This is a genomic window from Paenibacillus sp. GSMTC-2017, assembly GCF_016019935.1.
GTDB lineage: Bacteria > Bacillota > Bacilli > Paenibacillales > Paenibacillaceae > Pristimantibacillus.
Window position 1 is genome coordinate 576,466 of record NZ_JAECMT010000002.1, and the last position, 57,671, is coordinate 634,136.

Annotated in this window: 60 protein-coding genes, 1 other RNA gene and 1 other annotated feature (2 of these 62 only partly in view); of the genes, 19 read left to right on the forward strand and 42 right to left on the reverse strand. The window is 41.8% G+C overall.

The window, feature by feature from the left end; all coding sequences use genetic code 11:
• The 6 genes from I6N90_RS10115 to I6N90_RS10140 form a co-directional block, all read right to left on the reverse strand.
• On the reverse strand, positions 1 to 567 hold the 5' portion of the coding sequence (locus I6N90_RS10115) for an anti-sigma factor (RefSeq protein WP_197935389.1). 414 nt of this gene lie to the left of the window's left edge; only the first 567 of its 981 coding nucleotides appear in the window; the start codon lies at positions 565 to 567; its stop codon lies off the left edge, out of view.
• A complete protein-coding gene (locus I6N90_RS10120) occupies positions 564 to 1,112 on the reverse strand; it encodes an RNA polymerase sigma factor (protein ID WP_197935390.1) in 549 nt (182 codons plus the stop codon). The genes I6N90_RS10115 and I6N90_RS10120 overlap by 4 nt, the downstream gene beginning before the upstream one ends.
• Before the next feature lie 222 nt (positions 1,113 to 1,334).
• A complete protein-coding gene (locus I6N90_RS10125; protein WP_197935391.1) occupies positions 1,335 to 4,013 on the reverse strand; it encodes a DNA internalization-related competence protein ComEC/Rec2 in 2,679 nt (892 codons plus the stop codon).
• A 92-nt stretch (positions 4,014 to 4,105) separates the two neighbouring features.
• Positions 4,106 to 4,636 carry a deoxycytidylate deaminase gene (locus I6N90_RS10130; RefSeq protein ID WP_197935392.1) on the reverse strand — a complete coding sequence of 177 codons (531 nt, stop codon included), beginning with the start codon at positions 4,634 to 4,636 and terminating at the stop codon, positions 4,106 to 4,108.
• A gap of 81 nt (positions 4,637 to 4,717) precedes the next feature.
• Positions 4,718 to 6,013 carry a homocysteine synthase gene (locus tag I6N90_RS10135; RefSeq protein ID WP_197935393.1) on the reverse strand — a complete coding sequence of 432 codons (1,296 nt, stop codon included), beginning with the start codon at positions 6,011 to 6,013 and terminating at the stop codon, positions 4,718 to 4,720.
• A gap of 121 nt (positions 6,014 to 6,134) precedes the next feature.
• Entirely contained in the window at positions 6,135 to 6,716 is a 582-nt protein-coding gene (locus I6N90_RS10140; protein ID WP_197935394.1) for a ComEA family DNA-binding protein, read from the reverse strand.
• A 112-nt stretch (positions 6,717 to 6,828) separates the two neighbouring features.
• Here I6N90_RS10140 and comER point away from each other — a divergent pair, with 112 nt between their 5' ends.
• Positions 6,829 to 7,668: a late competence protein ComER gene (gene comER / locus I6N90_RS10145; RefSeq protein ID WP_197935395.1), complete on the forward strand. Its 840-nt coding sequence runs from the start codon at positions 6,829 to 6,831 to the stop codon at positions 7,666 to 7,668.
• A 42-nt stretch (positions 7,669 to 7,710) separates the two neighbouring features.
• Here comER and leuS read toward each other — a convergent pair whose 3' ends face one another.
• The 5 genes from leuS to I6N90_RS10170 form a co-directional block, all read right to left on the reverse strand.
• Positions 7,711 to 10,149 carry a leucine--tRNA ligase gene (gene leuS, locus I6N90_RS10150; protein WP_197935396.1) on the reverse strand — a complete coding sequence of 813 codons (2,439 nt, stop codon included), beginning with the start codon at positions 10,147 to 10,149 and terminating at the stop codon, positions 7,711 to 7,713.
• Between the two features lie 60 nt (positions 10,150 to 10,209).
• Positions 10,210 to 10,451: a binding site (T-box leader), on the reverse strand.
• Positions 10,452 to 10,547: 96 nt separating this feature from the next.
• On the reverse strand, positions 10,548 to 11,801 hold the full coding sequence (locus tag I6N90_RS10155; RefSeq protein ID WP_197935397.1) for a CynX/NimT family MFS transporter: 1,254 nt from the start codon (positions 11,799 to 11,801) through the stop codon (positions 10,548 to 10,550).
• An 86-nt stretch (positions 11,802 to 11,887) separates the two neighbouring features.
• Positions 11,888 to 12,685 carry a GNAT family N-acetyltransferase gene (locus tag I6N90_RS10160; RefSeq protein ID WP_197935398.1) on the reverse strand — a complete coding sequence of 266 codons (798 nt, stop codon included), beginning with the start codon at positions 12,683 to 12,685 and terminating at the stop codon, positions 11,888 to 11,890.
• Between the two features lie 13 nt (positions 12,686 to 12,698).
• Positions 12,699 to 13,010 carry a hypothetical protein gene (locus tag I6N90_RS10165; RefSeq protein ID WP_197935399.1) on the reverse strand — a complete coding sequence of 104 codons (312 nt, stop codon included), beginning with the start codon at positions 13,008 to 13,010 and terminating at the stop codon, positions 12,699 to 12,701.
• A gap of 120 nt (positions 13,011 to 13,130) precedes the next feature.
• The gene (locus tag I6N90_RS10170; RefSeq protein WP_197935400.1) at positions 13,131 to 13,340 is read right to left on the reverse strand and encodes a YwbE family protein; all 210 of its coding nucleotides are present in this window, start codon (positions 13,338 to 13,340) and stop codon (positions 13,131 to 13,133) included.
• A 127-nt stretch (positions 13,341 to 13,467) separates the two neighbouring features.
• Between I6N90_RS10170 and I6N90_RS10175 the strand changes: the two genes are divergently transcribed.
• Positions 13,468 to 15,246, forward strand: coding sequence for a DEAD/DEAH box helicase (locus tag I6N90_RS10175; RefSeq protein ID WP_197935401.1), 1,779 nt, complete (start codon positions 13,468 to 13,470; stop codon positions 15,244 to 15,246).
• A 409-nt stretch (positions 15,247 to 15,655) separates the two neighbouring features.
• Here the strand turns inward: I6N90_RS10175 and I6N90_RS10180 are convergent, their stop codons facing one another.
• From I6N90_RS10180 to purM, 4 genes are all read right to left on the reverse strand, one after another.
• Entirely contained in the window at positions 15,656 to 15,844 is a 189-nt protein-coding gene (locus I6N90_RS10180) for an LOG family protein (protein ID WP_269669479.1), read from the reverse strand.
• 495 nt (positions 15,845 to 16,339) lie between these two features.
• A complete protein-coding gene (locus I6N90_RS10190) occupies positions 16,340 to 16,987 on the reverse strand; it encodes a DUF6630 family protein (RefSeq protein WP_197935403.1) in 648 nt (215 codons plus the stop codon).
• 339 nt (positions 16,988 to 17,326) lie between these two features.
• Positions 17,327 to 17,923: an HAD family hydrolase gene (locus tag I6N90_RS10195; protein ID WP_332262434.1), complete on the reverse strand. Its 597-nt coding sequence runs from the start codon at positions 17,921 to 17,923 to the stop codon at positions 17,327 to 17,329.
• Between the two features lie 8 nt (positions 17,924 to 17,931).
• On the reverse strand, positions 17,932 to 19,017 hold the full coding sequence (gene purM / locus I6N90_RS10200) for a phosphoribosylformylglycinamidine cyclo-ligase (protein WP_332262435.1): 1,086 nt from the start codon (positions 19,015 to 19,017) through the stop codon (positions 17,932 to 17,934).
• A gap of 247 nt (positions 19,018 to 19,264) precedes the next feature.
• On the opposite strand from purM, the gene I6N90_RS10205 reads away from it, so the two are divergent.
• Complete coding sequence (locus tag I6N90_RS10205; RefSeq protein WP_197935405.1) at positions 19,265 to 19,354, forward strand: sporulation protein YjcZ; 90 nt, start codon at positions 19,265 to 19,267, stop codon at positions 19,352 to 19,354.
• Positions 19,355 to 19,429: 75 nt separating this feature from the next.
• On the opposite strand, the gene I6N90_RS10210 is transcribed toward I6N90_RS10205, so the two are convergent.
• Genes I6N90_RS10210 through I6N90_RS10220 form a run of 3 tightly spaced genes read right to left on the reverse strand, consistent with a single transcriptional unit; the run spans position 19,430 to position 22,534 of the window.
• Entirely contained in the window at positions 19,430 to 20,221 is a 792-nt protein-coding gene (locus I6N90_RS10210; protein WP_197935406.1) for a Cof-type HAD-IIB family hydrolase, read from the reverse strand.
• A gap of 35 nt (positions 20,222 to 20,256) precedes the next feature.
• Positions 20,257 to 21,009: a pseudouridine synthase gene (locus tag I6N90_RS10215; protein WP_197935407.1), complete on the reverse strand. Its 753-nt coding sequence runs from the start codon at positions 21,007 to 21,009 to the stop codon at positions 20,257 to 20,259.
• 1 nt (position 21,010) lies between these two features.
• The gene (locus tag I6N90_RS10220; protein WP_197935408.1) at positions 21,011 to 22,534 is read right to left on the reverse strand and encodes an RsmB/NOP family class I SAM-dependent RNA methyltransferase; all 1,524 of its coding nucleotides are present in this window, start codon (positions 22,532 to 22,534) and stop codon (positions 21,011 to 21,013) included.
• A 138-nt stretch (positions 22,535 to 22,672) separates the two neighbouring features.
• Here I6N90_RS10220 and I6N90_RS10225 point away from each other — a divergent pair, with 138 nt between their 5' ends.
• A complete protein-coding gene (locus tag I6N90_RS10225) occupies positions 22,673 to 23,197 on the forward strand; it encodes a thioredoxin family protein (RefSeq protein ID WP_197935409.1) in 525 nt (174 codons plus the stop codon).
• On the forward strand, positions 23,197 to 23,739 hold the full coding sequence (locus I6N90_RS10230) for a PCYCGC motif-containing (lipo)protein (RefSeq protein ID WP_197935410.1): 543 nt from the start codon (positions 23,197 to 23,199) through the stop codon (positions 23,737 to 23,739). Before I6N90_RS10225 ends, I6N90_RS10230 begins: the two co-directional genes overlap by 1 nt.
• 104 nt (positions 23,740 to 23,843) lie before the next feature.
• Here the strand turns inward: I6N90_RS10230 and I6N90_RS10235 are convergent, their stop codons facing one another.
• Positions 23,844 to 24,647, reverse strand: a complete 804-nt coding sequence (locus I6N90_RS10235) for a GTP pyrophosphokinase (protein WP_197935411.1) — start codon at positions 24,645 to 24,647, stop codon at positions 23,844 to 23,846.
• A gap of 17 nt (positions 24,648 to 24,664) precedes the next feature.
• Positions 24,665 to 25,762, reverse strand: a complete 1,098-nt coding sequence (locus I6N90_RS10240; protein ID WP_197935412.1) for a quinone-dependent dihydroorotate dehydrogenase — start codon at positions 25,760 to 25,762, stop codon at positions 24,665 to 24,667.
• Positions 25,763 to 25,951: 189 nt separating this feature from the next.
• Between I6N90_RS10240 and I6N90_RS10245 the strand changes: the two genes are divergently transcribed.
• Entirely contained in the window at positions 25,952 to 26,089 is a 138-nt protein-coding gene (locus tag I6N90_RS10245; RefSeq protein WP_197935413.1) for a hypothetical protein, read from the forward strand.
• Between the two features lie 9 nt (positions 26,090 to 26,098).
• On the opposite strand, the gene I6N90_RS10250 is transcribed toward I6N90_RS10245, so the two are convergent.
• The 3 genes from I6N90_RS10250 to I6N90_RS10260 form a co-directional block, all read right to left on the reverse strand.
• Positions 26,099 to 27,499, reverse strand: a complete 1,401-nt coding sequence (locus tag I6N90_RS10250; protein WP_197935414.1) for a L,D-transpeptidase family protein — start codon at positions 27,497 to 27,499, stop codon at positions 26,099 to 26,101.
• Positions 27,500 to 27,652: 153 nt separating this feature from the next.
• A complete protein-coding gene (locus I6N90_RS10255) occupies positions 27,653 to 27,895 on the reverse strand; it encodes a ferredoxin (RefSeq protein ID WP_197935415.1) in 243 nt (80 codons plus the stop codon).
• Between the two features lie 71 nt (positions 27,896 to 27,966).
• Positions 27,967 to 29,253 (reverse strand): DNA polymerase IV, encoded by a 1,287-nt coding sequence (locus I6N90_RS10260; RefSeq protein WP_197935416.1) that lies wholly within the window; start codon positions 29,251 to 29,253, stop codon positions 27,967 to 27,969.
• Positions 29,254 to 29,455: 202 nt separating this feature from the next.
• On the opposite strand from I6N90_RS10260, the gene cimA reads away from it, so the two are divergent.
• The gene (gene cimA / locus I6N90_RS10265; protein WP_197935417.1) at positions 29,456 to 31,069 is read left to right on the forward strand and encodes a citramalate synthase; all 1,614 of its coding nucleotides are present in this window, start codon (positions 29,456 to 29,458) and stop codon (positions 31,067 to 31,069) included.
• A 214-nt stretch (positions 31,070 to 31,283) separates the two neighbouring features.
• Here the strand turns inward: cimA and I6N90_RS10270 are convergent, their stop codons facing one another.
• Positions 31,284 to 31,820 (reverse strand): TlpA family protein disulfide reductase, encoded by a 537-nt coding sequence (locus tag I6N90_RS10270; RefSeq protein WP_197935418.1) that lies wholly within the window; start codon positions 31,818 to 31,820, stop codon positions 31,284 to 31,286.
• A gap of 225 nt (positions 31,821 to 32,045) precedes the next feature.
• Here I6N90_RS10270 and I6N90_RS10275 point away from each other — a divergent pair, with 225 nt between their 5' ends.
• Entirely contained in the window at positions 32,046 to 32,477 is a 432-nt protein-coding gene (locus I6N90_RS10275) for a Mov34/MPN/PAD-1 family protein (RefSeq protein WP_197935419.1), read from the forward strand.
• Here I6N90_RS10275 and I6N90_RS10280 read toward each other — a convergent pair.
• Genes I6N90_RS10280 through I6N90_RS10290 form a run of 3 tightly spaced genes read right to left on the reverse strand, consistent with a single transcriptional unit; the run spans position 32,463 to position 35,663 of the window.
• Complete coding sequence (locus I6N90_RS10280; RefSeq protein ID WP_197935420.1) at positions 32,463 to 33,197, reverse strand: 3'-5' exonuclease; 735 nt, start codon at positions 33,195 to 33,197, stop codon at positions 32,463 to 32,465. The two genes, I6N90_RS10275 and I6N90_RS10280, sit on opposite strands and share 15 nt — an antisense overlap.
• 30 nt (positions 33,198 to 33,227) lie before the next feature.
• On the reverse strand, positions 33,228 to 34,286 hold the full coding sequence (locus I6N90_RS10285; RefSeq protein ID WP_197935421.1) for a DUF294 nucleotidyltransferase-like domain-containing protein: 1,059 nt from the start codon (positions 34,284 to 34,286) through the stop codon (positions 33,228 to 33,230).
• 36 nt (positions 34,287 to 34,322) lie between these two features.
• Positions 34,323 to 35,663, reverse strand: a complete 1,341-nt coding sequence (locus tag I6N90_RS10290; RefSeq protein WP_197935855.1) for an ammonium transporter — start codon at positions 35,661 to 35,663, stop codon at positions 34,323 to 34,325.
• A gap of 301 nt (positions 35,664 to 35,964) precedes the next feature.
• On the opposite strand from I6N90_RS10290, the gene I6N90_RS10295 reads away from it, so the two are divergent.
• Together I6N90_RS10295 and I6N90_RS10300 are read left to right on the forward strand one after the other, a co-directional pair.
• Complete coding sequence (locus I6N90_RS10295) at positions 35,965 to 36,405, forward strand: MerR family transcriptional regulator (protein WP_197935422.1); 441 nt, start codon at positions 35,965 to 35,967, stop codon at positions 36,403 to 36,405.
• Positions 36,406 to 36,439: 34 nt separating this feature from the next.
• The gene (locus I6N90_RS10300; RefSeq protein WP_197935423.1) at positions 36,440 to 37,105 is read left to right on the forward strand and encodes a zinc metallopeptidase; all 666 of its coding nucleotides are present in this window, start codon (positions 36,440 to 36,442) and stop codon (positions 37,103 to 37,105) included.
• Positions 37,106 to 37,183: 78 nt separating this feature from the next.
• On the opposite strand, the gene I6N90_RS10305 is transcribed toward I6N90_RS10300, so the two are convergent.
• Together I6N90_RS10305 and I6N90_RS10310 are read right to left on the reverse strand one after the other, a co-directional pair.
• The gene (locus I6N90_RS10305; protein WP_197935424.1) at positions 37,184 to 38,083 is read right to left on the reverse strand and encodes a LysR family transcriptional regulator; all 900 of its coding nucleotides are present in this window, start codon (positions 38,081 to 38,083) and stop codon (positions 37,184 to 37,186) included.
• Between the two features lie 36 nt (positions 38,084 to 38,119).
• Complete coding sequence (locus I6N90_RS10310) at positions 38,120 to 38,764, reverse strand: rhomboid family intramembrane serine protease (protein ID WP_197935425.1); 645 nt, start codon at positions 38,762 to 38,764, stop codon at positions 38,120 to 38,122.
• A 103-nt stretch (positions 38,765 to 38,867) separates the two neighbouring features.
• On the opposite strand from I6N90_RS10310, the gene tpx reads away from it, so the two are divergent.
• Positions 38,868 to 39,386, forward strand: coding sequence for a thiol peroxidase (gene tpx, locus I6N90_RS10315; protein ID WP_197935426.1), 519 nt, complete (start codon positions 38,868 to 38,870; stop codon positions 39,384 to 39,386).
• A gap of 77 nt (positions 39,387 to 39,463) precedes the next feature.
• On the opposite strand, the gene I6N90_RS10320 is transcribed toward tpx, so the two are convergent.
• The 3 genes from I6N90_RS10320 to I6N90_RS10330 all read right to left on the reverse strand — a co-directional run bounded on the left by I6N90_RS10320 (position 39,464) and on the right by I6N90_RS10330 (position 41,013).
• On the reverse strand, positions 39,464 to 39,853 hold the full coding sequence (locus tag I6N90_RS10320; protein WP_197935427.1) for a DUF1499 domain-containing protein: 390 nt from the start codon (positions 39,851 to 39,853) through the stop codon (positions 39,464 to 39,466).
• A 114-nt stretch (positions 39,854 to 39,967) separates the two neighbouring features.
• Positions 39,968 to 40,152, reverse strand: a non-coding RNA gene (gene ssrS / locus I6N90_RS10325) — 6S RNA.
• Positions 40,153 to 40,197: 45 nt separating this feature from the next.
• Positions 40,198 to 41,013, reverse strand: a complete 816-nt coding sequence (locus I6N90_RS10330) for a YesL family protein (RefSeq protein WP_197935428.1) — start codon at positions 41,011 to 41,013, stop codon at positions 40,198 to 40,200.
• A gap of 166 nt (positions 41,014 to 41,179) precedes the next feature.
• Between I6N90_RS10330 and I6N90_RS24720 the strand changes: the two genes are divergently transcribed.
• Complete coding sequence (locus I6N90_RS24720) at positions 41,180 to 41,278, forward strand: YjcZ family sporulation protein (protein WP_232242844.1); 99 nt, start codon at positions 41,180 to 41,182, stop codon at positions 41,276 to 41,278.
• A gap of 89 nt (positions 41,279 to 41,367) precedes the next feature.
• On the opposite strand, the gene I6N90_RS10335 is transcribed toward I6N90_RS24720, so the two are convergent.
• Positions 41,368 to 42,990: a DEAD/DEAH box helicase gene (locus tag I6N90_RS10335; protein ID WP_197935429.1), complete on the reverse strand. Its 1,623-nt coding sequence runs from the start codon at positions 42,988 to 42,990 to the stop codon at positions 41,368 to 41,370.
• Between the two features lie 185 nt (positions 42,991 to 43,175).
• Between I6N90_RS10335 and I6N90_RS10340 the strand changes: the two genes are divergently transcribed.
• The 3 genes from I6N90_RS10340 to I6N90_RS10350 all read left to right on the forward strand — a co-directional run bounded on the left by I6N90_RS10340 (position 43,176) and on the right by I6N90_RS10350 (position 45,675).
• The gene (locus I6N90_RS10340; protein ID WP_197935857.1) at positions 43,176 to 43,979 is read left to right on the forward strand and encodes a YitT family protein; all 804 of its coding nucleotides are present in this window, start codon (positions 43,176 to 43,178) and stop codon (positions 43,977 to 43,979) included.
• 151 nt (positions 43,980 to 44,130) lie between these two features.
• Positions 44,131 to 44,325, forward strand: a complete 195-nt coding sequence (locus I6N90_RS10345; RefSeq protein ID WP_197935430.1) for a hypothetical protein — start codon at positions 44,131 to 44,133, stop codon at positions 44,323 to 44,325.
• A 147-nt stretch (positions 44,326 to 44,472) separates the two neighbouring features.
• Positions 44,473 to 45,675 carry a putative glycoside hydrolase gene (locus I6N90_RS10350; protein ID WP_197935431.1) on the forward strand — a complete coding sequence of 401 codons (1,203 nt, stop codon included), beginning with the start codon at positions 44,473 to 44,475 and terminating at the stop codon, positions 45,673 to 45,675.
• Positions 45,676 to 45,771: 96 nt separating this feature from the next.
• On the opposite strand, the gene pfkA is transcribed toward I6N90_RS10350, so the two are convergent.
• Genes pfkA through I6N90_RS10365 form a run of 3 tightly spaced genes read right to left on the reverse strand, consistent with a single transcriptional unit; the run spans position 45,772 to position 48,195 of the window.
• On the reverse strand, positions 45,772 to 46,740 hold the full coding sequence (pfkA, locus tag I6N90_RS10355; protein WP_197935432.1) for a 6-phosphofructokinase: 969 nt from the start codon (positions 46,738 to 46,740) through the stop codon (positions 45,772 to 45,774).
• A 29-nt stretch (positions 46,741 to 46,769) separates the two neighbouring features.
• Positions 46,770 to 47,822 carry a tetraprenyl-beta-curcumene synthase family protein gene (locus tag I6N90_RS10360; RefSeq protein ID WP_197935859.1) on the reverse strand — a complete coding sequence of 351 codons (1,053 nt, stop codon included), beginning with the start codon at positions 47,820 to 47,822 and terminating at the stop codon, positions 46,770 to 46,772.
• A 58-nt stretch (positions 47,823 to 47,880) separates the two neighbouring features.
• The gene (locus tag I6N90_RS10365; RefSeq protein ID WP_197935433.1) at positions 47,881 to 48,195 is read right to left on the reverse strand and encodes a hypothetical protein; all 315 of its coding nucleotides are present in this window, start codon (positions 48,193 to 48,195) and stop codon (positions 47,881 to 47,883) included.
• A 126-nt stretch (positions 48,196 to 48,321) separates the two neighbouring features.
• Here I6N90_RS10365 and I6N90_RS10370 point away from each other — a divergent pair, with 126 nt between their 5' ends.
• Positions 48,322 to 49,506, forward strand: a complete 1,185-nt coding sequence (locus I6N90_RS10370) for an MFS transporter (RefSeq protein ID WP_197935434.1) — start codon at positions 48,322 to 48,324, stop codon at positions 49,504 to 49,506.
• 96 nt (positions 49,507 to 49,602) lie between these two features.
• On the opposite strand, the gene I6N90_RS10375 is transcribed toward I6N90_RS10370, so the two are convergent.
• Together I6N90_RS10375 and I6N90_RS10380 are read right to left on the reverse strand one after the other, a co-directional pair.
• Complete coding sequence (locus tag I6N90_RS10375; protein WP_197935435.1) at positions 49,603 to 49,800, reverse strand: cold shock domain-containing protein; 198 nt, start codon at positions 49,798 to 49,800, stop codon at positions 49,603 to 49,605.
• Positions 49,801 to 49,902: 102 nt separating this feature from the next.
• A complete protein-coding gene (locus tag I6N90_RS10380) occupies positions 49,903 to 50,610 on the reverse strand; it encodes a class I SAM-dependent methyltransferase (protein ID WP_197935436.1) in 708 nt (235 codons plus the stop codon).
• A gap of 177 nt (positions 50,611 to 50,787) precedes the next feature.
• On the opposite strand from I6N90_RS10380, the gene I6N90_RS10385 reads away from it, so the two are divergent.
• The 3 genes from I6N90_RS10385 (at position 50,788) to pepF (ending at position 53,323) form a co-directional block, all read left to right on the forward strand.
• Positions 50,788 to 51,021 carry a hypothetical protein gene (locus I6N90_RS10385; RefSeq protein WP_197935437.1) on the forward strand — a complete coding sequence of 78 codons (234 nt, stop codon included), beginning with the start codon at positions 50,788 to 50,790 and terminating at the stop codon, positions 51,019 to 51,021.
• 130 nt (positions 51,022 to 51,151) lie between these two features.
• Positions 51,152 to 51,340, forward strand: coding sequence for a hypothetical protein (locus I6N90_RS10390; protein WP_197935438.1), 189 nt, complete (start codon positions 51,152 to 51,154; stop codon positions 51,338 to 51,340).
• Between the two features lie 189 nt (positions 51,341 to 51,529).
• Complete coding sequence (gene pepF / locus I6N90_RS10395; protein ID WP_197935861.1) at positions 51,530 to 53,323, forward strand: oligoendopeptidase F; 1,794 nt, start codon at positions 51,530 to 51,532, stop codon at positions 53,321 to 53,323.
• A 432-nt stretch (positions 53,324 to 53,755) separates the two neighbouring features.
• Here the strand turns inward: pepF and I6N90_RS10400 are convergent, their stop codons facing one another.
• The 4 genes from I6N90_RS10400 to hemG form a co-directional block, all read right to left on the reverse strand.
• Positions 53,756 to 54,619: a DUF92 domain-containing protein gene (locus tag I6N90_RS10400; protein ID WP_197935439.1), complete on the reverse strand. Its 864-nt coding sequence runs from the start codon at positions 54,617 to 54,619 to the stop codon at positions 53,756 to 53,758.
• Between the two features lie 53 nt (positions 54,620 to 54,672).
• Positions 54,673 to 55,446, reverse strand: a complete 774-nt coding sequence (locus tag I6N90_RS10405; protein WP_197935440.1) for a glycerophosphodiester phosphodiesterase — start codon at positions 55,444 to 55,446, stop codon at positions 54,673 to 54,675.
• A gap of 51 nt (positions 55,447 to 55,497) precedes the next feature.
• On the reverse strand, positions 55,498 to 56,832 hold the full coding sequence (locus I6N90_RS10410) for a CapA family protein (protein WP_197935441.1): 1,335 nt from the start codon (positions 56,830 to 56,832) through the stop codon (positions 55,498 to 55,500).
• Positions 56,833 to 56,928: 96 nt separating this feature from the next.
• On the reverse strand, positions 56,929 to 57,671 hold the 3' portion of the coding sequence (gene hemG, locus I6N90_RS10415; protein ID WP_197935442.1) for a protoporphyrinogen oxidase. Its footprint extends 670 nt past the window's final position; the window shows 743 of its 1,413 coding nt (coding positions 671-1,413); the start codon falls outside the window, past its right edge; it ends in the stop codon at positions 56,929 to 56,931.

Here is a 57,671-nt window from a genome sequence, read left to right on the forward strand (position 1 = left end):
AACATTAAAATCAATATTATTGCCTGTAATAAACGCTGATGGAACTTCAACTACGTCTCCACCAGGATCAACAGCTCTTGATTTTAGCGCCGATGAATCGCCAGTAATAGCATTATTCTTCATTTCTGCTGAATATTGCGATTCACTCATTTGATCATTTTTACTTAAATCAGGTGGATAGGTTACAAGGAATAATCCAGCAACTACACCAGCGGCAATAATACCTCCTAGTGCTCCCCAGGATGGTATACGCCTATTTCGTTTCAAGCGTCTAGGTTGTGTCGGAATAGCCGTCTGATCGATACGTGTTGTTTCAACTATTGCGTTTGACTTCTGACTAAGAAGTTCAATTTGCTCAAGCTGTGGTAAAATCGCATCAACTAAGCTATAGCTAGGCACCACTTTAGGCAAACAAGTGAGATCTGCCGACAGTAACTTCAATCGCTCGAACATCGCTGCGCAGTCCGGACAATGTCTAGTATGAGCCATCAAGACTTCCCTCTCAGATTCATTGAGATCGTTGTCTATCTGTCTATGCATGAGCTCCATCACCTCTTGACAATTCATCCCCGGACACCACCTTTCTGATAATCATGAAGTAACGTTTGCAACTGTTGTCTAGCTCTGAATAAGTATGACTTCACCGTATTAAGTGGCAAGTCAAGCGAATCTGCAATTTCGTTATAAGAAAAATCTTGCAAGTATCGCAATACAACCACCATTCGATGATGTTCCGGCAATTGTTCTATAGCGCTGCGAATATCCTGTAACGCATATGTGGACATAACTTCTTCTTCCACATTTTGCTTCTCTCGGAATATTAAATCATGCTCTTCGATGGAAACTGTCGGTTTGTTTCTTCTAAATTTGTCGATACAAATATTCGTTACTATGCGTTGTATCCATGTTTTGAACTGTGCCTTTTCCTCATATGAGCCGATTTTCGTATAGATTCGAATAAGCGCTTCTTGTGCGGCATCCATCGCATCCTGCTCGTTATTTAATATATAATAGGCTGTCCGATAAACATGTGTTTCAATCTCGCGCAATAGAGTAATTAAAGCGTCGCGATCTCCCAATTGGGCGGCTTTGATAATGCCGGGCTCCACCACGAACAATTCTCCTCTCTTGCAACCTTACTGACGTGACGGTTGCTTTAAAAGTTGCAGTAAAAATCGTCATACATTATATTTTTTTAATATTTTTCACGGTTAAATGATACTAATCCATGCAGATCGGGAAACTAGTCTTGAAAAAGTGATAACAAATTAATAGATATGAGAACCAAATTGCACCTTTAAGCATACCAAAATATCAGATATCCGTATATAGAGTCAACTTTTGCTCACATATAAACGGAATTCAGAAACTCGAAAAACGATCTCTCCATTCAGATCTGTCCGCCATAACATTGACCGACTACCCTCTAAACGTGCTAAAACATCAGGATGTGGATGACCATATGTATTCGTTGCACCTACGGAAGCTATTGCCCCTTTTGGTTTCCAATAAGCGAGCCACTTCTCACTAGTAGAGTACCTACTACCATGATGAGCCAACTTTAATATCGGAGAGGTTATCTGGACTCCCCCTTCTATTGTACGAACAATCTCTTCTTCAGTCTCGGAAGAAATATCTCCAGGAAACAAAAAAGTATTGCCGTAAAGATTAATCGCTAAAACTAGACTATGCTCATTCTGTTCTTCCATGTAGGAAAGTTGTTCAATTTGTTTCTTTTGTGGCCATAGAACTTGAACAAACGTATCACGATCTACATATTTATTCTCCCCAGCAAGGGGTGCATACATAGGAATATCGGCTGATAGCAAGTTTTTGAACAGATTATTTACATCATTAGCATTTTTTAGGCTGCCATTCCACCATACTTGCTTAATCGGAATATGTTCCGATACTGCAATTAACCCTCGGATATGATCACTATCTAAATGAGAAATAACGAGTAAATCAATTTCTTTAACCCCTCGTTTCATTAATAGAGGTACAACTACTTTCTGGCCTACTTCAAATGGGTCTCTTCTTAAACGCCATTCTTCACCTGGTTTATGGAACGACATCGTTCCCCCACCATCAATAAGAATATGTTTTCCACTTGGTGTACGAATAAGAGCTGAATCCCCCTGACCTACATCCAAAAAGCTAACAACTGCTTCTTTATTAAAATGATCTGGATAATACGCAAATAGTAGCAATCCAACAGCAACAATAACATGTAGAACAACACGATTAAACAGCCCTTTTTTCTGTATTGAGTTTAATGGAGCGATCACTTCTTGCTCATCAGCGAATAAATCAGTTGTCACATCACTAGAATTGTTCTGTTGATCTAAACTAAGTTGACCTTCAGTAACTTCCAGACGAGTCGAGTTCCAATATTCAACTAATTGGAAGGCAGAGCCAAGAAGTAAAAGCCAACATAATACCCACCAAAGTGGAGGAGTCGCCCAAATGGTACGGAGTGAATCAAACTCTGCAAGTAAATCTACAAGAGCAAACGAATAGTTGTTTGCATATATGGAAATTGAAGCGATTAATTTTGCACCGTCGTGCCAAACCATAGAAATTAGCAAGGCCAAAGCTCCAAGCGGCATAACGATAAAGCTTATAAAAGGAACAAGTATAAAGTTAGCTATTAAAGAGAGCAAATGAAATTGATTAAAGTAATAAAGGGTAACAGGAAACGAAACAAGTTGAGCTACTATAGTAACGGTGGTCAAATCCAATAGCCACCCGCTTTTTTTCCAATTAGGGAGTGCTCGACGGACTGGAGGAACACCAACAATTAATCCTAGAGTTACGATAAAGGAAAGCTGAAAACTTACATTATCCAAATAGTATGGATCAATAATAAGCAGCCCTACTGCTGCAGCAGCTAGCAGATGTAGACCATCTTTTAACTTACCGAGACGTGCAGCAAGGAGCCCTAGTACTGCCATTAGCCCTGCCCTTAACACCGATGGTGATGCTCCAGCAAGAAGAACATAAAGAGGAACAGCAAACATAAGCGTCACCACAATTCTTTCACGAGTCATACGAAACAGCTTTAGAAATCCGCTCAGCGCATACATAAAAACTGCAACATGAAGCCCAGAGATTGCTAATATATGCGTCAAACCTAGTCGTGAAAATTGCTGGAATTGTTCAGGAGCGAGATCATCGCGTATACCAAGGATTAGCCCCTTCATATATCCGGACTGATCGGACGGATACAGTGGGTCTAGCTGCGCTCCTAGCCATGCGCGTGCGTCATCTACGCGGCCGAGTAATTCAGCGGTGTAATTGGGTTTGGAAAGTGGTGAAGCGAGATCAGCAGATTGTGTGACGGCGGTAGCGGCCGCAGTGATGACGGCGGAATCCGGCGGTGCGACTGCGGTGGACGGCGTGATGGCGGCGGTGCCTTTGGCTTTGAGCAGCCAGTGGATTTTTTGGCTGCTCAAATAGCGGCGGTAGTCGAACCCGCCGCTATTTGTTGCAGTAGCCGGCCGCGTTAGCTCGCCGGCTACTCGCACTTGGTCGCCGCGCTGCAAGGCCGCGGCGATGCCCTGCTCCAGCTGCGCGGTTAGCCGCAGCTGAACAAGCAGCCGCTCGCTAGCATTGCGCAGCGGCGGGTCACCCTTCACATGGATGGCGACTGCCTCCATGTGAAATTGAACGCGGTCGCCATCGACTTCGACCGCGGACACAATTGTGCCGAGAGCTTCCGCAGCGTACGCTGCTCTCGGCCCATCCGCCTCGGCGGCGGTTAACAGCGACTGAAGCGCGGTTACATTCCGAGCATCCGTCCATTCCCGCTGCCCTGCCGCCAAACAAACCGCAAGCAAGCATACTGCGGCTAATCGCCCAGTTGCAAGCCTGCTCATGACCGCAGCTATCGCTAGCAGTGTTGCTGCTCCTGCCACTAATAGAGCACCCTGCAGCTCTAGACTTGCTGCAGCTGCACTTCCCGAAACCCAGCATACCGCGAACCAAACTACCGGTCTTCTGTTCAATCCCATACGCTACCTCCTATTTTAAAGAGAACAAAAAGGAACCTTCAGCCGCATCCTAACATGCAACTGAAGGTTCCTCCTTCAAAGCTATACTTTATTTATTGAATAACTTCCATCCCAGCTTGAGCGGGAGGTGAATAATGATTCAATTGACGAAAGCCGATGCCCTTATGTTCCATTAAGGCATAAACCTTTTCACTGTCCTTCTGATACCCTCGATGATATACTATTTCCGTCACACCACTGTTTGCAAGCATGTTAGCACAAGTCCAACAAGGCTGATCCGTCACATAAACGATAGATCCTTCACGATCCGCCCGATCTGTGAAGAGAAGAAGGTTCTGCTCAGCATGGATCGTTCGAATGCAGCGTTGTTTCTTCTGCACCTGCTCAGTCCCATTAACTATTTTAACCTCCAGCTCTTCTGTAATCATACAGCCAGACTCCAAACAGTCATGAACACCCATTGGCGCTCCGTTATAAGCTGTACCTAACAACTTTTTCCCTTGTACGAGCACAGCACCAACATGTCTCCTTGGACAACGGGAACGAGTAGAAACCATATAAGCAATATCCATAAAATAAGTGTCCCAATCCTTTCGGATGGCATCAGTTGTTTCGATTATCATTTTGTCCTCCCTATCTCTAGCTGCTGTACTCTAGTTGTTTCATCCTATGTCGTACACTATATTATTTTTTATTTAACTATACTATCCTTGCTGGCTAATTGCGATAGCTTGCTCAAGATCAGCAATTATATCGACTACCCCTTCAGTACCAACAGATACACGAAGCATTCCTGGTGCTACCCCAGCGCCAACTTGTTCGTCTGGTGAAAGCTGTTGATGGGTTGTGCTAGCCGGATGAATAATTAAAGATTTCGAATCACCCACATTAGCTAAATGAGACAATAGTTTAACTGAGTTGATAAGCCTTTTACCTGCTTCAACTCCACCTTTTATTCCGAATGTCAATATAGCACCACTGCCATTTGGCAAATACTTTTGAGCATTTTTATATGACGAATGACTAGGCAACCCAGGATAGCTCACCCATTCTACTGCTTCATGCTTTTCTAAATATTGTGCAACTGCCAGTGCGTTTGAACTATGGCGTTCCATCCGAAGATGCAACGTTTCAAGCCCTTGTAGTAAAAGGAACGAGTTAAACGGAGACAATGACGCTCCCATATCGCGTAGCAATTGGACGCGTGCTTTAATAATGTAAGCAATCGGCCCTACAGCATCTGTATAAACAACGCCATTATAACTTGGATCTGGTTCAGTTAGACCAGGGAATTTACCGCTAGCTTTCCAATCGAACTTTCCACTATCAACAATTATTCCACCAATAGAGGTACCATGACCGCCGATAAACTTAGTTGCAGAATGAACGACGATGTCTGCCCCATGTTCAATCGGACGGCTTAAGTATGGACTTGGAAATGTATTGTCCACGATAAAAGGAATACCATGTTCATGCGCAATTGCAGCAACAGCTGCAATATCAATTACATCGCCTCTTGGGTTACCAATTGTCTCTGCGTATAGAGCTTTTGTTTTGTCTGTTATAGCCGCTCTGAAGTTATTAGGATCAGAAGGATCTACGAAATTTACTTTTATGCCTAACTTAGGTAGCGTTGTAGAAAATAAATTATAAGTTCCACCATACAAACTAGTAGCTGAGACGATTTCGTCACCAGTGCCTGCAATGTTAAGAATGGAGTAAGTAATTGCCGCTTGTCCGGAAGCAACAGCTAGTGCAGCCGGAGCTCCTTCAAGCTCTGCAACTCGTTTCTCTAATACATCCGTTGTAGGGTTCATAATACGGGTATAAATATTTCCGAATTCCTGCAACGAAAATAAATTTGCTGCATGATCCGTATCTCTGAATCCATACGATGTCGTCTGGTAGATCGGAACTGCCCGAGACAACGTTGTAGGATCAATAGATTGACCTCCGTGGACGGATAGCGTATCAAGAGAGAGCTTTTTTTCTTCTGACATGACCTTACTCCTCCTCAAATGTCGCGTGATGCAAAAGTTACATCGTAAGCCTTCGCTAATCACTCACAATAGAATTAAGCCGCCTAGAAAATATTGACTGCTTATTTCCATTCTCTCACATTCATGGATGGGCTACAACGACTTCTTTCAGCTCCGCGAGTAGCTTCTCTCCTATCCCTTTTACACGAAGGAGATCATCTACACTGGTAAAATACCCATTTTTCGCCCTATCCTCAACGATTGCTTGCGCTTTTGATGGACCTATTCCCTTTAATTGATCGAATTCATCTTGAGTTGCACGATTAATATCTAACTTGCCACTTTCACTCTTCTCATCAACATCCGAATGATCGACTGTCTGTGAGCCAGACTCATTTGGATGAATAGCCTCATTAGTACTAGATCCTTTTTTTGCAGTTTCTATCTCACCACTTTTATCAACAATGTTACTACTTTTAACCGTTGAGGATTGTTGTGCTGTTTCAGTATACTTTGCAACTTCTGAGCTCTCTTCAGTAATCTCTTTCGACGGATTATGTATTGCCTCGCGTACTGCATCATTTAGTGGAATCCACTCCTCCGACTGAGAAGACTGTTTCCCCGTCAATGCTGCTACTATCATCAATACTGCTCCAACTAAAATGACACCAATCATTAAATTACGACCGGGGGACTGTCCCGCTTTCCTTGAATAAGCAGACATTAAGTTCATCCCTTCTACATATAAATTGATAGTTCATGACATAAGAAACAAGTTATAAGGAATACAATGAATGAGCAAATCATTTATGTATCTTGGTGTAGGAGGGCTTCACATGAATGTTGGATTTATTGGAATTGGTTCGATGGGAAGCTTACTAATCGAATCGTTCATCGCATCTGGCGCACTATCGCCCTCAGATATTTCTATTAGCAATCGCACTTTCGCTAAAGCACAAGCACTAGCTGACCGATATCCAGGCATTAGAGCCCAGTATACAAACGCAGAAGTAGCAATAAACAGCGATATCGTTTTTTTATGCGTAAAGCCACATGAATTTGTCCATGTTGTAAACGATATCAAACCCATCATTGATAGAAATCAAATTATTGTCTCCATAACAAGCCCGGTACTTATCTCCCACTTAGAAGGTGAGCTGAATTGCAAAATAGCTAAAATAATTCCTAGTATCACTAATCAAGTATGGAGCGGCGCTTCACTTTGTATTTATGGGGATTCAATTGATGAACCGGGAAAGAAACAGTTGGAAGCATTGTTCGCCCATATAAGTGAGCCACTTATTATTGAAGAAAGTTATACCCGAATCGTATCCGATCTTTCTAGTTGTGGTCCCGCATTTATTGCTTTTTTTCTCCAACAATTTGTTGACGCAGCCGTGCAAGAAACAGGAATACCACATGCCATTGCCCTTCAAGTAGCGAGCAACATGTTGCTCGGAACCGGTTTACTCGTTACCGAAGGACATATGACACCAGTAGAAATACAGGAGAGAGTTGCAGTTCCCGGCGGAATAACAGCACAAGCACTTAAATTGTTAATAAGAGAAACAGATGGCGTCTTTAATCAGCTTATTCGTACAACACATGCTAAATATAATGAAGATTTAATTAAGGTAAATACCGCTTTCTGCGGCGAAGAGGTGAACGGACAATAGCTGTGCATCAGCTAAAGCCCGCTCACCTCTTCGGGTTCGCGTTTAATTCGCTACAATATTTACAAGCTTGCCTTTAACGACAACAACCTTACGAATTGTTTTACCGGAGATAAGTTCTTGCACCTTCTCCATTTCTTTCGCAAGCGACTCCATATCAGCTTCGTTTGTATCTGCTGCTATAGAAACACGCTCTACAATTTTTCCATTAACTTGAACGACGATTTCAACTTCTTGGTCGACTGTCCAAGCTTCATCAAATGTCGGCCACTCTGCATACGTAATCGAATCAACTAGTCCCAACTTCTCCCAAAGCTCTTCTGTAATATGCGGAGCAATTGGAGATAACATTTGTAGGAAATGAGCCATTGCTTCTTTTGGAAGCTGATCTGTTTTGTAAGCTTCATTCACGAATATCATAAGTTGACTAATAACCGTGTTAAAGCGTAGGTTTTCGTAATCATCCGTAACTTTTTTAAGTGAACGATGCCATACACGTTTAAATGCGTCAGAAGTTTCTCCGTCGCTAATTTTTGCGCTTAATGTGCCATCTTCATTCACAAACAAACGCCATACACGTGCAAGGAAACGATATGAACCTTCAACACCATTAGTATTCCAAGGCTTTGTAGCTTCAAGTGGTCCCATAAACATTTCGTACATACGCAGCGTATCTGCACCAAACTCGTTTACGATTTCATCTGGGTTAATAACGTTACCACGAGACTTGGACATCTTTTCATTGTTCGTACCTAGAATCATTCCTTGGTTAACTAGCTTATGGAATGGTTCTTTTGTTTGCACAATACCGATATCGTAAAGCACTTTATGCCAGAAACGTGCATAAAGCAAATGCAATACGGCATGCTCTGCTCCACCAATGTATAGATCAACCGGAAGCCATTCTTTTTGCTTCTCAGGTGAGCAAATTTCTTTATCATTTTTCGGATCGATGAAACGTAGGTAATACCAACAGCTTCCCGCCCACTGTGGCATCGTATTTGTTTCACGACGTGCTTTCATACCAGTCTCAGGATCGATTGTATTGACCCACTCTGTTACATTCGCAAGTGGTGATTCTCCTGTTCCTGACGGTGTAATTGCATCAACATCCGGCAACACAAGTGGAAGTTGATCCACAGGTACAGTTTTCATCGTTCCATCTTCAAGATGAAGAATTGGAATCGGCTCGCCCCAATAACGTTGACGACTGAACAACCAGTCACGTAGACGGTACGTCACTTTCGCTTGACCTTTGCCGGATGCAGTCAAGCTTTCAATCATTACTTTAATTGCATCTGCATTGTTTAGACCGTTCAATTGTTCGGAATTAACGTGCGGGCCGTCACCTGTATAAGCTTCCTTAGTAACATCGCCACCAGATACAACTTCAACGATTGGAAGATCAAATTGTTTTGCAAACTCCCAGTCACGGGAATCATGACCTGGAACTGCCATAATAGCACCAGTACCATAACCAGCAAGTACATAATCAGCAATCCAAATCGGTGTTTTTTCGCCGTTAACCGGATTGATCGCATAAGCTCCAGTAAATACGCCTGACTTTTCTTTCGCAAGATCAGTACGCTCAAGATCGCTCTTACGTGAAGCAACGATTTGATAAGCTTCTACAGCTGCCTTCTGATCTGCGTTCGTAATCACTGAAACTAGCTCGTGCTCAGGCGCAAGCACACAATACGTGGCACCGAACAATGTATCCGGACGTGTCGTAAAGACAACAAGTGATGCATCATGTCCTTCGATATCGAAAGTTACTTCCGCACCAGTAGATTTACCGATCCAGTTACGTTGCATATCCTTAATGCTCTCGGACCAGTCAAGTTCCTCCAAATCATCTAATAGACGATCAGCATATTCCGTTATTTTAAGTATCCATTGACGCATCGGCTTACGGACAACTGGATGTCCTCCACGTTCGCTAAGACCATCAATTACTTCCTCATTCGCAAGAACCGTTCCAAGTGCTGGGCACCAGTTAACCGGAACTTCCGCAACATAAGCAAGACCACGGTTGTATAGTTGAATAAAGATCCACTGTGTCCATTTGTAGTAGTCAGGATCAGTTGTGCTGAATTCACGATCCCAATCGTACGAGAAGCCTAGTGATTTAATTTGACGACGGAAATTATCGATGTTTTTGAACGTAATATCTCTTGGATGTTGTCCTGTATCTAATGCATGTTGCTCAGCAGGCAGACCAAAAGCATCCCAGCCCATCGGGTGAAGAACATTGTAGCCTTTCATCCGTTTAAAGCGAGACATAATATCCGTTGCAGTATAGCCCTCTGGGTGACCTACATGTAGACCAGCTCCTGAAGGGTATGGGAACATATCTAGTGCATAAAATTTCGGTTTAGTTGAATCCTCTTTAGTTTGGAACGTCTTATTCTCATCCCAAAATTGTTGCCACTTTGGCTCAATAGCTTGTGGATTATACCCATGACGTTGTTGTTCCTGACTCATCGTGTTTCCTCCTAATTGGTCAATAAAAAACATAAAACCTCTCGCCCCCAGCGGATTAACGCTAGGGACGAGAGGTTATTCTCCCGTGGTACCACCCTAGTTAGCGCAGGCCATGTTTTGCCCTTACGCTCACTTGATGCCCTTAACGCGGGCTAACGGTTCGCTTAACATCCATAACTCATACAGATGAAATCACAAACAGCTCCAAGGTGAGTTTCCTTACACGCAAGGTCTGGCTTCCACCAACCGCCAGCTCTCTGAGCCTTGTCATTGCAAGTACTTAATCTCTTCAACGCTTCATATTCACAAACATTTACTTGTAATTATATAAGTGACTCGGTAAACGTGTCAAGCAACGTACATTTACCCTATTGAATTGATTTTCATCAGTATACCATTTATATTTTACGATCCGAGCCTGCATACAATCCTATAATTCCATACATAATGGATACCGCAATAATTAATAGTAACGGAATCCCCCAAGTGTCCGTCCAATCATACAACAATCCGAACAAAAAAGGTCCACTGGCCGCTAACAAGTAACCAATTGATTGTGCCATTCCAGACAACTGGGCAGACTCCTCACTTGTACGTGTTCTAAGGGCAAAGAACATAACAGCAAGTCCGAATCCACCGCCTACCCCCAAACCTAATATGACCATACTAAGAGGCACAACTACTGATCCTCCTAGAAGCAATAATAGATAACCACAAACAAATAAAGAAGATATTAATAGTGCAATACTTCGCTGGCTCGTTCGTTTGCCTGCCATTATTGGAATGATAAAAGTTGATAGCATACTTACAAGTTGCATAAGTGAAAGCATCCAACCAGCACTTGCTTGATCCAATCCTTTATCAACCAAAATCAAAGGAGTCCAAGTTACGTTTACATAAAAACAAAACGATTGTAATCCAAGAAATAGCGATACTGACCAAGCAAGCGGTGAGTTCCAAACACTTTTATTTGACTTTGTACCTTTTTGCACAGCACTTGTTTGTACCCTTACTGAAGTATTTATTATACCATTCTTACTAATAAGAGGGAGCCACACAATTGCCGCCACAAGAGCAACAACTGAAGTTACTGCAAGAGTAACTTGCCAACTAACACCAAACCCGTCTGTAAGCGGAACGCTTATACCTGATCCGACTGCCGCACCGAGATTCATTGCGACTGTATAGATTCCTGTCATCAAACCGATTTTATTCGGATATTCTCGTTTCACAAGACTCGGAATCAACACATTTGCGACTGCAATAGCAGTACCAAGTAAAGCTGTTCCTAAGAACAAAGCATAAACGGATGGTAGAGAACGAACAATTATGGCTGCAGTAAGTAATAATGAAGCGGCAAACAAAGAAAATTCCATACCAATACGAGCTGCGATTTTTGGTGCAAATGGTGAAACAAATGCAAATGCCAATAAAGGCAATGTCGTAAGAAGTCCTGTCATTCCTCCTGATAAACCCATCGACGTACTTATTTTATCTACAATTGGCCCAACTGATGTAATAGGCGCTCTCATGATGAGAGCTACTAATATGATACTGAGAACAAGCAACCATGTACGATTGTTACTATTATCAGAAACTAATGATAGCGGGGCTCCCTTTTGATTACCGGCTGACTGACTTTCGCTATTCATTTCCTCTGTTATCCACCTTTCAGAAACATTCGAACACACAAACGAAGTTTCTATTACAAACTAACTAACTTGCGACTAAAACTCCGTTATTCGGTCAACTTTTTAACCCGATACCAATAGTCATAGCTATGTTTAAAACCAAATTTATCGTATAGACGGTTCGCAGCAACATTTCCTGTCACTACTAGCAAATAAGCATTTTCTGCTCCGTTTTCTTTAGCCCAAACTAACAACTGTCTCGTCAACTGCTCCCCATAACCTTTTCCCCTAGAAGCTACATCCGTGACGATATCATATAAACCTGCAAAACCTTGCTCCAAGACGATCGCACCACATGCAACCGGCTTACGGCCTTCAAGCAACACGGCAAACGCTTTGCGTAGCGGTTGTTCGCTCATCATTCTTCTAGTCGTCTCTCGCTGATCATCATTTAGACCTTGCATGGTTGCCACTGCATCAAGCCAAAAAGATGTAGGGTCTGTCGTAATTATTATTTTAATAGTTGATGTTTTCTTTTCACCTACTTGTGCTTCGCTTTCCGTATCCGTGTTCGTTGGTCCAACCAGATCTCGTAAAGAAGCCGTTTTCACAGATGTATGATCAATCATTTCGTAACCTAATGCATCTAATCTATCATCTAAATCACTCGGCTCAGAAAATGGTGTGATTTTGAAAATAGTAGGGAGATTCCGCTTACTATATATTTCCTCGCACCTTTTTATTTTGTCTGTGAGTGGTAAAGTATGGCCGTATATCGCGCTTATTGAATTCGATCTTTTCGTATAACCATTTGCAAATCGAAGCAACCAACCATCATAAAGAACGGTTTGTAATGCTGGCCATCCGTTTAAGCTCATTTCCTCAATATGTTTCTTATTATCCATAAACGTCCTCCACTTATTCGCAATATTTTATTTGAAATCGCTCAAGGTGATCAAACAGATTCTCACGAAATAGCACCTCTGCTTGCTTTTTCCCTATTAAATCAAAGTGAGGAAAGCGTTCCCGAGTATGAATATATGCGGGATTTAGTCCATTCTGCCTACACCAATTAGAAAGTTTGTCCAAATCTGAACAACCGACCTTCGTTACCGTCTTAATCCCCGGAAAACGTGTATCCAGCCAATAGTGGGTAAGAAATGCAATGTCACCTTTGGTGACTGCAGATTTCCACTTATTCAATTCATCTCTGGATATACCAAATGCCATCTCGTTCAAACTCCCTCTTACAATTTCTTTTCGTCAGTACTAATTTATATCCAGCTTTTTGTCACATTTATGAAATGGTCATTAGACCTTTAGCTTTAATTGGAAAACAAAGATTCATTATTATGAATTCAAATCTGACGCAATAATATTTTTCACACGTCCAACTTGCCCGTCCTGCAATCGAACCTTAATACCATGCGGATGTCGAGGAGAATTTGTTAAAATATCTTTTACTACTCCTTTTGTCAGCTTTCCTGTTCGCTGATCAGCCTTCAAAACGATGTTAACCTGTTGCCCAATCTTTATATCTGAACGAACTGTTCCGGTCATTTATTTTCATTCCTTTTCCTCTTAGATGTTGGCTATAAGCATATCATATGCAATATGAAGATGCACTTGTCGAAGACAACTGTTATACTTAGCTACATACGAAAGATGAAAAGAGGAATTTTTAAGTATGTCTAACACTTTCCACGCTCTCGGTGTTTCTGAGAAGCTCAACGATTTATTGAAACATGCTGGTATTACAGAACCTACTCCAGTACAACGCCAAGCGATCCCGCTTCTTCTGAACGGACAAGACGTAATCGCACAAGCTCAAACAGGAACAGGTAAAACATTAGCTTTCGCATTACCAATACTGGAGAAGATTAATGTAGAAAAGGCGCAAGTACAAGCCCTTATTCTAACTCCTACGCGAGAACTAGCTATCCAAATTACAGCAGAACTAAAAAAACTAGCACCTGCGTTCAAAGCAAATGTATTAGCTGCTTATGGTGGTCAAGACGTAGATGCACAAATTCGCAAGCTAAAAAGCGCGCAGCATATCGTCGTAGCGACACCTGGCAGATTAATTGATCATATGAATCGCCAAACAATCAACTTAGGTAAGTTATCTATGCTTGTATTAGATGAAGCTGACCAAATGCTTCATATGGGCTTCTTGTCAGAAGTAGAAGGCATTATTTCGCAAACACCAAGAGCACGTCAGACGATGCTCTTCTCAGCTACAATGCCGGATGCGATCCGCCGCTTGGCAGCTCAATATATGAATGCTCCTGCAGATATTCAAATCCGCAGCAATAACGTTACGCTAGACAGCATTAAGCAGCTTGTTGTCAATACAACAGATCGTGGTAAGCAACAAGCAATGATTCATTTGTTAGAGAAACATCAACCATACTTGGCTGTAGTATTCTGTAGAACGAAAGTTCGCGCGAAGAAGTTGAATGAAGCACTACAAGATCTGGGTTATGCATCGGACGAACTTCATGGCGACCTTACTCAAGCGAAGCGTGAGCAAGTAATGAAGCGATTCCGTGATGCACGCCTTCAAATTCTTGTTGCAACGGATGTTGCGGCTCGAGGACTAGACGTTGAAGGTGTAACACATGTATACAACTTCGATGTTCCAATGGATGGAGAAAGCTACATCCACCGTATCGGTAGAACAGGTCGTGCCGGACATGAAGGTATGGCTGTAACTCTTGCTACCCATTATGATGTAAACAAACTTGCAGATATCGAAAAAGGAATTAACGCTCGTCTTGAGCATCGTACGATAGATAGTGAAGGTGAATTGTCTACTGCTACCAAGACTTCAGCATCTTTTGGAAAAGAACGTGCACGTGGCGGGAACAAAGAGTCCGGTCGTGGAAGCCGAAGTGAAGGCGGACGCGGACGTAGTGATCGCGGTGCTTCAACAGGCGGACGTGGACGCGGTGAGCGCAGCTCAACTGAAGGCGGTCGTAGTGGTCGTGGTGCACGCAATTCATCTGAGGGCGGACGCACTCGTAATGAGAGCAGTTCTTCTGAAAATGGATACGGTCGTAGATCAGGTGGCGATGATCGTCGTCGTAGCAATGAAACTGAAAGTGGCAGCCAAGAACAAAAACGTCCAGCAAGATCTTCGAGTGGTAGAAGTGGGCGCCCTTCGTTTGGGTCAGGTTCTCCAATCGCGAATCCATGGGGTTCACCTGAAGCTAAGGAACGCAGCAGTTCCGATAACTGGAATGGTTCACAACGTGGTCCTCAGCGAAAAGCTGGCTCTTCTGTAAAAAGTCGTAACGCAGCAGAAGTTAGCTTTAGCGAATCAACAGGCGGCGCTGGCAAGCCTAACCGTTCTGGTGGTAGATCTTCATTCGGTGGAGGTAGAAGTTCAGGTCGTCCAGCCGGCAAAGGAAGTTTTGGTGGAAACCGTGGTTCAGGCGGACCTAAAGGTCGCGGAAGATCATAATGTAATACAACAACCAGTTTGTTCACGTATTAACGTGGCAAACTGGTTTTTTTACACTCGTATTAGCTCGGTTTTTGTATCAATAATGTATTCGAAAAGTAACTAACAACATCCGTTGGAGTTTTAAAGTATTCATCTGGTGTTCGGTAAAAATAAAGTATTAGACTGGAGTCGTTGATTTAACGCGGTTTTTGAACTGAAGAATCGTCAGCTTTTGAAAAATAAGTTTTAGACTGATCCATTAGAAGCAGCAGAGGCAGACCAAGACTTGAAAAATAAAGTCTTAGACTGTCGCTGTTTTCATTGAACTAACGTGTCCCGTTAGTTCAATGAAAAAGCAGCCGTAGTTTGGCTGCCTCTGCTCAAATGGGCTATTACAATTTAATTTCAGATAAGTGAAGTGCAATAATCAAGTGCGCTGTTCGGTGAGATACGTTTTGACTGAAGGAGCCTTATAAATTGAGAACTGCTTCAGAATCCTTTCTGGAGTATCATCTGTAATGACCATAGCACGATACTTCGACTGCATGAAATGGTCACGTTCCATAGTATCAAACATGGATACAAGTGGGTCAAAATATTGATTGATATTCAGCAATATGAATTGTCCTTAAAGTAGATTCGATTCATATGAATCTTTCCTTTCAGCCGTGAGTTGACAATCTTACAGGATAATTCAAATTGCAATCATTCGCTCCAGACAATGGAATGCGCGTTCAAAGGCAGTCTGCGCCCCACGTGAGGAGAAGAATGCGGCGCGGATCGCATCATGCAGGACCGGAGCTCGCCACTCATTGACACTGTCTTTTTCGATGTAGTTCACATCTGCTCCACGATCGAGCAAAAGCTCCAACAATGTCCCATTGTCCCGTCTTAAAGGCCACACGGCTTTTTCGACTGATACTACCCCGACCAGCTGCGGGATTTTTGATACAACACAAAGCGTGCTCCCAGCCTGGGCGACGATCGCAGGGCAAGCGTCACGCTTTGCTGTTTCATTTTCAGTTTTGGTGCAGGTGTCATGAGATCGGCATGTTGTGACGATTCAAAACCGTCAACATGGCGGCGCATGTTCCATCGTTCCGCCAAACAGCTAGCACAAATCTTTCTCATGGGAAACGAGCAAATTGCCTTCGGCGTCGGAAAACGCCGTCCCGCATTCCTCGCACTGCTCTTCCGCTGGAAGCGGGGCGTTGATGGGTAACTCCCATACATTCATATCGCTACAGTTCGGGCAGTAGATCGTGATGAGCGCTTTCGTCTTTTTAGCTTGCAAGGAAATGAACGGTCCAAGCTCACACGCTGCTTTCCGAAGCAGTTTGGCTCCTTCGACCGTCGTCACCACAACATAGTAGGCATCGTTGCCAGAATCCAGCAGGCTGATCGTATAGCCTTGCTTTTTTAGCCGCTTGTCGAAAAAACGGAGCAAATACGGAACATTATCGCCGCGTTCCAGTTCTTCTTTGTCCATGGTAGCATATGCCCGCTGTTCCTCCAATTGCAGAGTGGTCTCCTCTTTGGCGTGTGCGGCGGCGCGCGTTTGCAGAAACCGACTGATCTGGTTCTGCTCCTCCTCGCCTGACCAGTCGACCTGCAGTAGCAGACCGTTCCGGATCAGCGTATGTAGCAGTTCCTCCGCTTGAGACGGTGAGTTGGTTTCAAGCAGCATCTGCTGCATCGTCTCCAACTCGTCTGCCGTCAGGATGTATGGCAACGTTTGTGCAAGGTTCATTTTTTTCATGTTTCGGTTCTCTCCTCGTTTCAAAATGACACTTAGAAGCGGTAACAAAGCGGTCCATCTTGCGATCAACATGAAAAGCATTGCAACAGCCTTCCAAACAAACGTTCTTGCGTCCTATGCTACTAAATGACGAAACCCATTCCTATCCTCCAAATTGACTGATTTGGTATTATTTCATGCTCAAAAATAGTATTCTACCGAAAAATACCAGCCTTTATTGATCTATTAGTGATACAGATAGAATTTCCTTATTGAACATAACTGCCAGTTAGCTTAACGCACGCCGCCAGTCTACAACTTTATTTTCCGGTCTAATACTTTATTTTTCAGTCTAATATTTTATTTTCTCAGAACATCTGGATTTGTTTTAGATAAAATACCAAGTTCACCTTCGCCCCACAAAGCAGCCCCACTTCCCATACCTGCTGCTGATGCTGCAATAATATCGGTAGGCTGATCGCCTATGTAAAAACAATCTTCTGCATTGTATCCCATTTGCGAAGCAGCGAGTAGCAATGGAACTGGACTAGGTTTATGTTCTTTCGTATCTTCCTGCCCCACGATGCATGTAAAATAATGTATGATTCCATTAGATTCCAGCTCCTTACGTACATTTGCACGTGTCTTGGAAGATACGATGCCTAATTCAAATCCATCCCTCGACAACTGTTCTAACATTTCTAGCACTCCATCATAAAGAGCTATTGATCCACTTTGTAAGATATAATGCTGGGCTGCTTTTTCATAAATGAGCGCCCCTTCTTCAGGGAGTAATAAAACAATTACTTTCGCAATAGGTTTCCCTTTCAAATAAGCCAACTCATCGTTAGTTGCTTCTCTATTCAAAATGGAACGAAATCCTACTTTGACTGCTTCAGTCGCCAATGATTCGCTATCTTGCAGTGTCCCGTCCAAATCTAATAGCACACATTTCACTCCATTATTCACTCCCTCGTCCATTCTAACTTTCCTTCAAGCACAACTTGTTTATCACCTAGACTGATCTCTCCGATTGGGTAACTTCTAAGTTCAAACTGAGACAAATGCGAAATTACGACTTGAGCAAACTCCGGCGCCGCTACAACGATCATACCTACTCCCATATTAAATGTGCGCAGCATCTCTGCTTCCTCTACATGACTTACTTCATGCATCAATCGGAAAAGAGGTAAAACATTTATTTTTGATAAATCAATATGAGCATTTAATCCATCTGGTAATACTCGACCTAGATTTCCTACTATACCTCCGCCAGTAATATGGGCCATACCATGAAGTTCTTCTCGTCCGAATAATCCACGTAAAGGCTTATAATAACAGAGGTGAGGCTTCATAATGGCATCAAAAAAACTGTCCGAACCTACGGTCTTATCCAAAATTTCTGGATGTTTATCCATTATTGCTCGCACAAGTGTATATCCGTTCGTATGTATGCCATTTGATTCAATTGCGATAACGATGTCCCCATTCCGAATGGCAGAGCCGTCTATTACTTTTGCTTTATCCACTACGCCAACGATGCTTGAAGTCAAAATATATGCACCTTTTTCTAATACTCCAGGTTGAATCGACGTTTCACCACCTGTCAATGTGCAATCTTGCTCTCTGCAAGCTGAAGATACTGCATCTACAATTTCTCTTATAACTTCCTTCTCTATTGCGCCACAAATGATAGCATCTTGAACAGCAAGTGGCTTCGCACCCATAACGATAATGTCATTAATAAGATGATTAATCATGTCGTAACAGATTGAGCGCACTCTTCCGTGTTGAAATGCTAGCTTTTGCTTAGAACCCGGTTCCTCTGTTTTCATCACCATAATGGGATGTTCATATTCCGGAAAATTAAAATCATACAATGAAGCGAAAGCACCAATTGAATTAAGCACTCGGTTATCACTTGTTTTCAAACTTTCCTTCATTCCTTCTTTTACATCATCTGTGTCTTCAATATTAATACCTGAGTTTGCATACGATAATTTTGATTGATCATTTATTGATTCGATCTCAATTGTATGATCTGTATTCACATCATCAATCCCCTTGTCTTTAATTTTCCAAAGATTGTAGCATAGTTATCGTTTATATAACACATAATTTTTACAACTTTTATGTAAGTGTTTTCAATATTCCCAATAAGCCCATTTGTCCGCAATCATGACAAATGTCCAATCCAATGAGGGCAAATAACATACTATATCGTATTCCGAAGTCTAGGTAACTCTACCCTATCAATACCAACTTGGATTCGGAAATATTACTCTAGGAGGAATTAGCATGTCTGCACTACATGGAGGCTTCACATCTGCCGGTGTAATCTTGGTTCTGTTTATACTTCTTGTCATCATCACAAGAACTTTCTTTTAATAAACTACCTTTACACCTATATCGAAAAACCGCCAAGGTTTTACCTTGGCGGTTTTTTATGTCTCTTTATTAAAATCAAATATAAGCTCGAATCGCACTAGCGACCCCACTGTCGTTATTGCTTCCAGTAACTACGTCAGCTGCTTCTTTTACTAATTCAGGAGAATTGTCCATAGCAATACCGAGACCAGCAAACTGTAGCATCGAGATATCATTAAAATAATTACCGATCGCCAAAATTTTCTCTCTAGGTATCCCTCTACCTTCTGCTAATTGCCGAAGTGCTTCCCCTTTGCTCGCTCCTGGATGTTGAACGTCAATAAAGAGATCTCCACTCCGAATAATTTGTAGTGGGGTCTGACGTTTCTCCCAATAGGATTGAACGAAGTCCATCGATTCCTTCGTTCCGAATAAAGTCAGCTTCACTAATCCGCTAGGTAACTGCTGACCATTACTCATAACTGTCGGTTCAGCCTGATGAATCTTGTACATTTCTGCTGCTTCGGGAGTCATCTTTTCTACCATCATCTCAAAAGCAGTATTCAGATCATAATGAATATCAAATTCTCGACAATACGATATAAATTCACCAATATACCTTTGATCAATATCATATTGAAACAAAACAGAACGATCTACAGACTGAACTGTGGCAGCACCATTATGAGTAATCAATGTTCCGCTAAGACCAAGTTCCTCAAGCACCGGAAATGCCCCCATCGGCCCTCTTCCGGTACATAATACGATTTCAGCGCCTTTACCTGCTGCTTCACGTACGGCTTCTCTCACTTCATCCAATAGCTGATGATCATCCGTTAGGAGCGTTCCATCTACATCTAGCGCGATCAATTTATATTTAATTTCCATATTAACTTTTACTCCTATTCCAAACTTTGTACGATCTATTTCTCTCTGCCACGATGAGCACGAAGTTGTTCAACTTCCACTGCTGTTAATTCACGATAAGAACCTTCTTCAAGCGATTCATCCAATTGCAGTGGGCCCATTGATATCCGTTTCAGTGTTAATACTTTTTTGCCAACAGCATCAAACATTCTTTTCACTTGATGGAACTTACCTTCACGAATCGTTAGGCGAATCGTTGAGCAAATCCCTATAGGCTGTTCTTCTTTATTCACAATCATTAATTCTGCTGGCATCGTTACATATCCATCATCTAATTCTACTCCAGCCGTAAATGCCGTCTGTTCAACTTCACCAACGTCACCCCAAACAAGCGCCTCATACGTTTTATCTACATGTTTTCGGGGTGATAACAATTCATGAGCAAGTTGTCCATCGTTAGTTAGCAATAATAGACCAACAGTATCCTTATCCAACCGTCCAACCGGAAACGGATTTAATAACGTGTCTTCTTGTTTCAGTAAATCAATAACTGTACGATCTTTATTATCCTCTGTTGCTGAAATGACTCCTTGAGGTTTATTGAGCATTAAATAAATGACATTACGATAAATGACCCGTTCGCCCTCGTAAGCAACTTCTTGTGCTATTGGGTCAATGATTAGTCCACTATCTTTTACTACAGTTCCGTTCAACGTAACTTTCCCTTGCTTAACTGCTCTCTTAATCTCACTTCGTGTACCAAGTCCCATATTAGAAAGCAATTTATCTATTCGCATTTTCTCTGGCATCCTAAACTAACCTCCATCCAGCTGACAACTCATTTTTGAGCATACCGTCCGCATATTTACCCCAGCCAAGCGGATATCCATCTACACAAATTAATGTATAACCTTTCGGCAATGCTCCACTCTGAAGGATCAACTTATCACGATCTACAAATAACGTTTCACCTTTTAAATATCGAATCACTTCTTCTTCATCTGAACGCCAGCTCACTCTTCGCGCTGCTTCTTCCGGTTTAAGCCCTAATGCTAATGCCTGTGAAGGATGGAATCTCCCCCTTATTGACTCACCTGCAAGCCAACCCGCTCTTACAACACGTAGACCATCTAACGACGGGAAGCCTTTCGGACCGATATAAACTTTTGCTCCAAATATAACCGTTTGTTCCGTATCATTAAGACTCATGTTCAAATGTTGCTCTTTAAAAGTACTCCACACTTCTGCCGGATCGACTTCCACTTCTGGAGCTTTACCTCCACGCACTAATCGATCATTTCGTTGACCTTTAGCTTTTTTCTTTATCGGATACTTCTGCTCTTCGTCTACATCTGCTGTATCTACATCTATTTCAACTATGGATTGGTCACTTCGTTTAAGAATAGCAACATAATGGCCTTCGCCTTCAACTTTATGTGGCCATATTCTTACTGTACCTTCTAAGCTTTGAACAGCATTTGCCCCTAATTTGGAAGCGATGTTCTCTTCTACCCAATCTGGGCGACCAGCACCTAAACCGTGCTTATGCTGAACTGGTTCCACAGTAAATTCAGGCTGATCAGCTAAAAACGCCGCAATCTGATCTTCATTTTCTTCCGGTGAAAACGTACACGTCGAATAAACGATTATACCACCAGGTTTAAGCATCTCAGCGGCATGAGTCAATATATCTCTTTGCATAACTGAACACTTCTCAATCGAATGTTTTTCCCAATCTGCAGCCATCGACTCATCCTTGCGGAACATGCCTTCGCCCGAACATGGAGCATCCACTAGGATGCGATCAAACCATTTCTCAAACACTGGTGCTAGATTGGATGGTTCTTCATTTAAAATAACCGCGTTTCTTACTCCTGCAAGCTCTATGTTTTTAGCCAATGCTTTTGTTCTTTCAAACGCATTGTCATTCGTAACGAGGACGCCTTTACCCATCAACTTGCCTGCAATTTGGGTAGACTTCCCACCTGGAGCCGCACATAGATCGAGAACACGATGACCCGGACGGACATCAAGCAGTTCAACGGGTAACATCGCACTTGGCTCCTGAATGTAATAAAGTCCTGCATGATAATGTGGATGTTTCCCTGGTCGATCTTCTTCTGTATAGTACAATCCGTCCTTTGTCCAAGGTATAGAACGAATTCGATCCCTCATTGGAGAAATATTGCTCCATTCCTCTACCGTTGCTTTCAAAGGATTAACTCTAAGACCGTATACTCTTGGAGCCTCATATGAAGCCATAAATGATTCGAATTCATCCTGTAGCAAGCTTTCCATTTTATTTAGAAATTTAGCTGGTAAAATGCTTTTCATGTTAGTTCCTCCTGCCAAAAGTCAAATGCTGTAACACCTCTACAAACTCACTCTGCCATGGTATATAATAAAAAGTAAGTAAGACAACTCGTCTTCCCTGGGCTTGTCCACTATAACGAAAATGGAGGTTTTGTAGAGATGAAGAAACAGCAAAAGAAAAAGTTTAATATGGTTTATGTGTACATCGGTATTATTGTCATTTTATTCGGATCTATCTTTGTATTGAATAATGCAGAAAAAGACAATGTTCTTTATGGTATGCCAGTATCAAAACTAAATCCAGCTACAAAAGCACAACTCGATGATCCCAACTATCAGAATATCATATTACCGAAACAATTGGATAAGAAGGTTAGTGACAAAGAAGACTTCTTCGTTTATATGTTCTCTTCTACTTGTGGAGCTTGTAAAGCTTCAACGCCATTAATTAAACCGATTGTCGATGAGCTAGGTATCGACTTCCCTATGCTAAATATCCAAGAATTTAATGATAGCGGTATTAAGTATGGAGTTGAATATACACCAACCATTATTTATTTCAAAGATGGTGTCGAAACAGCACGCCTCCAAGAAGGTGTTAGACTAGATGGTATGACTAGTGGCAGTACCCTCGAAGAAATTAGAGCCTTTTTTGTAGAACATTCAAAAACTGAGGTGAAATAATGAAACAGCACCGATCAGCAAGTAGCGAGTCTACTGAGGCGGATCAACAAACCGCTGGATCAACATCTAGAGGCATCATGTATGCCCTGCTGCTCGGATTTGCTCTAATTACACTGCTCACAGCCTGTAGCGTAGGAGACGATAAGGAAAGTGGAGAAGCCCATCTTCATGGCACTGAAACGTGGCAAAAAACAGCATCCGAGACTGTGTTGCCCGCTTTTCTTAACGAAGAAACAAAGCTCACTCAAGAGCTTTATTCTGAGGTACACAACCATTCAGAGCTTATGAGCAGCATTAATTGCTATTGCGGCTGTATGGAAGGTACAGAAGACAATGAAGCACATAATTCCTTGCTACGATGTTATTGGGCTGAACATCCTGCTGATGAAGGCGGCGTCACTTGGACAGATCATACTACAACCTGTGGCATATGCAAAAAAGAGATGGAAATGATCGTTAACTTAAGCAAACAAGGTAAAAGTGATGATGAGATTCGCAAAGCTATTGATGACGCCTATAGGCCTAAAAATTTTAAAAGCTAATAATAGCTACTCTTCATTTGACAATCCCACTAACAAGAAAACCTCCGGATCTACTGTACGAGTAGAATCGGAGGTTATTTTTTTATTATTGAAACGACTAGAAACTACGATTGCCCGCTTCTCTTCGCCTTACTTATCGATATCCCGATATCTGTTGCTAATCCATTTAATCCGGGATAGTCCTCCTGCTCGAACAGTTCGTTAAACTTCATCTGGAATTGTGCTGCCTCACGAACTCTATTATAGAAGTACAAATCCTGTATGCCATTTAACGCACGTGACACCACATTAGATTGCTCCTCGAACTCCGTTTGTGCGTCTAATATTTCTTGACGGATACTCGTCATCTCTGTATCCAAGTGGAAAGCTGCTTCAGCTGCTTTTTTAAGCCTAATCCGAACATCGTCCGGCAAGCTCTCTTTAAATTTATAGTTAAGAGAATGCTCGATTGTTGCCCAGAAATTCATCGCAAGTGTGCGAATCTGGATTTCTGCAAGCACATCCTTATAGCCAAGTGCCGTTTGAACCGGGTATTTTACGATAATATGGTAGCTCCGATAACCGCTATCCTTGTAATTCGTAATATAGTCCTTCTCGTATACAAGCTGTAGATCTCTACGGGTTCTAATAAGTCCCGCTACACGGTGAATATCATCAACGAATTGACACATAATTCGTATGCCTGCTATGTCCTCTATCCCCGTATCGAGCTGATCAGATGCAACGCCAAGCCGTTTCGCTTTCTCCAAAATGCTAGATATGCGCTTTGTTCGACCTGTTACGAATTCGATAGGTGCATAAGCTTCCCTTAGCTTAAGCTCCGTACGCATCGTCTTGAACTTTACCTTTAATTCTTCGACCGCTTGCTCATAAGGCTGTAAAAAAAGACCCCAGTCTCTACCGTCCATCCGGCCGCCTCCTGTTTCTAACGATGATCTGCGCCCACTGCTTCGGCAATATTACGGTAGCCGTCCTTGCGCAAACATTCTTTTAGTCCGTTTGTTAGCTCTCGCAGTAGTCCAGGTCCTTTATAGATGAGAGCTGTATAAACTTCAACCATTGATGCCCCGGCGCGAATTTTATCGTATGCGTCCTGAGCAGTAAAAATGCCGCCGGAACCGATGATCGGCATACGTCCACCCGTATATCGATAAACAGAAGCAATAACTTCCGTTGATCGATCACGAAGCGGTTTGCCACTCATGCCACCAGCTTCTTTTGCATTAGAATGTGTAAGGCCTTCACGAGATAATGTTGTATTCGTTGCGATAATTCCCGCTACGCCACTCTCCATAATAGTTTGTACGGTATGCTCTAGTTGTTCGTCCGTCATATCAGGTGCGATCTTGACCAGAACCTGCTTTGGAGTAGCTTTTCTTGCTTGTGCTTGCGCTTTCATCTCTTCCATAACAGTAACTAACAGCTTGCGTAGCTCGTCACCATGCTGAAGATCACGTAGTCCTTGCGTGTTTGGTGAACTAATATTGACGACGAAGAAATCACCATAATCATATAACGTGCGAATACAGGATTGATAATCCTCATGAGCAAGTTCATTAGGAGTTGCTTTATTTTTGCCTATATTTACAGCTATCGGAATCCGATGAATTTTGCGCTTAGACAGAGAAGCAGCCATTGCATCTGCCCCATCGTTGTTGAAGCCCATTCTGTTAATTAATGCTTCATCAGACGGAAGACGAAACAATCTTGGCAGCTCATTTCCTGCTTGTCCCTTCGGTGTCACTGTTCCAACTTCTGCAAAGCCGAAGCCTATACTTGAGAAGCCATCTGCCGCTTTACCGTTTTTGTCGAGACCTGCTGCTAGCCCAATAGGATGCGGGAACGTCAAGCCGAGTAGTTCCGTACGTAGCTCTGGTGATTCAGATACGCCATACATCGCGTTCATTATTCCAGTAGCACCTGGTACTTTGCATCCAGCAGCCAATCCATCTATGACGACATGATGTGCTTTTTCAGGATCCATTTTGAAAAACATCGGTTTAAGTAAATATGTATAAAGCAAAAATTTCACTCCGTTCCGCGTAATATGCTCTATCGAACAGTTTATCGCTTTTGCGGCAAAAAGAAAAGAGCTTACAGTAACGCAGTGATAGTTAGAAATGTTCCTGCCGTATTGCGACACATACAGAAAACGATTACAATATAGGCATATGTCCCATTTTTATTCCTAAACAGAAAGGTTGATTACAGTATGAGCGCAGCAAAAAGAAAACCAGCGACAATGAAAGTAAAGCCTAAGGAAGAAGTCAACAAAAAGGCATTAGTATTGATTGGCTCATTCGTAAGCGTTATCTTTATCGCCATTGCAGCACTTCTTATATTTACTTAGTTAAGACTCTTAATTCAACCATTGATATACTTTAGCGGGATTGGTTTCGTTCTGCTTAGGCGCAAGCTGAAAACGTTCAGCAGGTGCTTTAGCATCGGGCGGAAGCGTCCCGTTTTTTATTTTCACAACTGTTCCAAGCGGCACAAGGTCGTACAACTCTTCAACATCTGCCTTACGCATTCTAATACAGCCAAGTGATTCGTCCTTCTCGATACTATCTAGATCTCCAGTACCGTGAATCGCATATAACGTGTTCGACAATGCCATTCCTCTGCTTCCGAATATTCCATTATCGGTTCCATTGGGGTTACGAACTTTCTCACTAATATAAAAATTTCCCTCAGGTGTTTGCTCACCGCCTAATCCTACTTTATAACTTCTAATGATGACATCATTTTGCACGACGGCTAGTCGGTGTTTGGACGTATCTATTACAATTTCTAGCGGCTTATTCCACTTCTCTTGAAAGAGGCCGTTTGTCCCAATCGACTTATCGTTTTTTACAATATCAGAACTATTATGTTCTTGTTTTTTATTATCCTGATTTATTTGTTCAGTAGCTGAATCGTTAGAATTTTTTGTTTCCATCATTATTTTAGTCAACACATCTGAAAATGAGTCTTTCATACCTTCCCCTTCTCCTGAGAGAATGTTATTTGGGTATGGTCGAATGAGATCATCAAGCTTCTCAGGCCACTTTCCGTTACGCTCATTATAATGATGAATGCCGCTCGCTAACGTCCAATGCATCTCTTGCTCCTCTTTCCACTCTGTAAAACGTTTATTAATGGCTCTCGTATCACCTGGCTCACATACACAAGAGTCACGATCGTACATAGACACCTCGAATTTGTGATCATTAGTGCCCCGATCTACACTCATCAGATAACGAACACTACCAACCCACTGCTTCCATCCCTTGTTCTCTTCTAAACGGATTGCCATGGATAGTGTCGGAGCTTTATCTCCAGCAGCTATTATTGCATTCATGCTATACCCGACTGGACGCAATTGCTGCTGAGATACTATTACTACACCAACATCTGGGCTTTGAGCTGATGTGTTTGGAGATGGTTTAGACGGTGTTCCTTTACGTATAAGATCATTTATCGGAATAATGAGAGCAAGCAACAGCAACGGCAATGCAATAAACATCGTTTTACGAATTAACTTCATCTTTTTTTGCTGTTTATCCCATTCCTTTAACTGTTCTAGTTGCGCTTCACCAAGGGGATGGCTCTCCTGTTCAAAAGCTTCGTATATATCACCTGCTTGAATAAAACAATAATTTGCTTTACCTTCTTTTCCAGCTTGCAAATAATGTTTACCGAGCAAATACCAGCCCATCTTATTTGTAGGATGCTGCTTTACGAATTGCTTTAAATAAAGAATATCTTCCGGTTGCTCCATCCTATTCCCTCCACTTACAATGTTCTATCGTATATATCGGCAGAGGATTAGTATTCATCTAGTGGGTAGCAAAATATAAAAAAAAATCCCGTTCCACCGTCAATAAACGGAAGTGCGGGATTTTTAAATATCTTTATGAGAAATAATTGCGTGTTAACCCGCTGCGTTGAACGGCTCATCTGCAATCTTGATGGAGTCAGTAGGACAACCGTCACAAGCATCCTGCAAATCATCGAACATATCATCAGGAATTTCAGTGTTACCACGGTTGCAGTCATTTTGGAAAATAACTTCTGCTAAACCTTCGTCATCGTAATCATAAATATCAGGAGCTGTAGCTCCGCAAGCGCCACAAGCGATGCAAGTGTCTTTCTCAACCCATGTATATTTTGCCATGGTTTTTCCCTCCTTATTAAATACGGAATACTTCCGATTAATCATTAAATACACCAGAAATGCTTGTTTCCTCACTCATCAATATATAACAAACTATCGTCCTTTTGCAAGGATGTACCGCGAATTCGTTTGTTCCTGATTAAGGTTGAAGGATCATCTCCGAGCATTCCTGCCGTAAGCACAGCGTCCTCTCCGAACTTATCTCGAAGGGAATCCATAGCTTTCATTAGAGCATCCTTACGAGGCTGCTCTTCGTAACTGAACAAATCGAGTTGCAGCGCTGTTTCGTCAAGTGGTGACAGATTTTGCAAAGTTACACCTAACAATCGAATAGGTTCTCCTTGTGTCCAATGACGAAGAAACAACTTCCTTGCTTCCATATTAATCACTTCAGCAGATTGTGTTGCAGATTGAAGTGTATGTGAGCGTGTAATTGTGCTCATATCCGGTCTGCGAATCGTTATTTGGATTGTGGAAGCTACAAGTTTCTGACGTCTAAGCCTTCTACCTGTTTGATCAGAAAGATTGAGTAACACTCGAAAAACGTCATCTTGATTACTAATATCGTTCGGCAGTGTTGTTGTGTGACCTATTGACTTATTCCGTTCCCTATCAGGGCTTACCGGTGAATGATCAATGCCATGTGCTGCTGACTTCATCCACGAACCCATAACACCAAATTGTTTAATGAGCATGTTTTCTTCCGCTTCAGCTAATTCACCGATAGTAGTAATATTTAATTTTTCCAGCTTTGCAGCTGTCTTTCCACCTATCCCAAACAATGTCCCGCATGGTTTATTCCATAAAATCTTAGGTACATCTCGTAGCCGCAGTACAGTAAGCCCATTCGGCTTCTTCATATCAGAAGCCATCTTAGCTAATAGCTTGTTTGGCGCAAGACCAATTGAACAAGGAAGTTGCCACTCAGACATCACCTTCTTTTGCAGCGTCTCAGCAATTTCTAGAGGCGTTCCAAGTAACTTCGAACCTGTTATGTCCAAGTAGCACTCATCGATCGATACAGCTTCAACAAGAGGTGTAAATCCTCTTGCAATAGCCATAAATCCATTCGAATATTTACGATATAGATTGAAGTCTGGTTTGATCAGTATGAGTTCAGGACATAACCTTGTTGCCTGTCTTACAGTCATTCCTGTCTTTACACCACGCGATCTGGCTGTATACGAGCAGGTCACTACTATGCCTTTGCGCTGCTCAACGCTACCTGATACAGCGGTCGGCTTATCCTTATAATATTCCGGCTCTTCAGCTTCATGCACCGAGCAGTAGAATGCATTCATATCTAAATGGATTATTACTCTGCCTTTAACCGGATAATGATCTTGAACGTTGTTCATAACTGCTCGTTTCACCGCCTTAATTCGGAATAACTACTTGTTCAATTTTCAATGTATTCAGCATATAATTAGGAAACTAGCAAGTCAATAAAGCGATTAAATTGAAAAATCCGACAATCCCCCCTCTACTTTAAATAGATAAAGTGATATAATTCTAAATTATGATTTGAAAAGGCTATCAATGAAGGAGGCGTCATAACAAATGTCCGATATCATTTCAATCTTTGACACGACGCTGCGTGATGGAACTCAAGGCGAAGGGATCAGCCTATCCGCAGACGATAAGTTAAAAATTGCCCAGAAGCTAGATGCACTGGGAGTTCACTATATCGAAGGTGGTAATCCCGGTAGCAATAGTAAAGATATTGAATTTTTTCAACGTGTCAAAGCCTTAAATCTATCCGCACGAATAACTGCATTCGGAAGTACTCGCCGCAAAAACAGTCTTGCAGAGCAAGACGCGAGCCTTCTACGAATTGTGGAATCTGGTGTTCCGGCTGCTACGTTAGTAGGTAAAGCATGGGACTTCCATGTGCATACCGCTCTTCAAACGACGTTGGAAGAAAACCTTGCGATGATTTATGATTCCTTTGCATTTCTAAAACAAAACGGCATAGAAGCCATGTACGACGCAGAACATTTTTTTGACGGCTACAAACATAATCCTGAGTACGCACTTGCTGCATTACGTAAAGCTCAGGATGCAGGAGCAGATTGGCTTGTGCTATGTGACACCAATGGCGGAACATTGCCAAGCGAAATTCACGAAATTGTCACAAGAGTAAAAGAACAATTAACTACTCCTATAGGCATTCATACACATAACGATTGTGAACTTGCTGTCGCAAACACTTTATCCGCTGTACAAGCAGGAGCAAGGCAAGTACAAGGTACAATTAACGGTTATGGCGAACGATGCGGCAACGCAAATCTTTGTTCCATTATTCCTAATCTTCAACTAAAAATGAAATACAATTGTTTACCGGAAGAAAAATTGCGTACGTTAACGAATACAGCACGTTATGTTAGTGAAATTGCAAACGTGCATATGCCGATTGGCCAAGCATATGTCGGTAATGCTGCTTTCGCACATAAGGGTGGCATTCATGTGTCTGCTATTATGAAGGATTCTAAAACGTACGAGCATATTAATCCGGAGCTAGTCGGAAATAAGCAGCGCATTCTTGTTTCTGAGCTCGCAGGCCAAAGCAACATCATCTCTAAAGCACATGAGCTTGGACTAGACATAAACGCGAACAATGATAAAACAAAACAAATTATTGAGCAAATCAAAGAATTGGAACATCAAGGTTACCAATTCGAAGGTGCTGACGCATCTCTAGAGCTTCTACTTCGCGACGCGTTCACTGAAACAGAAGACGTATTTAAAGTGGAGTCGTTCAAAATGCACGTGGAGAAAACAAACGGTGAGATGATTTCCGAAGCGATTGTCAAAATTAATGTCGGTGGACAACAAGTATACACCGCTGCTGAAGGCAATGGACCGGTTAATGCACTCGACAATGCCCTCCGCAAAGCATTGGTTCAATTTTATCCGAAAATTGAAGAGTTCCACCTATCTGACTATAAAGTACGTGTCATCGACGAAAAGGACACGACTGCAGCCAAAGTACGCGTACTCGTCGAGTCAACTGATTTAAACAATTCATGGTCCACCGTTGGTGTTTCCAGTAACGTTATTGAAGCGAGCTGGGAAGCATTGCTCGACAGCGTCCGTTATGCACTCTTGAAAATGGACAAAGTAGAGGGCAATGTTACTGATTCTACAGAACGCCTTGGACTCATTAACCATTAAATCTTATTGAATTTCGTAAAAGACTGACCTCTGCAGTGTTAGCTGCTATGGCCAGTCTTTTTTTTGCGCCTCGCTGGTGCGTACACGCTCCTCCAACCCGATTTTCTCGGGTTGCACCGCTTTACTTGCTCGCATCCGCAAAACTACCCCAAAACAAAAATAGAGTGGTGTAGATTCAGCATCCACACCACTCTATTTCTACAATCATCCCTGCTTATGACCACTTCTGTATTAATCGTTCCCATTCGTCGTACGGAATGACGCCATTTATTCTTTCTCTTATTACGCCTTCACTATCAATGAGAAACGTCGTTGGATACATATTCACTTTATATTGCTCTGTAACGTCTCCTTTACGATCCATTAATATTGGAAAGGTGAAACCATGATCCACAACGAATTTCCTCGCTGCTCTTTCCTTATCAAATTTAGTGGAGTTCACACCAATCATTGCAATTTTGTCGCCATACTTTTCATGCAACTTTTGCAAATCCGGTGCTTCCAATACGCACGGGCCACACCATGAAGCCCAAAAATTAAGAAAAGTTAGTTTTGATCCTTTGCCACCAACATCTAAAGGGTTTTCATCCAAATCAGGCAAAGCGAAGCTAGCAGCTTGAAATCCCGCCTTTGGCTTGAAATCAGCGGAAGCTGACGATTGTTCGGCAGAAGTATCATCTTGTGCATATTGATAAACGGCTAAGCCAGCAAATAAAAAAGCGACGATAAACACAGTAACTACATTTTTCATGTTGTTCCTACTTTCATGGAAAATCAAATTAACCCCATCGTAACACGTGGAGTATGGAAGCTCAAGGCAGTGGGCAGATTAGCCATAAATCCGTCACTACTCATGTTCACATTTATATTTATTTTCCCTTAACACACCTTTGTTCATACCTATAATCCTATAATCCTTAACGCTATTCCTTACAATCGTATATAATGTTGAAAATACACTAGTGGGTGGCGATTAATGATGCGCACGAATGAAACATCGGGGAAAATTACAAAAAGCGCATACGAAGAGCTTATCCTTATATGCAGCAAAGCTTTGCCAATGGAGGCTTGCGGAGTACTAGCAAGAAGTGAAAACGAAGATGCTGCTACTATTATTTTTCCAATCAAAAATGTCCATAACAGTCCTTCTAATTCTTTTTCATTTGATCCAAAAGAATGGACAACTGCTTTTTTTGAAATGCAAAAAAAAGGTCAAACGCTTGTTGGTATTTACCATTCTCATCCACATTCGGCGCCATTTCCGTCATTACGAGACTACTCAGGTTTTTTACCTTCATCAGAGCTTACTTATTGGATCGTTTCATTGGAAAATTCTCTCGCACCAAATGTTCAACCTTATACGAAATCCAATGGCTACTTTAAAGCAGTCTCATTAGTGCTGACTTAAATAAGCATACAGATCACCTAACGTTGTAATATTTCGTTCAACGATTCGGTCCAAATACTGTTGCCATAGTTTAGCAGTCATAATCGAATCCTGTAATGCATGATGACGATCAACGATCGGAATATTACAACTAATCAGCAATTCATCTAAACTGTAGCCTTGCCGATTTGGCTCAAGCCACTTTGCTATCATCATCGTATCGAGAATACGATGATTCATATTTACTTTCGAAGTTCGCCAAAGAGCTGCATTTAGAAATTGCTTATCATGACCAGAAGCATGCGCTACAAGCAATCGTCTCCCAATAAAGGCCAAAAAGTCATGTAGAACACTCATCAAATCAGGCGCATCCTGTACCATCTCGTTCGTAATCCCTGTGAGATCAACGATAGCACTTGGAATAAGGCGTTTCGGATTGACCAAGCTATAGAAACTATTATCTTGATCAATCACCCCACCCTTTACAACAACAGCACCAAAAGAGATGATTTCATCTCCATTATTGGAGTTAAAGCCCGTCGTCTCCAAATCAAACACGACAATTTCCAGCTCTTTGAGCGGAGTTTCAAGCAATGATTGCTTGCGCTGCTCACGATTTGCATTGCGAATAAATGCCATCTGTTGTGCGTTTTGCGAACCAAGCATTGAAGCTATCGCAGGTGTGACCCCTCCCATTTTGTACAGGCTCCACATCCGTCCTACGCCTTTTCGCTCTTTCAAATGACTCCACCGCCTTACTTCTTACATAAACTAACCCAAAGTTTGCTTCGTTACGACCCGCTGCAGTCTTTTCCCTTGCCTCAGACTGTTCTTAAGCTCGTCAATCATTTCTTTCGTTAACATACTGCTATGAAGCTTACCCGAATTCGTGTAGATACCATCCACCTTTTGTTCTGTTGTCATTAATCTTAATCTCAAAATCAGCCGGAATGATTGTGCAAAGAGCTCCCCATCCACGGGTGATATTTTGCCTACCTCAACAAGTTTAGTTAACCGTTCTAACGTAGAAGTCGCTCGAATATTAGACTGGATAGATAGCAATCGAATAGAATTTACCATCGGAATGTAAGCACCATACTTAATATCAAGACTACCGGCATCTTCTCCATACCGTTCTCTTAAAAGCTGACCAAATACACCGACGAGCAACTTATGTCTCATCGTATTTTCTAACATTCGTTTCAAAATAATTGGGTTGTTCAACGTATCTGTAAAGAACATATCTTTTAAGGAATTAAAAAGTGACATTTCTCCATAAACGCAGCGTGAATCTGCAACAATTAATAAATACCGAACCGCTTCCCAATCAGGCTCTTGAAACCAATTCTCTAACACATTCCCCCATTCGCTTAATGAACGGCACCAGTCAGCATTGTCGCTAAGCACCTTTCCATCACAAGGTGGATATCCAATAACGATTAGATTTTTAACGATAAGCTTGCATAATTGTTCAAAATAGTTCTTTATCGCTTCCCTGTTGCCTTCACAATCCTGATACACAACTCCACTATCCTGATCACTAGACAGTGTCTGCTCCATCCGTCCACCGCTACCGAACAATAAGTATGCGTAAGGCACAGGCGGGGAACCTTTCCCCAGCCGTGCCATCTCCGCTTCTGAAAGCGCAATTGCTCGTGAAATAATAGCATCATGCGTTTCATTTAATCCTTCATTTAGTTGTTCGATCGGCCGTGCATTAAGGAGAGCTTTTATCTGTTCGTGTATTTGATCCCTCAAAGTTCGCAATCCATCCACATGATTAATGGAATTAATCATTTTGGAATGAAGCGATCGCAATGAGTCACCCATTCGCCGCTCTCCCCCTTCGGTCAATCCCTTTATCTACTAGCCTTGCACATCTTGACTTGGTTTTTTCAGTTGCTCAGGATAACCATAAGCTCCGTGTTCACTTAGGTCAAGACCTACAATTTCTTGTTCTTCCGTCACGCGGAAGCCCATAATTAACTTCATTCCTCCAAGTACAATGAATGATGCAATTAATACGAAACCACCAGCAAATACAACAGATTCCAATTGCACAAGTAATTGCTTCCAACTTCCAGTGTCAATCAATCCACCTTGACCAACATTAACTTTTTCAGCGAGCGCTTGTGTCGCAAATATACCATTAGCAAGCGTTCCCCAAATACCTGCCATACCATGAACAGAAAGTGCATAGATTGGATCATCTACTTTAAATTTTTCGAACATTTTTACACTGTAAAATACAAGTACACCAGCAATAAGTCCGATCACAACAGCCGCCCATGGATCAACAAATGCACAAGATGCAGTAATGGCTACTAAACCTGCTAATGTACCATTTAACATCGTTGTAATATCAGCTTTGCCTGTAACAGCCCATGCAATAATTAGTGCAGCTACACCACCTGCTCCAGCACCTAACATTGTTGTGAAAGCGACATAAGTGAAAAATCCGTCACCGATCGCTACCGTTGAGCCTGCATTAAATCCGAACCAGCCTACCCAAAGAAGTAAGACCGACAATGCTGTAAATACTTGATTATGTCCCAAAATTTCATTTGGCGAGCCATCTTTATTAAATTTACCGATACGAGGTTTAAGCAGTACCGTTGCAACAAATGCAGCAATTGCTCCAGTTAAGTGAACGACCGTCGAGCCGGCAAAATCTTGCGCGCCATGTTTTGCAAGCCAACCACCGCCCCAAATCCAATGTGCGACTACAGGATAGATAAAAGCAATAAAGAAGATTGTAAAAACGATGTATGAGGAAAGTTTAGCGCGTTCTGCAAATCCACCCCATGCGATGGACAACGAAATTGCTGCAAATGCTAATTGAAAGAGGAAAAATACTGCTGAAGGATACGAAGCACCATCTGCTGCGGCTGTACCAGGATTAAAGAAAAATTGACCCCATCCTATAAACTTACTCAGCCCACTATCTGCATTATCACCGCCAAAAGCGATACCATATCCGACTGCCCAATAAACTAAACCCGCTAAACCGACTGTAAAAATTGTTTTTCCAGCAACATGACCAGCATTTTTCATCCGGGTAGAGCCAGCTTCAAGTAAAATGAATCCACCTTGCATGAGGAGTACGAGAATAAATGAGAGCATTATCCATAATGAATTCAGACCCATATTCAGCGTTGCATTAGAAGGATCTTGTGCATAAGCTACTACTGGAAACAAGATAGTCATTAAACCCAAAGCAAAAAACGTTTTTTTAATCAATACGGCCACTCCCTTTAATGTTATATTTCCTCACACGATGTGAAAGACTTATTGCCATTATAGATTGGAGAAACCATTTTGACAATAAACATTTTCATTTTTTTACAAAATAATTAAGACACACTAACAAACCTCACATCATTCACACTTTTTCACCTAACATGAAAATTCGAACTATTTGTAAACTGCCATCATTCGTTTGACTACACGGTTGCTTTACTATTATCATTACTTTATATAAAGAAGCATAAGTAAAGGCGGTGAAGAAGTGGACGCAACTACGTTATACCGAATCGGCGAGTTATCCAAACTTGCGACAATTAGCCCAAGAACAATCGACTACTACACCTCAATCGGTTTGATCGAACCCGCAAAGCGTTCTGATAAAAATTACCGGCTGTATTCATATGAAACATTGCATCGGCTTGAGCGTATCGAGGAGATGAAAAAAGATAAATATACGTTAGATGAGATTAAAGCGAATTTGAACAGCTGGAGCAAAATTTCGCCAGAGGAGAAAATTTCTCTTAAGTTAACCGAAATTCAACAACATCTATCACAGTTAGAACGAGAAGTTAAAGAACTAGAGCCAGTTATTAAACAGCTTAAACCTAGGCAAGCTAATCGATTGTATACACGTCTAACCCCTCAGACGGCGGCGTGTATTGAAGCACTAATGTTGCTAATGAACAAAAGTTCCCTCATGTAACTGCACCACTACACCTAGACGAAGGAATGATTTCATGTATATACTAATTATTGCTGCTTTCGCTTTGACGATATGGGCTCAGTTCCGTGTAAAAGGAACATTTAAAAAATGGGCACAAGTGCCGATAGGAAGCGGACTTACCGGTTATCAGGCCGCAAGACGAATGTTAGACAATAACGGACTACACGATGTACCGATTGAACCTGTACCCGGAGCGTTAACCGATCATTACGATCCAATGAAGCGTGTTGTCCGGTTATCAGAACCTGTTTATTATGAAAATTCAATCTCTGCCGTTTCAGTTGCATGTCATGAAGTCGGACACGCCATACAGCATTCAATTTCCTATCCGTTTCTTGTAGCACGTCACCGCATATTCCCTGTTGTCAACTTTGCATCAGGTATTGCACCATTTTTGTTAATTGGTGGTATTCTATTCCAGATGACAGGCCTTGTTGGAGTAGGTATCGTGTTCTTTTCGATAGCTGTAGTGTTCCAACTTATCACACTACCAGTTGAATTTAACGCAAGCAGTCGTGCACGTGATCTCATGATTTCCGAAGGCTTTATTACAAATGATGAAGAACGTGGTGTTGCCAAAGTACTTAATGCAGCAGCTCTCACTTACGTTGCGGCGGCTCTCCTTTCCTTACTTGAGTTGTTCCGTTATATAATGATTTTTTTGAACAACAGAAATTAATTTACCTTCCCTAGCAAACAAACAGAGCCCTCCGAATGGTCATTAGCACCATCGGAAGGCTCTTTTTATACGAACATACTATTGTTGTTCACGATCTTGGAAATACCTAAGCAGGAAGCTGTGAAACACTTTTGCAACTAAAGGCAACTTTTCATTACTACGATGTATGATTCCGATTGTACGTGTAACAGACGGCTCACTAATTCGCACTTTTGCTGGTTGCAACGGACCGGTATTTTGAAGTGCTAACTCTGGAAGTAAACTTACTCCCATTCCCGCCGCCACTAATCCTCTAATCGTATCCGTCTCTTCCCCTTCAAATCCGATCTTCGGCTCGAAGCCTGCCGACTGACACGCATCCCAAACGATCGGACGAAGAGAATACCCTTCACTAAATAATACGAAATTTTCTTCCTCCAATTGTCGAAGCTCTATTTCTTCTTCTTCAGACAATGGATGCCCAGGCGGCAATATAGCGTAAAGCTCTTCAGTCAACAGAACTTCGCCGCATACTTGATCATGCTCCTTAGGAAATGGTGAAATAAATGCTAAATCTATATCACCTTTAAGCAGATCTCTTATAAGTGATGGGTACATTCCTTGTTTGAACCTGAACTTAACGTTTGGATGCGTTTTCCTAAATGTAGCCACAACTTGAGGAATAAGTGATATTCCTAAGCTGTGTGGAAATCCGATTCGGATTTCCCCCTTCTCAGGGTCCAAAAATTCATGAATTTCAATAACAGCCCGTTCCAAATCGGCCAAGATTACTTCAGCTCTTTTTAAAAACAACGCACCAACTGGAGTGAGCTGAAGATTTCTCCCCTTTTGTACGAACAATTTTACTCCAAGTTCTTCTTCGAGTTGATGGATTTGACGACTAACTGCCGATTGTGCAACATGAAGCTCCTCAGCAGCTTGCGTGACATGCTCTTTTCTTGCTACCTTAACAAAATAATGAAGCTGTCGAAGTTCCATACTGTCCGATCTCTCTCCCGTAATAAACTGTAATTTTTACTGACTCTCAATCTGTTTCCTTACTTTCGATCGATCGAAAAGAGCGAAAAGCAGAAATCCTGTAATCGCCCCACCAATATGCGCCCATAGATCAATTTGAGGCACAAGAACTGAATAAACAATTCCGAAACCTAATATCATCGCTACTGTTTTACGAGAAGCCTCATCCAACATTGCCTTGCGAAATATAATAATAAAGGCGAAAGCGCCATAAACGCCGTATATTGCACCAGAGGCACCTACCGAAAGATGGTAATCCTTATCACCAACAACCGCCATAACAGCAGCCAACAAATTTCCACCTATACCTGTCAGGATGAAAAAAGGAACATATTTTGCCGTCTTGAGCAATCGTTCTAGGGGCGGAGCAAATACAACAATTGCAAAAAGGTTAAACAGTAAATGTTTAAAGTTTGCATGTAAAAAGATCGAACTCACATAACGCCAAGGTTCCTTAAGCCCGTATGGATCATCATAAAGCGACGTAAAAAAAGCACCATATCGGAAAAGATGCATTCCATCATTCGTATTACCATTTATAGCGACAATAATAAACATAATAATGTTAAGAGCAACAATGATAGAAGTCCCCGGATAAAAACGTAAATATGACCCAAAGCTCTCATAACGTAAAAATATCATGTAGCCGCCTCCATTCCTCACACCATTTATTGGACAACGATGTTTCTAAACGATTATAATAAATGACGTATCAATCAAACCATCTTAAGGAGGAAAAATAATTATGACACAAGAACGCACTGGCGTTGCTACTCTTAAAGGCAACCCAATTACATTAGTTGGCCCTGAACTTAAAGTTGGTGACGTTGCACCCGATTTTAAACTAAACAAATCGTTGACTGAAATCGTTTCTTTGCAAGATTATGCAGGTAAAGTAAAACTTGTAAGTGTTGTCCCTTCCATCGACACTGGTGTATGCGACGCTCAAACTCGTCGTTTCAACGAAGCAGCAGCAGCACTTGGTGACAATGTTATCGTACTAACAGTTAGCGTTGATACTCCATTTGCACAATCTCGCTGGTGCGCAGCAGCAGGCATCGATAAAGTTGTTATGTTGTCTGACTACAAAGAAAACAGTTTCGGCGAGTCATACGGCGTACTTATTAAAGAGTTTGCCCTAGACATGCGTTCAATCTTCGTAATTGACGGCGCAAACAATATTCAATACGTTGAATACTTATCTGAAATGACTGAACATCCAAACTACGAGCAAGCAATTGAAGCTGCGAAAGCACTCGTATAATATTGTCTTTAGAACCATTAACATAATAGAGTGCAAACAAAGCGAGTGAAGGATATCCTTCCTCGCTTTGTTATGTATTAACTATTTACTTTATGAGTAGCAAGTTTCTTATCTAAAGCACGATAAATATCAATAATAACACGATAATTGGAACCGAGATCACCCAAAGAACCTCTGGATGCGGAATAAACATCAACCGCGGATGTGAGCGGGCCAACACTTATAACTGAAACTGTAATATCCATTGTTCTACCAAATGTTGTACGTCTCTCCATCACAATTTCACCAACGGACTGCACCTCATGAAGAATTGTATATCCTTGTATCTTCTTAAGGGTCGACACAACTTCCTCCCAAGCCTTGTCCTTCGAAAGCTTGTAGAAGCGCGATTTCAGCATAGGATCTTTAGCCTTGTCGCCCGTTTGTTCGTAACTGCGCAGTAGTCCGATTAAGGTCCGCTTCAACAACAACGACCTCCTCCTCTAGCGTCTATATACATTACTTTTAATCATAACACGTTTTCATACATGAAAAAAGAGCTCTTACAGGATTTCTCCCGATAAAAGCTCTTAATATTACATATAAGACCCGCCTATGCCGTCCGACTTACATGTTTCTGAACCCTGCTCTAAGCAGGTGGGTGTCCGCAACAATGCCTTTGAGATCCCCTTTCGGGGGCATGTCAGCCGCAATGCAATTTAGGTCTCCCGTGAAACAGCCATTGGTTCAAAACAACGAAAAGCCGCAACGAACATCGCAGGGTATAGCTATTATAGACCGAACTGTCGCAAAAGTAAATGTTAAGTCATTGTTAATTGTTGGGTTTGTTCGAATCGCCTTTAACTAAATCTTCACGATTCATTTCTGCAGCTTCTTCAACCGCTTCCACTTCAGAGGCTTTCATCTTTTCCGCTTGTTGTTGCAACTTCATATAGATGAGGTTAAAGTTCCAAAATGCTACAGCGGCAACAATACTACCCATGAAAAACAAAACAAGAAATGGGATATGAAAGAAACTAACATATACGACAAAACCGCACATTATTGCAGTAGAAAAAGAACGGAACGGCTTCCCTAACGTAATTAAAAGTGCATTTTTTATCAATTGAAACATTTTCATATGATAATGAACCATCATCGAAAAATAATTAAATAACGATACTACTAGCAATATGAATAAAGCAATAAAAAGATAAGCAATGATAGGTAATTGCTCTTTAAACCAAATGAAATCAACGATTATAATGATAAATAGCAACGTATATACAAATCCACCGATCACACTTTGCTTGAAATTTTCCTTATAACCTCGGAAGAACGTCTTAAATAGCGCAACATCTGTCTCCCCCATTACCCACTTACGTGCAACAGTAAACATTGCCGCAGTAGCAGGGAACAACGTTAATGGCACTAAAATACTCGCATACAACAGAGGTCTTGCTAGGAAATACATCGGTCCAAATTGATCAATTTGTTGCTGAGTAACTTGAAACAGAATATATCCTTCAAAAAAGAATAAAAGAACAACTGGCAAAGAACAAATAATCCACAATAAATTGATAACCGATAACCTCATAATCCATTCGGAGATTCGGTAAAGTCCTCCCATTAGTCCCTTTGCTTCCATCAGATCTGCCTCCAGAATAAAGTAAATGTCTTCTTCTAGACTACAAAACAGCAGGACATTCGTCCGCCCAATTCCCTTTATATAGGCCTCAGTCTAAACCCATTTGAACTTTTCGCATAGGATATATGGTACTGAGCAAATACGATGATTATGGGAGGTTGCAATTATGAGCAACGTAGGCCACGGCTTTCACGACACTACAGGCGCTATCCTAGTACTATTTATCCTTCTGGTCATCATCACAAAAACAATATTAATATTCTAATCCACATGAGTGGATAGACAATGCGCAAAAAACCGGTGAGATCCGGATGCCCGCAAGGCATCACGGACTTCACCGGTTTTTGTTACTTATTAGTTATCTTCTGATGTTGGTTTTGGACGACGAGTCTCGCTGCTACGACCTTCGCTAGGACGGCCTTCGCTGCTACGCTTGCCACCGTAACCGCCACCGCTTCCGCCGCGACCTTCATAACCGCCACGCGAGCTGCCACCACCGTTGCTGCTTCCGCTGCTACGTCTGTCATCACGTCCGCGATAACCTCCGCCACCGCTTCCGCCACTACGTGATCCGCCACCATAAGAGGAGGAAGATGACGAGCCGCTACGATTGAATGGACGACCGTTGGAACGGATATCCGGTCTACGTTTTTTAGCACGTAGCGGTTCTTCCGGAGTCAATTCAACTTCTACGTTTTTCTTCTCACCTGTTAGAAGCTTAATCGCTGCTGCAAGAAGATGAACGGAATCGTATTGCTCAAGCAATTGAATACCAATCGCTTTGTACTCGGAGAACTCTTCGTTTTGAACAACTTCAATTAGTCGTTCAGCTGTAATACGTTGTTTGCCTTCAATTGCTTCAGCAATGCTTGGCAAAGGTTTGCGAGTCATACGTTGACGCGTTACGCGCTCGATGAAATGCAAGTGATCCGTTTCACGAGGTGTAACGAATGACCAAGCTGTACCTTCTTTACCTGCGCGGCCTGTACGACCGATACGGTGAACGTAGCTCTCAGGATCTTGCGGCAAGTCAAAGTTGATAACATGCGTTACGCCAGAAACGTCAAGTCCACGTGCTGCAACGTCTGTTGCAACTAGAACGTCAATGCTTCCATCGCGGAACTTACGCATTACGCTGTCACGTTGATTTTGTGACAAATCACCGTGCAGACCGTCTGCAGAGTATCCACGTTTTTGAAGCCCTTCGCTTAGCTCATCAACACGACGTTTTGTACGACCAAAGATGATTGCAAGATCAGGTGATTCCATGTCAAGCAATCTGCTTAGTGCTTCGAACTTCTGACGCTCATTAACTTCGATATACGATTGCTCGATCGAAGGTGCAGTAATTTGTTTAGGGATAACAGAAACGTGTTCTGGATCCTTCAAAAATTGTTGTGCAAGCTTCTGAATGTTCGTTGGCATTGTTGCCGAGAACAACATCGTTTGACGCTCAGCTGGTACAAGCTTAAGGATAGACTGAATGTCTTCCATGAAGCCCATGTCAAGCATTTCATCCGCTTCATCAAGTACAACAGTTTGTACATCTTCAAGACGGATTGTTTTACGGTTAATATGGTCAAGCAAACGTCCAGGTGTACCGATAATGATTTGCGGCTTCTTCTTCAGCGCGCGAATCTGACGGCCAATTTCTTGACCTCCATAAATCGGCAACGAGCGAAGGCCTTTGTATCGAGTAAGCTTCCCGATCTCTTCAGCCACTTGAATAGCGAGTTCACGGGTTGGCGTCATAATTAATGCAACGATGCGTTCCTCGCTAGTTGGAATCTTGTTAATTAGCGGGATTCCGAATGCCGCTGTTTTTCCAGTACCGGTTTGGGCTTGGCCGATAAGATCTCTGCCAGTCAGTGCCACCGGAATCGATTTGTCTTGAATCGGGGTTGATTCCTCGAATCCAAGTTCCGTGATTGCTTGCAACACTTTCGGTTCCAAGCCAAATTCAGCAAATGTTTTCAAACTTTTCTCAAACTCCTTCTATCTACAGCCTACTTAAGAATATCCAAATCATTATAGCACAGATAGCATCGTGAATACCAGTTAACGATGGAAAGCCATACTAATCGGACAGAATAAGACAAACCTTACGCATTGGAGCGATTGCCTTGAACCATCATAAACGACGCTATTTGTTAACCTTACCAATGATGACTTTCGGTTCCCTGCTTGTCGCGGCAGGTTTTAATCTATTTCTAATCCCACATCAATTACTTAGCGGTGGATTGTCAGGTATTTCCATGATGATTGGTTATTTAACCGGTGGAAATATCGCTTGGTTATATTTACTACTTAACATCCCTGTTCTTATTTGGGGTTGGTTCGCAATTGGCAGAAGATTTATTATATGGAGTATGTATTCTGTACTCATTACCACTCTTTTCCTACAGATCATACCCGTTCTTCATATTGCAGAAGAGATTTTATTAGGTGCTGTGTTCGGCGGAATTATTATCGGATTTGGCAGTGGTCTTGCATTACGATACGGAGGCTCTTCCGGTGGCTTTGACATCATCGCTTCTATTGTGACTAGAAGACACGATCTCCCTGTTGGTATGATCATTTTTCTGTTGAATGGTTCTGTCATTGCCATTCTCATCATATTTACTCAAAACTGGGATCTGGCCTTATATTCACTTATTGCAATTTTTTCAGCGGGTAAAGTAGTAGATATTATTCATGTGAAGCATATTAAAGTAACCGCTTTTATCATTACGACGAAAACGGAGGAATTGCTCGCGAAGTTATTAACACATCCCCGTGGAATAACTATTGTAAAGACTAGGGGTGCATTTTCATCTAGTGAAAAAGATATGCTTATGACCGTAAGAACAAAGTATGAACTTAACGAGTTATGTAAAGCAATAATAACGATCGACCCGCATGCTTTCATTAACATCGTGGAAACCGTCGGCATAGTCGGTGATTTCAAGAAACAAGATCCTACATAACTACGCAAGAATGGATTTTGTTCCCAAAAACTATGTTTTTGAAAATGTCTCTGTTATAATGTGTATATCCCGTAGCTTAATGTTTCATGCCATAGGTTTTTCCCTATATCTCTATAGTTTCTGACTATTAGTATGAAAGGGTGAGGCTAAGATGGATATGGAAACGGTCAAATTGTCACAAATTGTAGAAAGACTTGCCCCAGAGCTCAGTTCATTTCTCACCTCGCGTGAACTGGACATTCCTATTGTACTCCGTGATGGGCTCGCATTACTTGAACCGGCCGATGCCATGGAAATTGTACAACACAGCATTTGTAATGGGCAGAGACAGACTTTATTACAATGACAGTTCGGGAAATACAAATTACCCACGCGCCAGTCGACTTCTTTTCGGCTGGCTTTTTGTTATGTTATAGAAATAGAAAAAAAAGAATGACCCGAACAACTTGTATGTTTTATACTTTGGTTAGAACAGCTGACGGGAGAGAGCATAATGGACATCATCATTTCTACTTTCATGTTATTGTATAGTCTTCTGACAGGAACCGGAGAGGATAGTGCAAGCGCTAAGCAACTTGCTGCCGCTTACCTAAACGCCGCTGCTGGTGAAACCATTGTGCAACCAGACTCGCCAAGCCTCACAGGAAATCCTACAGATGAACCTGGAGTAACTACCACAATAACGAAAAAAGATCCTCAACCTGATACCCCACCGATAAAAGGTATCTACGTAACTGCACACAGTGCCGGAGGATCTCGAATGGATTCTTTGCTTAAGTTGCTTGATGAAACTGAGTTAAACAGTATGGTAATTGACATTAAAGATGACAATGGGTACATCACTTACCCAACAACAACTCCTGAGCTTCTAGAAATCGGTACAGCCAAAAAATTTATCGGTGATATAGACGGTCTAATGACTAAACTAAAATCTCATGACATTTATCCAATCGCTCGAATTGTTGTCTTTAAAGATACTGTTCTTTCTGTAAAAAAACCTGAACTTTCGTTTCTACAAGCCGATGGGACGATCTGGAAAAACGGTCGTGGAGAAAGTTTCGTTAACCCTTACCGGCAAGAGGTATGGGATTACAATATTGCATTAGCAAAAGAAGCAGCACGACTCGGCTTTAAGGAAATTCAATTTGATTATGTTCGTTTTCCAGAAGGTTTCGAAAATAAAGCCGACGCACTTACTTTCAACAAAACAGAAGCAAGTCGTGTTGATACTGTTGCCGGATTTGTCAAATACGCCAGGGAGCAACTTGAACCGCTTGGCGTACGGGTTTCTGTAGACATATTCGGATATGCAGCGTCTGTTCCTGCAGCAGAGGGAATTGGGCAAGATTTTGTTAAAATATCAAATGATGTTCATGTGATTTCACCTATGATCTATCCAAGCCATTACAGTACCGGATGGTTCAAGCAAAAAAAGCCTGACCGTAGTCCTTACGCAACAATTAAGGGTGCTATGGATGATACTCATGTTAAACTGAAAGACACAGGAGAACTCAAGCCCATTATTCGTCCTTGGATACAGGATTTTACCGCAAGTTGGTTAGGTAAAGGCAATTACGTCAAATACGGTAAAGTGGAAGTTGAAGCCCAAATCAAAGCACTACATGATAGTGGAGTAGATGAATACCTATTATGGAATGCCGGTAACAAGTATACACCTGACGTTGACTATAAATAGCGATGAACAGACACAATCTTACTCATTGTTTTTAAAGCAAAAGGTACAATCCCTCAAATGTGTGAGGAGATTGTACCTTTTGTACATTACTCATATTTATTGGGAAAGACGAAGTGCTAAATCGTACATATCCATATCAAATGCTTTTTTCGTGCTAGTAACGAGCTCGATATCGGTTGTCGTAAGTTCCCCGTTTACAACTCCGCAAGCTTTGCCAGAATTACCTTCTAACAGTTGTCTCACAGCAAAGTCACCTAGTCTACCAGCCAATATACGATCAGCAGCCGTCGGAGTTCCGCCACGCTGAATATGTCCAAGCACAGTAACTCTAGCCTCAATACCACTAATTTCCGTTATTTTTTGTGAAACGTCATCACCTTTTGCAGCACCTTCTGCTACAACAATAATACTATGACGTTTACCATTTGCGAAGTTCGTTTTCATACGTTCTGCTACTTCATTCAGATCAAAAGTCACTTCTGGAACTAGAATCGTTTCTGCCCCACTTGCAAGGCCTGCATAAAGTGCAATATCACCACAATGTCTGCCCATTACTTCAACGATCGAAGAACGTTCATGCGAAGACATCGTATCACGGATTTTGTTAATAGCATCAACAACGATGCTTACTGCTGTATCAAAACCGATTGTGACATCTGTAAATGGAATATCGTTATCAATCGTTCCTGGTAATCCCATTGTTTTTATGCCGAGTTTACTCAGCTTATTCGCACCTTGATAAGATCCGTCTCCGCCGATAACAACTAGGCCATCTATACCTCTTGCTCGCAAAACTTCAGCACCACGTTGCTGACCTTCTAGCGTCATAAACTCCTTACATCTTGCCGTTTGAAGAATAGTACCACCACGCTGGATAATGTCACCTACACTTCGTAAATCCATTGGACGCAAATCATCATTAAGAAGACCTTGATAGCCACGTTGAACACCATACACATCTAATCCATGAAATAGACCACTACGAACAACCGCTCTAAGTGCAGCGTTCATACCTTGCGAATCTCCACCGCTTGTCAATACCGCGATTGATTTGACTGCAGACATCGTAAATTCCTCCATACTATTAAGTTATATTAAGCCTGTTGTTTACGTATCCACATGCTATTAATAAGGAAAAACAGTCTTGTAAGTGGGCTATTTTTCATCAATTGCTTAGATACTTTACGTACATCGGACTGATGACGAACTTTTGGATCGGATAAATAGAGAGCCAATAGTCCTTCTATGATCAATCGGTGGAACTTCGAGCCTGGCAAATTAGTTACGTCTTCCCTTGCACGAATCACGATTGTCCCTATGCGTTCAACAAGCAGACTTTGGTTCTCGTAGTAATTGCAAAAGTTTAAATCGCCGCCTACTTGATCCTCTTCCTGATCGATCAAGTAATCAAGCAATATATGTAGACCGCACACATGCGGGAAATAAATGTGACGGATACTTTCTGCATCCTGTGGAGACAAATGTTCTTCGCTCGCTGCCAGAAATAACATAAACATACCTAATGTTGATCCTGTAGCAGCTGCAAATTCATTCCACTGCAATTCAGGATATTTAGATTCATGACATTCCCACCATGCTAATAACTGAGTTTCCCTGAGGTCCTGATGAATATGCTTGTACACTTGTAAATCACCGTAAAGACCAACTAACTCCGACACATGTTTTTGAACATTTTGATAAGAAGGCAATTTTGCGACATTGATCTGACACGTTTTAACGAGGTGATGAAGATAACCACCATCATTTTTCTCTTCACGATAAGCGTAATAGTCTTTTATTTCTGCCTTCGGATTAACTGCATCCAGCATCGATTGATGGAGCAACCGGAAGTCTTCTGGATCAAGAGAAGTACTTCGATCACATAAGTTATCCAAATAATCGCTTATCGTCTGCAAAGCGACTATTAGTGGAATTAATACATGACGATACTCCAAATTTGCCGCAGCATAAACGCCACCGCCTTGACAATGAAACTTTTTGTCGTTCATACTGTTAAGCGCCTGCGTTCGAAGCTCTGGATCAGGAATACCTGCAGCAATAGTGCGCAGCTTATTTAGTTCTAGTTCTACCTCAGGGAGTACATACTTGTAAACACGATGCATTAGCTTAATAGGACCCTTTGGCATTCTTCTACCCGTTAATGTTGTTAGTCTCACTCTCGCACCTCCTTGCGCAAAAACCCATTCATGAATGTCGGCGCGATTCCAATTCCTGATTCATCCGATACCAAATGTGCAGCTCGTTTATTCGACTAGCATATTCAGCTATCTCATAGGTTAAAAGGCATGATCGCTCAAAGTTTTCTTCGTCGTTTAACTCCGTTTGTTTCCTGTTAATGAAACGTTCCAGTTCGATAATACGTTCTGGAATAGAACCTCGAATGAGTTCCCATCTTTCAATTATGGCAGTCTGAACACAATGATCATATTGCTCCCAAGCCATTGCTAAGCTGGGAAGATATATTCCAAGCCTTTCATTCCAAACAAAATGGTCACTCACCGTAGTAAACCTCCAACAATAATGTACCATTTCAGAGGCTAATAATCCAGCCACAAATACAAAAGTAAGCGTGCTATACTGAATTACATCGGATAACAAATAGAGAGATGGAGTGAACCTAAAGCAATGAATGCACCAGACAACATAGGAGACATACGATCTGCTACTGCCAAAAGTGAAACATGGGCTCTTCGCTCGTTTAGTTTCGCTGCATTTTCTACGCATGCATTAGTTATATCTTTTTTACCTTTATTTTTTATGACAAAAGGTTTTTCGGAGAGTCAAATTGGCATCTTGTATTCAACCGGTCTGTTCGTCTCTATATTTGCAAACATCATTACAGGATTAGCTAGTGATAAATATAGAACGATTCGTAAAATTCTTATTTTATTATTATTCGGTCAGTTAGCTATGATATCACTGCTTATGCCATCTGATAATTTTATTGTAATATGCACAATTATGACGGCCTTTTACTTTTTTCAAACACCAATAAATCCACTAAGCGATAGTCTTATTATGTTGTCTAGCGAACATACAGGTACACCTTACGCTCTCGTCCGAATATTCGGCTCACTTGGTTTTGCGCTTAGCGCTTACGGGTTTGGACTATTACTTAAAGTTATTGGCTCTGAATGGACGTTAGCCATCATTCTCTTTACAATCGTCATTACGATTATTTTAGCATTTGTCATAAAAGACTACCAAGGAAAAACACGTAAGATGGAGTTTTCTGGCTTCTTCAACATATTAGGAAAACGTAATGTTTTAATATTTTTTCTACTTATCTTGTTAATCTCAATTGCTCATCGTATGTATGAAAGCTTCTTAGCTGTAACGTTGCGACAACTCGGGGCAAGTGACTCCTTGATCGGTCTTGCCTTACTGATATCTGCAGTAAGTGAAATTCCTATACTTTTCCTATTAGGGAAGTATGGACATAGGTTTAAAGAGCTGCCATTACTTATATTTGCATCTCTTATGTATGGGCTTCGACTTTGGTTTCTTAGTGAGATTGATGATCCCAACTTAGTTGTAGTTACACAATTGATGCATAGTGTATCGTTCGGCATATATTTCTCTACTGCGCTTCGATATATTTCCCGGCTCATCCCAGACGAATTCCGAGCTTCAGGCCAAGCTGTTTATACCGTCGTATGGACTGGACTAGCAGGTATTATAAGTGGTGTACTTGGAGGGTTCATTTACGAATCATTTGGTCGAGTTGTTTATTACCAAACAGCTACTATCATCGCAGGCGTCGCTGCAATTGGCTTTTTCCTGTATCAATTTAGTCGTTCGAATAAGTAAGTTATTGTTTCTTTGGACATGCATAAAAGGACGATCCGAAATATCGGGCCGTCCTTAGATTCAATGGTTTATTTAGATTACGTTTTTCGTTTAACCCTATAGTTTATAGACGTTAGCCGCTTGAGCGCCGCGATTGCCATCTGTTATGTCAAATTCAACCGCTTGACCTTCTTCTAATGCTTTAAAACCATCACCTTGAATAGCAGAGTAATGAACGAATACGTCTTCCCCGCCCTCGACTTGAATAAATCCATAGCCTTTTTCTGCGTTAAACCATCTTACTGTACCTTTCAACGTTCACAACCTCCTAAAATTAACCGCCGTATAAAAACGACGAGTAGCATCATTATACAGATACGTTTTACGAAATTCAATTTCAGTAAAATCGTGTATATTTTAGGATTTCTTTTGGATATGCAAATAATGTTTAGATCCTGGAATAAAGGGAAGTTGTGACTCTTTTTGTTCTACAATTCCACCTTCTTCACTGATGATCCCGATAAGTTCATCGAGACGTTCATATGGCTGGAACTGAAGTGTTGTCAATGGATATATACGAATGTGGCCATTCGGTTTAATAATGCGTAACATTTCTCTAATAGATTGTAGATGAAAAGCAAAATCAAATTGTGCTCCATATAAGAACATAAAATGGCTACACATTATGTTGGAAAAAGTATTATTTTCAAAAGGAAGCTCTGGGAGCTTTCCATCTATATAATGTTGGCCCGAACCTACGAGACCTACATGTTCAGCAAATTTGTTTAATGCACTTATGCGACCTCTACGATGAAGATCAACGGAACCGTAATAACTCCAGTCGAAATGCTCCTTTAATGCTTCAATCTTAGCAGTTGACGTTTCGATTTCCTGACGCGCTTCAGATACTAACTTCACAACATCCGCACCATATCTTGGATCGACGGCAAATGCCTCATAGCCACGTTTTCTTGCCTCAGCTGTAAACGATGATCCTCCCCCAGCAATATCCAATATTGCTCCTTGCGCAAGGTCATCTTCAGTTAAACGAAACATACAAAGATAATCATCATAACTCCTACAGGTCATAGCCACTCCGACTTGCTCATACTGTGGTTTTTCCATTTAAACCCTCTCCTCGTCTCATCTCGTCTCATCAACACTCTACTCGTCTCGTAATTCTCATTGCAATTATGCACTTCAACTATGTAGCCTAAAAACGGTTGTTATTGATTACCGTCTCCATAATGGCTATCATGTTAACTATACTATAAATCAAATATCTAAAGGTGGCTATCCCAAATGTTCAAGAAACATCAAATTTACAAAATCGACAATTACAATATGCTGACTGTAGTGGTACAAGGCAAAACACTAATCGTCAGAGAAATATCGGATCAATGGGGCGAAGATTGTCATACTTTCGTAAGCCGTCAAGAAATGTTGCATTGGGCAAAAAATCGTTACCGTGCAGAAGAATTTGTTGGGCGCGAAGATGAATTAGCTGAAATAATGCACAACTTAAAAGAGGTTTAAACCGATACCTACATGCGGATAGATATTTTATCGTGCTACTTCCGTTTCGAGTGAAGGATTTGAAGCATGGAATAGCGAACATATCGATTAAGCTCTTCGCATAGTTAACGATAGGAGGCTGTTTACAATTATGGATGCTACAACTTCCATTATCTTTATAATCGCAGCGTTTTCACTAGGCGCAATTCTCGTTATGAAGCGTGACACATTACCACCTAAATTGAAGCGTGGAATGGCTCTTGTATCGATCTTGCTAATTGCATTTTCCTTTTTCCTCATCGTATATTCCTTATTCACGATGGGTTCTGGGAATTCTTAGCATGTAAGAATAATTTTCTCCTTCCTCGGACATAGTAGCGACAAACTATGTTTGAGAGGAGAAGCTTGGATGAAATGGCTATCTCTACTTTTGGCAATTACGCTTACGCAAGGTGTTGTCACCAATCAAGAGTTGGTCAATCTTGTTAGGCAGAAGCAATCAATCTTATCCATACCTAGGAGGAATACGATGAGTCAATTACCAAAACGTTCAGAAACACCAGCCGAGCATCGCTGGAAACTGGAGGACCTGTTTCCATCCCAAGCTGCGTGGGATAAAGAATATGCATCTGCTAAAAAGTTAATTAAAAAAGCTGCTGATTATCAAGGAAAACTAAATAATGCAGCACAGCTTAAAGCTTGTTTCGAATTAGAGGATGAGCTTTCGCTTCATGTTGAACGTCTTTATGTATTTGCAAATATGCGTCATCATGAAGATACTGCAGAACCTGGATTCCAAGCATTATCTGATAAGTCCAAGAAATTAAGTGTAGAGACTGGTGAAGCATTGTCGTTCGTTACACCGGAAGTGCTTAGTCTTACAGACGACGAATTAGATGCCATGATCAAAGATGATTCATTATCGAAATACCGTCATACATTGGAGGAAATGCGTCGTCAAAAAGCACATGTCCTTTCCAAAAATGAAGAAGCATTGCTCGCTCAAGTTGGCAATATCAGTACCGCGCCAAATACGATTTTCGGAATGTTGAACAACGCAGATTTAAAATTCCCAAAAGTGAAAAATGAAGCTGGCGAAGAAGTTGAACTAACACATGGCCGCTACATTCAATTTTTGGAAAGCAAAAACCGCGACGTTCGAAAAGACGCTTTTACAGCGGTTTACGATACATATGGCAAGTTAAAAAATACGTTAGCATCAACATTAAACGCTAACATTACGAAAAATACGTTTTATGCAAAAGCACGTAAATACGACTCTACTCTTGGCATGTCGCTATATGGTGATAATATTCCAAAAGAAGTGTATACGAACTTAATCGATACGATCCATAAACATCTACCACTAATGCACAGATATATGGAACTGCGCAGAAAGTTGCTAGGTGTAGATGAGCTCCATATGTACGATTTGTTTGCTCCACTAGTTGAAGAGTTCGATATGGAAATTAGCTTCGAGGAATCGAAAAAGATTATTCATGAGAGCTTAAAGCCACTAGGCGAAGACTATTTGAATGTGCTGCAAGACGGATTTAACAATGGTTGGATCGATGTATATGAAAATGAAGGTAAACGTAGTGGCGCATATAGTTGGGGAGCGTTCGGTACACATCCATATGTGTTATTGAATCACCAAAACAACTTAAACAGCATGTTTACGTTGACACATGAAATGGGTCACGCGCTGCATTCGTATTACTCAGATACGACACAAAATTATCGTGATGCGCAATACACAATCTTCTTGGCTGAAGTAGCATCTACATTGAATGAAGCCCTTCTGATGGATCACTTGTTAGGAAAATCAACAGATGTGAAGGAAAAGATGTACCTTCTCACTTATTATGCTGATCAATTCCGTACAACTGTTTTCCGTCAAACGATGTTTGCGGAGTTCGAGAAGATCATCCACGAACGCGCAGAAGCAGGCGAGTCGCTTACTCCACAGGAGTTAAGTAAAATCTATTATGATCTTAACGTTCAATACTATGGCCCTGGAATGGTTGTCGATAAAGATATCGAGATGGAATGGGCTCGTATCCCACATTTCTACAACAGTTTCTATGTGTACAAATACGCAACTGGCTTCTCAGCTGCAACCAGCTTCTCCAAACAAATATTGGAGGAAGGTGCCCCTGCTGTAGATCGTTACCTCGGCTTCCTTAAGAGCGGCGGCAGCGACTTCTCCATTAATATTTTGAAGAAGGCCGGTGTTGATATGTCCTCCCCTGAACCAATCGAACAAGCGATGAGCGTATTCGAAGAGCTTATTGGACAGATGGAGCAGTTGACTAACAAGTAGTAACTAGGCAAATGCTGTATTAACTAGTTCAATATTTAGCATGTAAAATGGCGCTTCTCAACTGTAGATAAATCTACTGATGAGTGAGCGCCATCTTTTTGTGCTTAACCAAATATTGCAACATTATTTATTTTATTTCCGTCACTTAGAATGCAAAGGGTAGTTAATTTGACTTATCCCTCATATTAATTATTATATTCCCAGTCGTTCTTGTAGCTGAGTCATAATTAAGTAGAAAGTAGTATAAAAATCCAATAGGTTCACTTTGTATTTAAAAAATGATAATTGGATTGATTGATTAAATTGCATAACAAATTTCACAATAATAAATAAAAATAGGACAGTCCCATTCAATTGAGACTGCCCTATTTACTATACGAAACATGATTTAAGAAAACTTAGATAAATACGTACTAGTTACTTATATAAAGACTAGAATAATAAGCCGATGCACCAGCCAAGCAGTCCGGCGAAGATCGACGACAGGAGGTTTACCCTGTCGTTGTTCAGCGCGGCGAAGCCGCGCACATGCCGTGCCGCGCTGCCGCAATGCGCGGCGCGCTCCGTCTCGCTGCCGCATACTTGGCAGCGGAACATAGCCTGGCCCGTTGCGCCGAGCAGAGAATCGGCGAAGGCACCGGCCAGGCCGGCGACAGCCGCAGCGACGATAAACGCCGTCGCTGCGGCTGCGCCGCTAAGGCCCGCTGCAATGCCATCGGCTTGCTGCGGTACCGTTAGCAGCAGCGCGGCAACGGCGCCGATGAACACGGCGCCTGCGAGCGCTGCTGCACTGCCGAGCGGCGTAACTCCGCCGCTCGTGCCAGGCTCTACACGCTTGCCGCTCGTTATAGCTCGCGGCGCTGAACGACTTAAAGCACCAATTTCGGTTGCCCAAGTGTCCGCGTTCACAGAAGCCATTACACCAATGTACGCGAACAACCATCCTTCATTCGGCCAAATGGCATTCGCTACACAAATGAGTAGTCCCACACCGCCATTAGCCCACACTTGCCCTGCGTCTCTCCTGCTCGTCTTCTCATACTTCGCTTCCGCATCTGCTTTTGCCTTCGATCTCCGTTTCCACTTTGACCAGAATGACGAAGAAATAAAAAAAGCGACTAATACGCCGAACCAAACAGGTTCACCTAATGTAATAAAACCTGTTCCCATTACAATAGCCGACCAAGCACCCGATGCTGATAAAGAACGTGAACGATAAGCAAGTATTGCAGCAAGCGAACTTCCTACTAATCCAGCAATCAGTCTTAACCACCATTCATCTATTAAACCGACCAATTGTTTTCACCAAACCTTCCTACAGTCAGAACTTATCAACCTTCATTTATTAGCTATTTTGTTAGCTTTCTGAACAAATCAGATAACGTCCGCATAGCCGTGTTCGGATTCATCGCATCTCGCCATCGATCAGGGTAGTTCGTACAAATTAGAAGATTGGCATCTAGAGAAGCAGTTTTACGAATTGCTTTTTTCTCATTAATTGTCCATGCCATTGTTTCAATCCCAGCAGCATTAAGTTCTTCGATCCGCGCTTTGTTTAACCTTGGGAAACCGATCGATAGAAAATCTGATTCCATCTCATCCAGTTCCTTCGTTAATGTATTGCGCCATCCGTCCAATATAAGTCCGGTACGAACTTGCTTTGAAAGCTTACGAACACGCTGAAGTGTTCCACTATGAAACGAGGTTAGAACAACATCTTTTGTTGCCCCATATGCATAAATCCGCTCTAATACCTTTTCTTCAATCTGTGGGTAACGACCATCCGTTTTCAATTCGATATTAAGCTTACACCGACCTTCATATTCCCTTAGAACGTTATCTAACGTTGGTATCGATTCTCCTTGATATTTCTGCGAAAACCAATTCCCCGCATCTAGCGAAGCAAGCTCAGTTGCTGTCCATTTTCTAACTTCTCCACGACCATTTGTTGTTCTTCTTAATGTATAATCGTGGATAACTACTGGTACTCCATCTTTAGAGAGTTGAACATCAATTTCAACCCAATCAATATCAGGTGCTTCGAACGCCAAACGCAATGCTGACATCGTATTTTCCGGTGCGCGGCTAGACCAGCCTCTATGGGCAACGCACGGATTTCTCATTGTCCGACCTTCCTTCACTTTGCATATGTACAACCTTATCTGTAACAGCAATTATTTTTCAACAATTGAACCATCTTCTTCAAGCTTTACGCCAAATGATATCGATGTCAAACGATCAAGTAGCGCCTTAGCTTCTTCACCCTCTAACGGAGTAGGTTGAACTTCTGTAACTTTCATCGGATAAAACGATAGTTCACAATCACCCTTTTTGCTGCAAGCTGCATCAAGTACTCCCGTTTCGGCAAGGGCGTCTTTCGGATAATTAGTGAATACAAAATTACCCAAACTATAAGCAATCCATTTTCCTTTATACTTTTCAAAACCTTGAAGGACGTGCGGATGACTGCCTATTACGAGGTCAGCCCCTGCATCGATATAAATACGTGCATTATTTTTTTGGTAAGGCTCGGGCATATCTGCACCCATTACACCCCAATGCACCATCAATACGACGATATCAGCTTTTTCCTTCGCACTTTTTATCGCTTTAACCGTACGAGTCGTTTCATACGTTTCTGCAATACCTGCAACATTCCGATCAGCTTTCTGCTCGGCAAAAGGGATCACGTTACTTACACCGATATAAGCAACCTTGATACCATTAACTTCCTTAATGACCGGTGCAAATGCTTCTGTATCGTTATTTCCGGTTCCCATATGGCTTATACCAGCTTCATCCAGATGAGTCATCGTATCAACCATACCTTCTACTCCTTGATCGAGTGCATGGTTGTTCGCTAAACTAAATACGTCAAAACCAGCATCTCGGAGGGCGGGCAATGCCTCCGGTAATCCTTTATATACATATTTGTTCCCTACTAGAGGTGTTCCTCGTTTTGTTATCGGAAGCTCTAAATTGCCAGCAAGCAAATCAGGCTCACTTAAATACAGCATAGCTTTTTCATATGGAAATCCGTATCCGTGTTGCGTCATAAAAGGTGTCACGTATTCTCCAGGCAACAAATCACCTACAAATGATAAGCTAATCCGCTCATCTGAGCCACTGTTTGTTTCTTCATCCACAATGACAGCATCCGTTTGTATAGGTTCGACTGTCGTCTTTTCTTCCCCAGTAGCTACTTCACCAGACTCTTCCCCACCCGATTTAGGCTCGTCCGTTGCTTCTGGAACAACGTCAACTTTACCAGTAGTTCCATTCTTATTACCTTTTACTCCAGCTTCATTCGTTATAGATCCACGATTATCGTTATTTCCGATAAAAGGAATCCAACTTTTAATACTGTTATCTTTCGTAAAAACTAACAATGTCCCTACTATTATAATGACAACACCAAATAAAATGAGTATTAAACTGAGTCTATTACGGAACTGCTTTTTTCTTTTCGCTTTTTCATACTGACGAGAATCCGATCTGGATAATGACATTGAAAGACTCCTTTACCTGATAAACTTTCATTCAGAAAAGCTAGACTTTCCCATTATACCTTCTCTACTCCCTTATGCGTAGTTATTATTGTCCTATTATTTCTCCGCAAATATTGCTTCAGCCGCTTCTTTTCCCTGTCTGATGCAATCCGGTAGTCCAACACCGTCGAATGCAGCACCAGTAACCCATACGCCTGGTAGTTGTTCCTGTAATCTGGTACGGAAAGAATGCATATTCTCAACATGTCCCACAGGATATTGAGGCATGGAATGGTTTAATCGCGTTATTTCTGTAAACAATGGTTCTGCAGTAATTCCCATCGTCTCCCGAATATCTTGCCTCACTGCCGCTACTAACTTATCATCTGGGAGTTTAATACTTTCTTGATCTTCCGAATGACCAACATAACACCGAAGTAACACCTTATCATCAGGGCTCGTGTGAAGCCATTTGCTTGAAGTCCACGTACATGCCGTTATATGAAGACCTTCAGAACGAGGTACAACAAATCCCGATCCATCGAATGCTAAGCCAAATGTACTCTTATCAAAAGCCATAACGACATTCGCTACTGACACGTAGCGAATATTACGAAGCTCAGAACATTCTGCTAATGGCTCAATTAGATTCGCCGCAGCAAACGCAGGAGCAGTCATTACGATCCGATCAGCAAGTAGACGCTCACCATTTTCCAAAACGACTGCGTATCCATTTACCTCTCGCTTCAAATGAGTTGCATTCACACCTAATCGTCTTTCCACACCACTAAGCGCCCGGTCAAGCCCTGCAACAAGTGTGGATAAACCACCCTTAAACGTTAGAAATGTGCTTCCCGGTG

Bases quoted from the DNA above. Each gene is read 5' to 3' on its own strand.
- I6N90_RS10125 (WP_197935391.1), bottom strand. From the start codon at position 4,013: ATGGGATTGAACAGAAGACCGGTAGTTTGGTTCGCGGTATGCTGGGTT.
- I6N90_RS10130 (WP_197935392.1), bottom strand. From the start codon at position 4,636: ATGATAATCGAAACAACTGATGCCATCCGAAAGGATTGGGACACTTAT.
- I6N90_RS10135 (WP_197935393.1), bottom strand. From the start codon at position 6,013: ATGTCAGAAGAAAAAAAGCTCTCTCTTGATACGCTATCCGTCCACGGA.
- I6N90_RS10140 (WP_197935394.1), bottom strand. From the start codon at position 6,716: ATGTCTGCTTATTCAAGGAAAGCGGGACAGTCCCCCGGTCGTAATTTA.
- comER (WP_197935395.1), top strand. From the start codon at position 6,829: ATGAATGTTGGATTTATTGGAATTGGTTCGATGGGAAGCTTACTAATC.
- leuS (WP_197935396.1), bottom strand. From the start codon at position 10,149: ATGAGTCAGGAACAACAACGTCATGGGTATAATCCACAAGCTATTGAG.
- I6N90_RS10155 (WP_197935397.1), bottom strand. From the start codon at position 11,801: ATGAATAGCGAAAGTCAGTCAGCCGGTAATCAAAAGGGAGCCCCGCTA.
- I6N90_RS10160 (WP_197935398.1), bottom strand. From the start codon at position 12,685: ATGGATAATAAGAAACATATTGAGGAAATGAGCTTAAACGGATGGCCA.
- I6N90_RS10165 (WP_197935399.1), bottom strand. From the start codon at position 13,010: ATGGCATTTGGTATATCCAGAGATGAATTGAATAAGTGGAAATCTGCA.
- I6N90_RS10170 (WP_197935400.1), bottom strand. From the start codon at position 13,340: ATGACCGGAACAGTTCGTTCAGATATAAAGATTGGGCAACAGGTTAAC.
- I6N90_RS10175 (WP_197935401.1), top strand. From the start codon at position 13,468: ATGTCTAACACTTTCCACGCTCTCGGTGTTTCTGAGAAGCTCAACGAT.
- I6N90_RS10190 (WP_197935403.1), bottom strand. From the start codon at position 16,987: ATGAAAAAAATGAACCTTGCACAAACGTTGCCATACATCCTGACGGCA.
- I6N90_RS10205 (WP_197935405.1), top strand. From the start codon at position 19,265: ATGTCTGCACTACATGGAGGCTTCACATCTGCCGGTGTAATCTTGGTT.
- I6N90_RS10210 (WP_197935406.1), bottom strand. From the start codon at position 20,221: ATGGAAATTAAATATAAATTGATCGCGCTAGATGTAGATGGAACGCTC.
- I6N90_RS10215 (WP_197935407.1), bottom strand. From the start codon at position 21,009: ATGCCAGAGAAAATGCGAATAGATAAATTGCTTTCTAATATGGGACTT.
- I6N90_RS10220 (WP_197935408.1), bottom strand. From the start codon at position 22,534: ATGAAAAGCATTTTACCAGCTAAATTTCTAAATAAAATGGAAAGCTTG.
- I6N90_RS10225 (WP_197935409.1), top strand. From the start codon at position 22,673: ATGAAGAAACAGCAAAAGAAAAAGTTTAATATGGTTTATGTGTACATC.
- I6N90_RS10230 (WP_197935410.1), top strand. From the start codon at position 23,197: ATGAAACAGCACCGATCAGCAAGTAGCGAGTCTACTGAGGCGGATCAA.
- I6N90_RS10235 (WP_197935411.1), bottom strand. From the start codon at position 24,647: ATGGACGGTAGAGACTGGGGTCTTTTTTTACAGCCTTATGAGCAAGCG.
- I6N90_RS10245 (WP_197935413.1), top strand. From the start codon at position 25,952: ATGAGCGCAGCAAAAAGAAAACCAGCGACAATGAAAGTAAAGCCTAAG.
- I6N90_RS10250 (WP_197935414.1), bottom strand. From the start codon at position 27,499: ATGGAGCAACCGGAAGATATTCTTTATTTAAAGCAATTCGTAAAGCAG.
- I6N90_RS10255 (WP_197935415.1), bottom strand. From the start codon at position 27,895: ATGGCAAAATATACATGGGTTGAGAAAGACACTTGCATCGCTTGTGGC.
- I6N90_RS10260 (WP_197935416.1), bottom strand. From the start codon at position 29,253: ATGAACAACGTTCAAGATCATTATCCGGTTAAAGGCAGAGTAATAATC.
- cimA (WP_197935417.1), top strand. From the start codon at position 29,456: ATGTCCGATATCATTTCAATCTTTGACACGACGCTGCGTGATGGAACT.
- I6N90_RS10270 (WP_197935418.1), bottom strand. From the start codon at position 31,820: ATGAAAAATGTAGTTACTGTGTTTATCGTCGCTTTTTTATTTGCTGGC.
- I6N90_RS10275 (WP_197935419.1), top strand. From the start codon at position 32,046: ATGATGCGCACGAATGAAACATCGGGGAAAATTACAAAAAGCGCATAC.
- I6N90_RS10285 (WP_197935421.1), bottom strand. From the start codon at position 34,286: ATGGGTGACTCATTGCGATCGCTTCATTCCAAAATGATTAATTCCATT.
- I6N90_RS10290 (WP_197935855.1), bottom strand. From the start codon at position 35,663: ATGACTATCTTGTTTCCAGTAGTAGCTTATGCACAAGATCCTTCTAAT.
- I6N90_RS10300 (WP_197935423.1), top strand. From the start codon at position 36,440: ATGTATATACTAATTATTGCTGCTTTCGCTTTGACGATATGGGCTCAG.
- I6N90_RS10305 (WP_197935424.1), bottom strand. From the start codon at position 38,083: ATGGAACTTCGACAGCTTCATTATTTTGTTAAGGTAGCAAGAAAAGAG.
- I6N90_RS10310 (WP_197935425.1), bottom strand. From the start codon at position 38,764: ATGATATTTTTACGTTATGAGAGCTTTGGGTCATATTTACGTTTTTAT.
- tpx (WP_197935426.1), top strand. From the start codon at position 38,868: ATGACACAAGAACGCACTGGCGTTGCTACTCTTAAAGGCAACCCAATT.
- I6N90_RS10330 (WP_197935428.1), bottom strand. From the start codon at position 41,013: ATGGAAGCAAAGGGACTAATGGGAGGACTTTACCGAATCTCCGAATGG.
- I6N90_RS24720 (WP_232242844.1), top strand. From the start codon at position 41,180: ATGAGCAACGTAGGCCACGGCTTTCACGACACTACAGGCGCTATCCTA.
- I6N90_RS10340 (WP_197935857.1), top strand. From the start codon at position 43,176: ATGATGACTTTCGGTTCCCTGCTTGTCGCGGCAGGTTTTAATCTATTT.
- I6N90_RS10345 (WP_197935430.1), top strand. From the start codon at position 44,131: ATGGATATGGAAACGGTCAAATTGTCACAAATTGTAGAAAGACTTGCC.
- I6N90_RS10350 (WP_197935431.1), top strand. From the start codon at position 44,473: ATGGACATCATCATTTCTACTTTCATGTTATTGTATAGTCTTCTGACA.
- pfkA (WP_197935432.1), bottom strand. From the start codon at position 46,740: ATGTCTGCAGTCAAATCAATCGCGGTATTGACAAGCGGTGGAGATTCG.
- I6N90_RS10360 (WP_197935859.1), bottom strand. From the start codon at position 47,822: ATGCCAAAGGGTCCTATTAAGCTAATGCATCGTGTTTACAAGTATGTA.
- I6N90_RS10370 (WP_197935434.1), top strand. From the start codon at position 48,322: ATGAATGCACCAGACAACATAGGAGACATACGATCTGCTACTGCCAAA.
- I6N90_RS10380 (WP_197935436.1), bottom strand. From the start codon at position 50,610: ATGGAAAAACCACAGTATGAGCAAGTCGGAGTGGCTATGACCTGTAGG.
- I6N90_RS10385 (WP_197935437.1), top strand. From the start codon at position 50,788: ATGTTCAAGAAACATCAAATTTACAAAATCGACAATTACAATATGCTG.
- I6N90_RS10390 (WP_197935438.1), top strand. From the start codon at position 51,152: ATGGATGCTACAACTTCCATTATCTTTATAATCGCAGCGTTTTCACTA.
- pepF (WP_197935861.1), top strand. From the start codon at position 51,530: ATGAGTCAATTACCAAAACGTTCAGAAACACCAGCCGAGCATCGCTGG.
- I6N90_RS10405 (WP_197935440.1), bottom strand. From the start codon at position 55,446: ATGAGAAATCCGTGCGTTGCCCATAGAGGCTGGTCTAGCCGCGCACCG.
- I6N90_RS10410 (WP_197935441.1), bottom strand. From the start codon at position 56,832: ATGTCATTATCCAGATCGGATTCTCGTCAGTATGAAAAAGCGAAAAGA.